This window comes from Mumia flava (assembly GCF_002797495.1).
GTDB lineage: Bacteria > Actinomycetota > Actinomycetes > Propionibacteriales > Nocardioidaceae > Mumia > Mumia flava.
In genome coordinates, this window is the sequence record NZ_PGEZ01000003.1 from 1 (window position 1) to 56,374 (window position 56,374).

Sequence of the window (56,374 nt, forward strand, 5' to 3'; positions counted from 1 at the left end):
CGCCCACGTTCAAGAAGACGTTCGGGTACCACCCGCTCGGCGTCTGGTGCGACAACACGCAAGAGTTCGTGGCCGCCAAGCTGCGCACCGGCGGTTCAGCCGGGTCGAACACGACAGCCGACCACATCGATGTCCTGACCGACGCGATCACCCAGATCCCCAGCCGGCATCGCAAGAACCTGCTGATCCGTGGCGACGGGGCCGGCGCCTCCCACGGCCTGCTGGACTGGATCGTCGCCCAAGGCCAGGTCCGCGGCCGGACGGTGGAATACTCAGTGGGTTTCGCGGTCACCGAGAAGCTCCGCGACGCGATCCGGCTGGTCCCGAAGAACGTCTGGACGCCCGCGCTCGACGCCGACGGCGGTGTACGTGACGGCGGTGACGTCGCCGAGCTCACCGGGCTGCTCGAGACGACGATGCTCACGAAGGGCCTGACGGGATGCGGGTCATCGTCCGCCGGGAGCGTCCGCATCCGGGTGCGCAGCTGTCGCTGTTCGAAGAGGCCGACGGGCGGCGCTACCAAGCGTTCGCAACCAACACCCCGGTCGGGCAGCTCGCCTTCCTGGAAGCCAGGCACCGCGCCCACGCCCGCGTCGAGGACCGCATCCGCCACGCCAAGGACTCCGGACTCGGCCGCTTCCCGTCGCGATAGTTCGCGATCAACCAGACCTGGCTCGCGTTGACCATGATCGCCGCCGATGTGGTCGCCTGGACCAGGCTGCTCGCGCTGACCGGCGACGCGAAGACCCTCGCCACGTGCGAGCCGAAAGCGCTGCGCTACCGGCTCTGGCACGTCCCCGCCCGACTCGTCCACACCGGCCGGCGGCGGCGCCTGAAGATCCCGCAGTCCTGGCCCTCGGCCGCAGCGATCGTCGCGGTGTTCGCGAACATCGCCGCGATCCCACCACCACCGGCTTGACGAGCCCTGTCCGCCCACCACCTCAGCACCCGGAGAACCGCAGCCCGGCAGCGCCAGCCGGCGCACCGTCGTACCCGAGATCACCATGGACACGCGCACACCCCATCACGCGCCACCGACACGAACGACGCCCTCGTCATTAAAGACCGGGGCTAGGAGAGTCGGACGGCGCTTCAGCCAGACACGCGGTCCAGGGCGCGCCCCAGAGAACCGGCCAGGTCGGCGAGGCCCGCCTCGGACACGACGTAGACGCGCCGCCGCGGCGCCTGGCCGAACTTGACGGAGACGTCGAACCGCTCCACGGGAGTCAGGATCGGCTGGCCCTCATGACCAAGCTCGCACTGGAACAAGGGCGCTTGGGTCACCACCACGGGCATGACGCCGCCTAGGACCGTGCCGATGTTGTCGCCAGCCATCGTCAGCGTCCCCTCGCCAGCGAGGGCCCGCGCGAAGCTCATCGACTGCATGATGGCGTCCTGAGCGCTGTTGATAGATTCCTTTCCCAGCGCTGACACTGCGTGCGAGGCAAGCCGGTCGGTGAGCAGGCCGTTCTCCCACTCGAACGCCCCGACGACTTTGGTGCGCAGTTCCTCGGTCCAGTCCTTCCCACACGGCAGCCACCAGTCGCTGAGCTTGGCGGGGTGGGTGGAGCGGCGCTGGTCGTAGAAAGCGATCCACGGCTTGTCGCTGCCGGACTTGCACTCAACGGCGAGCCTGAAGGAGGTGTTGAGAGTCCTTGACAGGTTACTGCCTCCGAAGAGGGCCATCACGTCACCCTCACGCTGCTTCTTCGTCACCCCGTCCTCGTACTGGTAGGCGGGCAGGGCCAGCCTGCAGCCGGGCGTGCCCATGAGGGATCTCGCGGCGCGAAGTTCAAGGGCACGCCCGCTGTCCTCGAGCCACTTGTATAGCTTTTCGGTCAGTTCGTTCACGCGAACAAGCATGCGCGAACGGTCCGGCCCGATCATCAGCGGCTCGCGGACAACCAGAACTACAGGGAGTGGTGGCCAGCGACTAGCTGGCGTGATGCGGCCTTAGGGTGAAGTGGACCGCTAGTGAAGGGGATCTGATGGATCGCGTTACGAAGTCGTACCTGGACGAGTTCAGGTCGGAGCAGTCCTTGTCTTCGAGCCTGTCGGAATCGGACTTGTTCGAACTATTCGCGGACTACTGCGTGGTGTCGCTTGCCCATGAAGAAGAGTTCGACACGGAGGACGTCCACGTCGGGGGCGAAGGCGATCTAGGGCTCGATGGACTGGCGATCATCGTCAACGGGGCCCTGATCAGTTCGGTCGAGGAAGCGTCAGATCTGCTCGAAATCAATGGCTTCCTGGACGTGAAGTTCATCTTCGTCCAGGCCAAGACGAGCAGCAGCTTCAGTGGCGAGCAGATCATGACGTTCTTCGACGGCGTCGACGAGTTCTTCGCAGAGGACCCTGCGCTGCCGGTGAACGAGAAGGTCGAGGCGGCGCGAGAGGTCATGTCTTGGCTGTACTCGAAGAGCGTGAAGTTCAAGCGCCAGAAGCCTGTGATCGAGATGACCTTTGTAACGACCGGTCAATGGCAGGAGGACCAGTACCTGACGGCCAAGATCGAGAAGCGCAAGGGACAGCTGATGGCGACGGGCCTCTTCGGCGAGGTCAAGTTCACACCCCTGGGAGCCAACGAGATCCAGACGGCGTATCAGCGCTCCAAGAACAACGTGACCGTCGAGTTCTCGTTCTCAAACAAGGTCTTGCTGCCCGAAATCGAAGGGGTGGAGGAGGCCTACCTAGGTGTGTTGCCGGCGAAGGAGTACCTGTCCCTGATCACGGACCCACTTGGCAACATCCGGAAGCCTCTGTTCTATGACAACGTCCGAGACTTCCAGGGAGACAATGAGGTCAACGGCGAGATTCGACAGACGTTGCAGGACCCAGCGGGTCAGCAGAGGTTCGCGGTCCTCAACAATGGGGTAACCGTCGTCACTCGCGGCCTCGATACGACCGGCAACAAGTTCGTGGTCACGGACTACCAGATCGTCAATGGGTGCCAGACGAGCCATGTTCTGTTCGACGCGGCCGAGGAACTGAGTGACGAGGTCCACGTTCCGCTGAAGGTGATCTCGACGGCTGACGAGGAGATCATCAGCGCGATCATCACGGCAACCAACCGGCAGACCGAGGTCACCGCGGACGATCTCTACGCGATGAGCGCGTTCCAGAAGCGCCTGGAGGCTCTCTATGACGCGTTCCCGGACAAGAAGAAGTTGCACTACGAACGCCGCTCGAAGCAGTATGCGTCGGCCAACGGCATCGAGAAGGTCCGAATCATCGGCAAGACCCTGCAGGTCCGGGCCTTTGCTGCGATGTTCCTAGACGATGCCCACCGTGCTGCGCGGTACTACGGGGACTTGAGGGCGCAGGTCGGCACCAAGATCTTCATTGACACTCACAAGCTCGAGCCGTACTACGTGTCGGCGTACGGCTATTACAGGTTGGAGTTCCTCTTCCGGAACAACCTTCTGCCCGTCTACTACAAGCCCGCCCGATACCACCTGCTGATGGCTCTGCGCTATCTCGTCGGCGGAACGGACATGCCTGCACTGACGGCCAACAAGATGACCGGGTATGCGAACAAGATCGCCGAGGTCTTGTGGTCCGATGACGCATCGGTCGAGGCGTTCAAGGAAGCGATCGAGGTGATCGACGCGGTCCTTGCGGGAGATGTCCTTACGCGGGACGTGGTGAAGACGCAGTCGTTCACCGACTCCGTGAAGGCAGCAGCGGTTGCTCGGGCAGAGGAGAAGGAGGCAACCGCGGACGGCAACGCCGCGAAGAAATGAGGTGGGTGGGCGGCACTGCCGTCCACCCACCTCACTTGAATACGGCAACGAACCTATCGAGCCGCGGTTAGCTCTGGACCGGGGCTCTTTCAACCACAGAGCTGGAGCATTTCAGGTGTTGCGCCGCTCCTGGTGGGGCCAAGGCTTGGGCACTCGGCTGCCATCCGACGATGTGCTGTTGACGACCGGGGCGCCCGCTTCTGGCGAGAGAGTCGGCAGCAGGTCGGCGGGGGGGGGGGGGGGGGGGGGGGGGGGGGGGGGGGGGGGGGGGGGGGGGGGGGGGCGTTCCCTCCTGCGAGTTCGGGCCATGCTTCACCCACGCGGGCTGCGTCAATGTGGGCGGAAGGTCGCACGCTAGCCCGGTCGGATGGGACGATGCCATGGGTCGCACCGTCGCAACTCCGCAGGGCCCCGCCAGGTCAGCGCGTATGCACTCGATCAACGGCCGAGCGCGGATCCTCGCTCGGCGAGGGTCGTCCGCCTTGGGCTGCCGCGTGCAAGACGGCGTCGGCGAGGGAGGTCGGATTATCCCCCCGCCACGCCACGTGCTGGTCGGGACGCACGAGCACGTACGGCGCGTCCCAGTCCTGCGTGAACGAGCCCTCCGTCCGGCGCACGCGGACCAGGTCGAGCGGAATCCCGGCGACGTCGGCTACCCGCTGGGCGGCGGCGAACTCCGACTCCGCATCCCGGTCAGCCGGCGCAGCGCCATCCACCTCCGCGCCCGCATCCACCAGCACCGTGAAGCCCGCCCCCAGCACGTCGTACAGCGAATGCCCGTCCGCCAGCCACGCGTGCGGCAGCAGACATCCCGGCGCCGCCGACGGCACGTAGCGGATCGGGTCCGGCTCCGGCGCGGAAGCACCCGACGGCGTCACGCACGGCGAGGACGCGTAGTCGTACCCGAGCACCAGCCCGAGCGACAGGAACTCCGAGGTCTTCACCTGCAACGCCTCACCCGCGAGCCGCCGCAGCTCCTCGCCCCGCTCCCCCGCATCGCCCAGACCCTCCTGCACGAAGTCATCGGCCAGGGCGGTCCCGTTCGTCGCCGCATCGTCGATCGTGCGGCGCGCGACCGGCCGGCGCTCCGCCTCGTACGAGTCGAGCAGGCCTGGTCCCGCCCAACCGTGCAGCTCGGCGTCGAGCTTCCAGGCGAGGTTCGCAGCGTCGCCGATGCAGGTGTTGAAGCCGTGCCCGCCCCACGGCGGGTTCGCGTGCGCGGCGTCGCCGACGAGGAAGCAGCGGCCGCGGCGGTACTGCGGCGCGAGCAGCATCCGCGCGGTCCACGGGTCCTCCGCGAGCACCTCCACGTCCACGTCGTCGCCGACCCCGGCGAGGTCGCGGATGATTGCGTCGCGCGGCACGCCGGCGAACGCGGGCGCCTCCGCGTCGTACCCCTGGACGATCGACCACCACAGACCGTCGAGGTCCATCTGCCCGATCATCCCCGCGTACGTGCGCCCGACCACCCAGAACTGCACCGCCGGGTCGATCCGGACCAGGTCGGCGAGGGCCTCGGAGCGGAACAGCAGACCGAGGTTCGACTTCGCCGCGGACGAGCCCTCGAGCCGCAGCCCCAGCGCCCGCCGTACGTCCGACGAGACGCCGTCGGCACCGACGAGGTAGCGCGCACGGACGAGCCGCTCCTCCCCCGCCGCGTCAGCCACCCGGGCCACCACACCGTCGACCGCATCCGGCTCGGACTCCAGCCCCACGAACCGCGACCCCAGACACAGCGTCGAGAGGGGCTGCGCCTCCACGGCCCGGCGCAGGACCTGTTCGACGACGGGCTGCGCGACCTGCTGGCCGCACTCGGGCGCGACGTCGTATCGGCCCGACCGCAGCTGGAACGCCTCGTGGAACCGCGTCAGCTCGTGCCCGACCAGCGACGTGCAGAACGCGACGCTGTCGGAGTAGTCGACCGGCAGCGGCGACGCGTCGCGGAGCCGGTCGGCCAGGCCGATGCGCCGCAGGTGCGTCATCGTGCGGGCGTTCGTCGTCTTCGCGCGCGGGTGGAGCCAGTCGAGCTCGACGCGCGGTTCGAGGACGGCGCTGCGGACCCCGCGACCCGCCAGGTCGGCGGCCAGGAACAGCCCGCTGGGGCCTCCGCCGGCGATCAGGACGTCGACCTGTGCCGGGACGGGGTGCGGGTCGCGGGGTGCGGTCATCGAGCGATCTCCTCCAGGGACGCGGCCTCCGCGGCCGGGGTGTCGAGCGGAGCCTTCTTGGGCACGAGCGCCATCACGATGCCGCCGAGCAGCGCGGTGATCGCGAAGGCGGTGGCGGTCGCGTGCAGGGGATCGTTGCCGGAGACGACCCAGGCGCCGAACGTCGGTCCGACGATGCCGCCGATCCGGCCGACGCCGAGCGCCCAGCCGAGCCCGGACGCACGCGACGACGCCGGGTAGAAGCGGGCGATGAAGTCGTTGAGGATGTTCTGCGTGCCGAACCCGCCGAATCCGGCCAGCATCACCAGCACCACGAGCAGCCCGGTCGCGGGCTGGCCGGACACGAGCGTCAGCGCGATCGCGGCGGCGAGGTAGCCGGCGATCACGAGCGGCTTCGGCCCGAACCGGTCGGCGAGCCACGCCGCGATCACGGTGCCGACGACGGCGCCGAGGCAGTAGACGAGCAGGAAGTTGATCGACGACCCGAGCCCGTACCCGGACGTCGCCATCACCTGCGGCAGCCACGTCGTGATCCCGAAGACGGTGAGCAGACTGAAGAACGTCGTCGCCCAGATCAGCAGGGTCGGCACGAGCATGCGCCCGGACACCAGCGCGGTGACCGACGAGAACCGCCCGCCCGCAGCACCGGCCGCGGTGCCGGCCGGCACCGCCGGAGCCGCCGGCGTCGGGAGGCCGTACGTGTCGCGCACCCGTGCTGCCGCCTCGGCGTCACCGCGCGCCGCGAGGTAGCTCGGCGACTCCGGCAGCGCCCGGAACAGCACCGGCACGACGAGCAGCATCAGACCGGCCGCGAGGTAGACCGGACGGAACCCGTGGTCCGCCACGACCCGCGACGCGAAGAACGACGCGACCACCATGCCGACCGGCGGACCGGTCAGCACGAGCCCCAGGGTGCGCGATCGCGTCTCCGGCCGCGTGAACTCGCTCGCCAGCGCGACCGCGGTCGGCAGCAGACCGCCGACGCCGAAGCAGGTGAGGATGCGCAGCGCGACGAACGCCTCGACGTTCGGCGCCAGAGCGGCCAGCACCATGCCGGCGGAGAAGATCGTGACGCTCGCCAGGAAGATCTTGCGCCGCCCGATCCGGTCGGTCAGCGTGCCCGCGACCAGCGAGCCGGCGAGCATGCCGGTCAGCGCGAGGCTGCCGACGTGACCAGCACCGTCCACGGTGAGGTTGAACGGCGGCTGACCGATCAGCGCCGGGAGCGTCGCCCCGTACGCCATCAGGTCGTAGCCGTCGGCCACGAGACACAGCCAGCACAAGACGTAGACGAGGGTCCGCGATCGTGGTGCGGATCGGGTCGCAGTGGACATGGGTGCTCCTGGGCGTCGGAAGTTCGGGCGGTCGACGTGACCGGAGCCACATCGCCGCCCCAGCGTGTCCGCGGTCACAGGCGCAGACGAGAGGCCTTCTCGATCATTGAGAATCACGCCAGCGCCACCGAGCCCGTACGGGCGGGTGCCGCCGTACCGGCGGGTGCGGCCACGTCCAAGGCGGCGCCATCCAGAGACCCCGCCGCCCGGGCGAGCAGCCCGCGCAGCCACTGGTGCGCCGGGTCATGCTCGCGGACCGGGTGCCACCAGACCGCCTCGACCAGCGGCGCGACCGGCCACGGGCACTCGACGGTCCGCAGCCCGGCGACACCGGCGAACCGCGCCGCGAGCCGCCGCTGCAGCAGCGCCACCCGCGGCGTGCCCTGGAGCAGGAACGGCAGGGAGACGAAGCTGTCGGTGACGACCTCGACCCGCGGTTCGACGCCGAGCGTGCGGAGCTGGCGCGCCGCCGACGCGAAGGTCGCGGGTCGCTCCGACATCACCGCCCACGGCAGCGCCGCGAGGTCGGCGAGACTCGGCTCGTCTCCGACCAGAGCGTTGTCCGCCGCGAGGACGCACACCCAGTCATCGGTGCAGAGCCGCAGCGAGGGCAGGTCGCCGACCAGCCCGTACGGCAGGACGAGCGCGTCCACTGCGCTCAGCGTCGACTGGACGTGCTCGACCGCGTGCGGCGTCACGCCCGTGAACCGGATCCGTACGCCCGGCGCCTCCGTACGCGCCAGCGCCGACGCACGCGCCCCGAGCACCACCGACGCGTAGTCCGACGCCATCACGATGAACTCGTCGTCGGCATGCTCGGCATCGAACGACGCCGTCGCGTCGAACACCCGCTGCGCCGTCGCCAGCGCGGTCGCGACCCGGACGCGGAGCTGGCGCGCGAGCGGGGTGGGCCGGTACTCGTTGCCGTGCCGCACCAGCAGCTCGTCGCCGAAGTGCCTGCGCAACCGCGCCAGCGCGTGCGACGTCGCCGGCTGGCTCAGCGCGAGCGACTCCGCGGCACGCGTGACGTTCTGCTCGGTCAGCAGCGCGTCGAGCGCGAGCATCAGGTTGAGGTCGAGACTGCGCAGGTCACCGGGCATGGGGCACCTCCTGCCGCACGGCGGGGTTCAGAGCCCCGCGGGCGTCTCGGGCGGCGGGCCGACCATCGTCACGTCGAGGTCGGAGATCTCCTGGAGGCGGCCCATCATCACCGACGGGTCGATCATCCCCTCGGTGTAGACGTGGTCGTCGGTCGCCGGACCGGTGCGGTCGAAGAACGGCTCGAACACGTCCGTCGTGAGGATCCCGAGCATCCGCGTGGCGTGGCCGCCGAGCGCGAAGCTGTGGATCGTCCCCGCCGGCGCGTGCACGTAGTCGCCGGGCGTGAGCAGCACCTGCTCGCCGTTCACCCAGAGCCAGATCCGGCCGGAGAGGCAGAAGAAGTTCTCGGTGTGCTGGGAGTGGAAGTGCCGCGGGATGTACGGCTGGCGGGCGCCGATCGTCGTGACGGCGATGTAGCGGCCACCGGTGTTGCGGCCGCGCGCCGAGAACGCGTTGACCGCGTCCGGCCACATCCGGCGGTCGCCCTCGCCGGCGCGCAGGAAGTACGGCTCGACGCCGCCGGGCAGCGCCACGTCGTCGCCGTCGCGCGCGTCGACCTGCGGCAGGTCGTGGACCGACGCCCCGCCGGGAACGATCAGCCGTCCGCTCGGCGGCGGGACGTCGGCGGCCGGGTACACGTGCGTCGCGACCGGCGACTCGCCCTCGAGCAGCGCGTCGAGCGCACCGCCCGGCGCGCTCCAGAACAGCAGCTTGGTCATCTCCGAGAGCATCCGGTACGCGACCGGGACGCCCGGCGGGACGTGGATCGTGTCGCCGGTGCCGAGCACGCGGCTCTCCCCCGGCAGCCACACCTGCACACTCCCCTCGAACACCACGTACGACCGCTGGTGCTCGGCGAGGCTGTGGAACGGGGCAGACGCGCCGCGCGGTCCGAGGACGAACGCCGCGTCGAACGCGTTGCCCGAGTCGGCCGCACGGGCGACGACGGTCCACAGCTGGCCGTCCACCTCGTACCGCTGGCCCTCCCCGCTCGTGATCGCGTACGGGACGGGCTCGCCGGGCAGCGTATCCACGACGGGACGCATCTGGTGCACGGACTCGAGGTCGAGAGTGGTCATGCGGATCCTTCCGTCAGGCATCGCGCGAGGAAGTCGGCGGTGCGGTCGAAGCCGAACGTCGTCGGCACGGGGCAGGGGTGGCGCGAGGAGCAGACGGTGGCTTTCGGGGACACCTCGGCGGCGAGGCGGCCGTCGTCCATCGCGGCCGGTACGTCGGCCCGCCCCGCGGGGTTGAGGAACCCGTGCCGGTACCCGTCGACGAGCCACAGCTCCGCGTCGGCGCCGGCGGCGAGCAGCGCCTCGTACAGCAGCTCGCTGTGCCGCGACGGGACCATCAGGTCGCCGGTGCCGTGCGCGATCTGGAACGGCGGCGCGTCCGCGGTGACGTAGGTGAGCGGGGAAGCGGAGCGGGCGCGGTCCGGGTGCTCGGCCGGGATCCCGCCGAGCAGGCGCGCCTCCGGGGTCGCCGCCGGGTCGGGCGGTCCGAGCGGCGCCCCGGGCGGGACCTGGTCGCCGAGGAGGTCGACCGGCGGGTACGCGGCGGCGACCGCGGTCACCGACGCGTCCCGTACGGGGTGGTCGGCGTCAGCTTGGACGGTCCGGGGGTGGTCGGCGCGCTGCTCGCCGGGAAGGGCGTCGAAGTGTCCGGTGAGTCCGGCCAGTGCCGCCAGATGCCCGCCGGCCGATGCGCCCCAGAGCGCGATCCGGTCGCCGTCCAGGCCGAGCTCGCCGGCGTGCGCGCGAAACCACCGGATCGCCGCGCGGACGTCGTGCAGCTGAGCGGGGAAGAGCGCGTCGCCCGACAGCCGGTACTCGATCGACGCCATCGCGATCCCCCGCTCGGTCAGGTGGCGCGGATCGGGCGCGAGCTCGCGGTCGCCGGTGAACCAACCGCCGCCGTGCAGCCACACAACTACCGGCACCGGCGCGGACGCGTGGGGTCGGTGCAGGTCGAGCACGAGCGGGCCGGTGTCGCGCCGCGCGTACTCGAGCGCGCGCAGCGGCGGCGGCTGGGACATCGTCGTCTCCCGGAGATACGGCGTGGGCGGTACGGGTGGTCGCCGACCATGCTCCGAGTGCGACCTGGGTCACGTCCAACAGGAAGTCGCGAACCACCCTTCGGGAAACCCGAACGGATCCGCCGGTCGAGGCGCGAGCGAAGACCCACCCCGCTGGTCGAGGCGCGAGCGAAGCGAGCGATCGAGACCCCTGACTCGTTCGTTGGGGGTCTCGATCGGGCTCGTCCCTCGCCCGACTCGACCAGCGTGAGAGTCCCCCGCTGGTCGAGGCGCGAGCGAAGCGAGTGATCGAGACCCCTGACTCGTTCGTTGGGGGTCTCGATCGGGCTCGTCCCTCGCCCGACTCGACCAGCGTGAGAGTCCCCCGCTGGTCGAGGCGCGAGCGAAGCGAGTGATCGAGACCCCTGACTCGTTCGTTGGGGGTCTCGATCGGGCTCGTCCCTCGCCCGACTCGACCAGCGTGAGAGTCCCCCGCTGGTCGAGGCGCGAGCGCAGCGAGCGATCGAGACCCCTGACTCGTTCATTGGGGGTCTCGATCGGGCTCGTCCCTCGCCCGCCTCGACCAGCGTGAGAGTCCCCCGCCGGTCGAGGCGCGAGCGAAGCGAGTGATCGAGACCCGACGGTCCGAGGCGTCACGCGCGGGCGATCTGCTCCACCACCGCGTGCGCGAGGTCACCGAATTCCCGCACCACCTCCGTCGGCTGCTCCCGCGCGAAGCACAGCGACGTGGTCACGTCGGGCACACCGCGCAGGGGTACGAAGGCGAGCCCGGGCCGCGCGAACGACTCCGGCGCCGACGCCCCTGCGATGTTGACCCCGAGGCCGGCACCGCACAGCTCGAGGACCTCTTCGAACGAGTGCGCGACCGCCATCGTCTTGAGGTCGTCGCGGCCGGTGATGGTCTGCAGCCACGCGTGCTCGCCGGTCGGGTCGTGGACCGCGATGAACGTCTCGCCGGCCAGGTCGGCGACCTCCACCGACGGCTGCGCGGCGAGCGGGTGCGCCTCGGGGACGACGAGGACGAGCCCTTCGGACCACAGCGACTCGGCGTGCAGGTGCGCAGGCAGCGGCCCGGCCTCCGCGACGAACGCGCAGTCGACGTCGCCGCGCTCCAGCGCCGCGACCCACCCGTCGAACCCGAGCTGCCGGATCTCCCACTGCACGTCGGGCCGTTCGCGCGCCGCCTCGGTCATCACCGCCCGGAACCGCGGTGTCGTCACCATCAGGCCCACCCGTACGCGCGGTGTGTCCCGTACGCGCTGTCCCCACGCGGCGATCGCGTCGATCCCGTCGACGACCCGCTCCGCGAGCGGCAGGAGCTCGACACCCTCGGGCGTCAGGCTCGCGCCGCTGCGTCCTCGGTCGAACAGCCGCCGCCCGATCCGGCGCTCGAGCGTCGCGACGTTCTCGCTCAGCGTCGACGTGGCGAGGTGCAGCGACTCGGCCGCGCGCCCGAAGTGCCCGTGCCGCGCCACGGCGACGAACACCCGGAGCTGGTGCGCGGTGACGTCGATCACGACCGCCAGTCTGACACGCACCGCCCGCGTCCACGGTTTGTCGAGTTCCGGCGACTTCCGGCACATCCGATCGCGCCGCAACTCGACGAATCGGGGTCGGGATAGATCACGCGTCCGCGTCCTCGTAGGTGTTGACGCCGGTGATGCGCCGGACGGATCCCCACCCCCACACCGCCCACGCGACCAGGAGGAGCGCACCGAGCAGCGACCCGACGGCATCGGCGACGAGGTCGCCGACGGTGTCGGAGTTGCCCTCCGACAGCGCGGTGTCGAACGTGCCGTCGGAGGTGAACTCGACGATCTCCCACAGCCCGCCGACCGCCATGCCCAGGCAGAACACGACGATCGCCATCCCGGTGTAGTGCCGCGCGTGCGTCTCGTCGCGCGGGTCGGGCAGGACGTCGAGCCTCGCGAGCCCGATGTAGAGCACCGGGGCGACCAGGCACGGCAGCACCACGTGCACGACGCGGTCGAACCAGCTGATCGAGTCGTACCAGCCGAGCGCCTCCCCGACCGCGTGCAACGTGAGCACGAGGACGAACCCGGCGTCGTACGGCCGCGGGAGGTTGATGATCCGCGCGAGCAGCGCCAGGACCGTCGCGAAGCCGAGCGCCAGCGCGCCGCCGACGTTGCCGGCGACGAGCGCGACCAGGGTGGCGACGACGAGACCGATGCGGAGCACGTCGATGCCGTCACGGACCAGCGGGGTCCAGTCACCGAGGATGAGCCTGCGGGCGTCCACGACGGCAGACTACGCCGACGGCACGGGACGGTCTGGCGGCCGCGGGTCTGGCACGCTGTCCGCCTCCCTGCGACGGACAGCGTGCCAGGTTCAGCAGCGAGGTCAGCGCCCCGTACGGCCGTGGCCCCCCTTGTCGTTCGGGTGACCCTTGCCGTGCTTCTTCGCCTTGCCCTTCGGATGGAGCGGCTTGCAGACGAGGTCGTCGCCGACGGCCTTGCACTGCGTCTGGTAGCCGTGTGACAGGAGCGACTCGCCGACCCAGCGGTAGTCCGGTCCAACGTCCTTCTTCGGTGTGTACGCCACGAAGTTCGCGGCGTCGTCGGTGCTGCCGGTGCCGTCGTAGCGGGCGACGGTCGGGTACGGGTAGACCGGGCGGGTTCGGGTCACCGTGCCCTGATCGTCGGTCGCGGAGGCGATCAGCCGGTCAGGGGCCCGGCCGCTCTCGACCCACGCCATCACCGGGGTGAGCACATCGGTCGAGTTCGGGCCGTCGCCACCGCCGCAGTGCGCCATGCCCGGGAACAGGTAGAGCTTCGCGAACTGCTTCACCGCGCCCTTGCCCATCGTCTTCTGCATCGCGTCGTAGTACGCGAGGGTGTTCTGCGGTGAGATGTGCTGGTCGTTCCACCCGTGCCACAGCAGCAGCTTGCCGCCGCCCTTGCGGTACGCCTTGAGGTCCGGGTCCAGCGCGGCCATGTAGCTCGACGAGGGCATCACGGTGTCCCAGAAGCCCTTGACGGTCAGCGGCAGGTCGCTGAGCTCGTAGTCGGGGTCCGCGTCGTTCGGGTCGGCGAGGTAGCGCAGGTACGACAGCGCGAAGTTCTCGCTCTGCGCGTGCCCGTCGGGTGTCGCCGGAACGAACAGCGTCCACTCCAGCTCCGAGCCCCACTCGTGCGAGATCTCCTGCTCGAGACGCTTCCCGTCGGCCGTCCTCGCACCCTCGTGGAGCTTCTGGACGACCTCGGCCTCCTCCGTCGACAGGCAGGTCGACGGGTCCTGACCGTCGGCGCAGACGATCGTCATCGGGTCGAAGCCACAGGCGCGCGGATCGTCGAGGATCCCGTCCTCCACGCCGTCGATCCCGTCGCACGCGGCGATCACCGCGTCGTGGACGACCGGCAGCTTGTCGGCGAGCAGGATGAACTGCCCCTTCTCGTCCTGGTTGGCCAGCACGTTCCAGGCGTGGTGGTACGTGTTCTGCACCGCCATGTTGCTCGCCGGAGCGCCCGCGGCGATCCCGTCGAAGTCGTCGGGGTAGCGCTGCGCCTCCATCAGCGCCTCGCGGCCGCCGTCGGAGCAGCCGGTGAAGTACGAGTACGCGGGCGCCTGTCCGTAGAACCTCGTGATGAGCGCCTTCGCGACCTCGGCGGTGACGTGCACCCCGCGGTACGCGAAGTCGATCTGCGCCTGCGGGTTGTCCGCGGCCCACGAGCCGTCGTTCTGACCCTGGTGCCCCATGTCGGTGCTGGCGCTGGCGACGCTGCCGTCCTCGATCACCGGGCAACCGGAGGACTGGCCGTAGTTGATCCGCACGTTGCCGCACAGCCCGCCGCAGCCGGTCTGGACGTACCGCTGGGTCCACCCCTCGACGGGGAGACGGACCATGATCGTGTTCGCCGGGGCGACCGTGCCGGTCACCTCGCAGTACGGGGCGGTGGTGCCGTCGTCGACCACGCTCGCGGCCGTGATCGTGACGGGTGCGTCGGTGACGCCGTCGAGGTCGAGACCGACGACGTCCTCGCACGCCATCACCGGGGCGAGCGCGGCGAGGTCACGCAGGCCGTCGGCGGTGACGGCGGTGCGCCCGTGAGAACCGGCGCTCGTCGCGGCGCTGACCGTACCGGCCTGCGCGAGCGACAGCACCAGGATCGCGGCGGCACCCACGGCGGCCGCGAGAAAGGCCGGACGTCGGCGAGTGCTGCGTACCGACGGCCGCTCCTGCCTCTGGAAGGTCCAAGGCATCGAGAACTCCTCTGGGTTCAGAGCCCACCCGAGAACGCGACGGACGCCGCTGGGGTGTGACGGACGTTACACATGATCGTCAACAATCTGCAATGCAATCTTGCGAACGGGTCTCGATCGCTCGCTCCGCTCGCGCCTCGCCACCGACAGGTCTCGGGGAGGTCACGGTTCCGATCGCTCCACAAATTGGCTTCACTATTGTTCACAATCTGGTGTAGCGTCCGTCACACAATCCCCCGCCACACCCGCGGCGGGCCGTTGACCCTCTCAAGGAGGACCCGATGCACCGGTTGTTCACCCGCGTCGCCCGGCGGCGAGGCCGCACGATCGCCGCACTCACGCTGGCCCTGACGCTGAGCGCGACGGCGACCGCCTGCGGTGGCGACGACGCCTCCGCCGGCGACGGATCCGGCGACGACACGACCGCGGTCACGGTCGGCGTCATCCCGATCCTCGACGTCGCGCCGATCTACCTCGGCGTCGAGCAGGGCTTCTTCGCCGACGAGGGCCTCGACGTGACGCTCGAGACCGCACAGGGCGGTGCGGCGATCGTGCCCGGCGTGGTGAGCGGGCAGTTCCAGTTCGGCTTCAGCAACACCATCTCGCTGCTGCTCGCGACGTCCGAGGGCCTCCCGCTGACGGTCGTCGCCGACGGTGTCTCGTCCACCGGCGAGGAGGGCAACGACTTCGGCGCGGTGATCGTCCCCGCGGACTCCGACATCAAGACCGCCGCGGACCTCGAGGGCAAGAAGGTCGCGGTCAACACGCTGAACAACATCAACACCACCACGACCAACGAGGCGGTCCGCAAGGACGGAGGCGACCCGTCGACCATCGAGTACGTCGAGCTGGCCTTCCCCGACATCATCCCCGCGATCCAGAAGGGTGACGTCGACGCCGGGCAGGTCGTCGAGCCGTTCCTCACGATCGGCACGTCCTCGGGCATGCGCGCGGTCACGGACAACTTCGTCCAGACCGACCCCGACCTCACCGTGGCGATGTACTTCACCTCCGAGCAGTTCGCCCAGGAGGATCCGGAGGTCGTCGAGGCGTTCACAAGCGCGATGAACGAGTCGCTCGACTACGCCCAGGAGAACCCGGATGCGGTTCGCGAGGTCCTCGGCACCTACACGGAGCTCGACGCCGACCTCCAGGAGCAGGTCATCCTGCCGCGCTGGACGTCGGAGATCGACGTCGACTCCGTCGAGCTTCTGTCCGAGCTGGCCGTGACCGACGGCCTGTACTCCGAGCAGCCCGACATCGACACGCTGCTGCCGTGACACGAGCACCGCGGACCCGCGACGCGCTGCTCGGCCTGACCGGGCTCGCGCTCGTGGTCGCCGTCGTCCAGCTCCTCCCCACCCTCGGCCTGGTCGACCCCGCGTACCTCCCGCCGGCGACGGAGATGTTCTCCGCCCTGGCGCGGGAGGTCACCGAGGCGTCGTTCTGGACCCAGCTCGGCGAGACCCTGCGCGGGTGGGCGATCGGTCTCGCGGCCGCGATGGTCGCCGGTGTGCTGGCCGGCATCGTGATCGGCAGCGTCGACTTCCTGCGCAAGCTGACGGCGTCGACGATCGAGTTCCTGCGGCCGATCCCGTCGGTCGCGCTGATCCCGCTGGTCGTCCTGATCTACGGCAGCAAGCCCGCATCGGCCCTCGTCCTCGTGGTGTACGCGTCGTTCTGGCAGGTGCTCGTGCAGGTGCTGTACGGCGTCGCCGACGTCGATCCGGTCGTACGCGACACCGCGCGCTCGTACCGCTTCTCCCGCCGGGCGCTCGTCCGGCGGGTGATCTGGCCGACCGCGCTGCCCTACGTGCTCACCGGGTTCCGGCTCGCAGCCGCGGTCGCGCTGATCCTCGAGATCACCGCGGAGCTCGTGATCGGCGTGCCGGGGCTCGGAAACGCCATCGGCGTCGCACAGAGCTCGGGTGCGGTCGCGCTCACGTACGCCCTGGTGATCGTCGTCGGCCTCGTCGGCGTCGCGGTCAACCTCGGCGCCCGCACCATCGAGCGGCGGGCGCTGCACTGGCACGCCTCGATCCGGAGGGACCTATGACGACCGTCGCCACCTGGGGCCGGCAGCTGTTCTGGCTGCTCGCCCTCCCCCTGGTGCTGCTCACGCTGTGGTGGGTCGCCTCCGCCGACAGCACGAGCATCTTCTGGCCACCGCTGTCGACGATCCTCGAGGCGTTCCCGCAGACCTGGGACGCAGACCGGATCGTGAACGACGCCCTGCCGAGCCTGGCCCGGCTCGGCATCGGCTACGCCCTGGCGCTGGTCGCCGGGGTCGCGGGCGGGATCCTGGTCGGGCTCTCCCGTACGGTACGCGCGCTCTGCGAGCCGTCGATGGAGTTCTTCCGGGCGATCCCGCCGCCGGTGCTGGTGCCGGTGATCGCCCTGTTCGCCGGCTACACGGGGTCGACCTCGAAGATCGTGACGATCGCGCTCGGCTGCCTGTGGCCGATCCTGCTGAACACCGTCGAGGGCGTCCGCGGCCTCGACGAGGTCCAGCTCGACACCGCACGGGTCTACCGGTTCCGTTCCCGCACGCGCCTCCTGCAGGTCGTCCTGCGCGGCGCGAGCCCGCAGATCGCCGCCGGTGCCCGCCAGGCTCTGTCGATCGGCGTGATCCTCATGGTGATCAGCGAGCTGTTCGGAGCGAACCGCGGTCTCGGTGCCTCGATCGTGCAGTTCCAGCGGGCCTTCGCCGTGCCCGAGATGTGGACCGGCATCATCCTGCTCGGCCTGATCGGCGTGGCCCTCGCGGGCCTGTTCCGGCTGGTCGAGCACCGTGCGCTCGCGTGGTACCGCGGCGTACGTCGCGCAGACAGAGGAGCATGACGTGAAGACCACGACCGACGAGCGCGCGAGCGCCGCAGCGACCACCGGAGACCGACCCGTGATCCCGGACGGCGCAACGATCGCGCTCGACGTGCGCAGCCTGCAGAAGGTCTACCGCACCCAGGACTCCGAGCTCGAGGCGATCCGCGACCTCACCTTCCAGGTGCCGCGTGGCCAGCTGGTCTGCATCGTCGGCCCCTCCGGCGCCGGGAAGACCACGCTCCTGCGCTGCATCTCCGGCCTGCTGGAGTCGACCTCGGGCGAGGTGCTGCTCGACGACGAACCCGTGACAGGTCCGCCGCCCGGGATGGCAGTCGTGTTCCAGGAGTACGGGCGGAGCCTGTTCCCATGGATGACCGTCCGTCAGAACGTCGAGCTGCCGCTGCGGGAGAAGGGGATCGGCAGGGCGGAGCGGCACGCACTCGTCGACGAGGCCCTGGACGCGGTCGGTCTCGGCGACGTCCCGTCGGCGTACCCGTGGCAGCTCTCCGGCGGGATGCAGCAGCGGGTCGCGATCGCCCGCGCGGTCGCGTACCAGCCCGAGGTCCTGCTCATGGACGAGCCGTTCGCCGCCGTCGACGCCCAGACCCGTGCCGACCTGGAGGACCTCATCCGCACGCTCTGGAAGCGCCTCGGGATCACGGTCCTGTTCGTCACCCACGACATCGACGAGTCGGTCTACCTGGGCCAGCGGGTGCTCGTGCTCTCGAACCGGCCGACGGTCGTGATCGAGGATGTCCGCGTCGACCTTCCCGACGAGCGTGACCAGCTCGAGACCCGGTCCTCGCGCCGCTTCACCGAGCTGCGCGGTCACGTGTACGAGCTGATCCAGAAGGCGAAGAAGGGCTACCGGCCGTAGGGTCACCGTCGCTGTGCTGGGCCTCGACGCCACCGGCTGACCGGGCGGCACCGCCGCAAGCCCACCCGTACCCGCTCTTGTTGTTGAAACCCTCGTTCCCGCCACCGCCTCGACCGACGGCCGGGAACCTCACGAAAGGACCGCCGTGGCCGACACCGCTTCTCCTTCGGCACCCTCGACCCTCGTGATCACCGCGCACGCCGGCGACTTCGTCTGGCGCGCCGGGGGCGCGATCGCACTCGCTGCCTCCCGCGGCGAGCAGGTGACCATCGCCTGCCTCACCTACGGCGAGCGCGGCGAGTCCGCTCGCGCCTGGCGCGAGGGAAAGAGCCTCGACGAGATCAAGGCGATCCGTCGCGACGAGGCCGAGCGCGCCGCCGCCACGCTCGGCGCCGAGGTGCGCTTCTTCGACGCCGGCGACTACCCGCTGCGCGAGACGCCCGAGCTCGTCGACCAGCTCGTCGGTGTCTACCGCGAGACGCAGCCGGACGTGGTCCTCACGCACCCGCCGCACGACCCGTACAACGCCGACCACCCGGCCGCCTGCCGGATGGCGCTCGAGGCACGGATCCTCGCTCAGGCGATCGGGTACCCCGCCGAGGGCGACCCGCTCGGCGCTCCCCCGGTGTTCTACTTCGAGCCGCACCAGCCCGAGGTCTGCGACTTCACGCCCGAGGTGCTCCTCGACATCACCGACGTGTTCGCGACGAAGCGGGCGGCGATGGAGTGCCTGTCGGCGCAGCAGCACCTGTGGGAGTACTACACCGACCTCGGCAAGCGCCGCGGCGTCCAGCTCAAGCGCAACGCGGGACCGAACCTCGGCTTCCCCACCACCACCTACGGCGAGGCGTACATGCGCCCGTACCCGCAGGTCACGGAGCGCCTCGCATGAGCGCCGCGGATCTGCGTCGGTTGATCGTCACCGACACCCGGCGACCCGACCCGGCCGCGGTCGAGCGGCTCCGGGCGTACGGGGTGGCGACCGTGCACGAGGCGATGGGACGCACCGGCAGTCTCGGTCCGGACCTGCGGCCGATCCAGCAGGGCACCACGATCGCGGGCGCCGCGGTCACCGCGCTGTGCTGGCCCGGCGACAACCTGATGATCCACGCCGCGGTCGAGCAGTGCGGTCCCGGGGACGTGCTCGTGGTCGCCGCTGCGGCGCCGTCGACGCACGGGATGTTCGGGGAGCTGTTCGCGACCGCGCTGGCGCACCGCGGGGTGGTCGGGGTGGTCAGCGACACCGGGGTGCGCGACACCGCCGACCTGCGCGCGATGGGGTTCCCGGCCTGGTCGCGATACGTCTCCGCGCAGGGCACCGTGAAGGCGACCGCCGGCCACGTGAACCTCCCGGTCGTGATCGCCGGCCAGGTGATCGAACCCGGTGATGTCGTGGTCGCCGACGACGACGGCGTCGCGGTCGTGCCGCTGGACCGCGTCGAGCAGACGGTCACCGCGTCGCAGGCGCGGTTGGAGAAGGAGGCCGCGACCCGCGAGGCGTTCCAGCGCGGCGAGCTCGGCCTCGACCGGTACGGGCTGCGGCCGCTGCTGGAGAGCCTCGGGGTCGAGTACCGCACGCACGCCGAGCTGCAGGACACGGACGGCCGGCCGTGACCCGCGGGATTCGCTGTGCGTGGATGCGCGGCGGCACGTCGAAGGGCGCGCTGTTCCTCGCCGAGGACCTGCCGTCCGACGACGCGGCGCGCGACGACCTGCTGCTGCGCGTGATGGGCAGCCCGGACCCGCGCCAGATCGACGGGCTCGGCGGTGCCCACCCGCTGACGAGCAAGGTCGGCGTGGTCTCGGTCTCCGACGACCCCGATGCCGACGTCGACTACCTGTTCCTCCAGGTCGTCGTGGACCGGCCGGTGGTGTCGACGTCGCAGACCTGCGGCAACATCCTCGCGGCGGTCGCGCCGTTCGCCCTCGAACGCGGTCTGCTGCCGACGACCGACGGCGTCACCGACGTACGGGTCCGGATGGTCAACACCGGCGCCCTCGCCACGCTGCACGTCCGCACGCCCGGCGGCGTCGTGACGTACGACGGTGACGTCGCGATCACCGGTGTCCCCGGCACCGCGGCGCCGGTCGAGGTCGACGTGGAGCCGTCCGGCGCCCCGCTTCTGCCGACCGGCCGGACCACCGACCGGCTCGCCGGCGTCGACGTGACCTGCATCGACAACGGCATGCCGTCGGTGATCGTGCGCGCCGCCGACGTCGGCCTGAGCGGCGCTGAGGATCCCGACGCGCTCGAGGCGGACCCGGCGCTCGCCGAGAAGGTCCGCGCGATCCGCACCGCGGCCGCCGACGCGATGGGCCTCGAGACCGACCTGGAACGCACCACGACCCCGAAGATCGTGTTCGTCGCTCCCCCGGCTGCCGGCGGCACGATCCTCACCCGCAGCTTCATCCCGGTCCACGTGCACCGCGCGATCGGTGTGCTCGGCGCCGCCACGGTGGCGGCCGCCGCTGCACTGCCGGGCACCACGGCGTACGGGGTGGCGCGGCTCGGCGACGACGGCGGCGCGCTGCGGATCGAGCACCCGACCGGCTACCTCGACGTCGGCATCGCCACCACCGACGACCCCGCGCCCGCGGTCACCCGCACGACCCTCGTGCGCACGGCCCGGATGCTGCTCGACGGCGTCGTCTACCCCGGCCCCGCCCGGACCACCCGTCCCGTCTGACCTCCCTGTACGACCGAAGGAGACCCACCATGCCCGCACCGCTCGGAGACATCGCGCACCTCGGCCACGTCGAGCTGCTGACCCCCGACCTGGAGGGGTCGGTCTGGTTCTTCACCGAGATCCTGGGCCTGACCGAGACCCGGCGCGAGGGCGACTCGGTGCACCTGCGGACGTTCGACGACTACGAGCTGACGAGCATCGTCGTGACCGGCCACACCACCTCCGGACTCCGCCGCACGGCGCTTCGCGCGTCGAGCCCCGAGGCGCTGCAGCGGCGGGTCGACGCAATCGAGGCCGCCGGGGGCACCGGCCGATGGACCGAGGGGAGCGCGGGGACCGGCCCGATGTACCTGACGACCGACCCGGACGGGCACGAGATCGGGCTGTACTACGAGTCGGAGTGGTACGAGGCGCCGGAGCACCTCGCGCCCGGCCTGAAGAACCAGCCGCAGGCCAAGCCGCGTCAGGGCGTCGGCGTCCGTCGGCTCGACCACGTGAACTTCCTCGCCGCCGACGTCGAGCCGAACGCCGACTGGGTCGAGCACACGCTGGGTGCGCGTCCGACCGAGCAGATCCGGCTCGACACGGGCCGGATCGCGGCGCGGTGGCTGACCTTCAACAACAAGTCGTACGACCTCGTCTACACCGAGGACTGGTCGGGCTCGAGCGGGCGGCTGCACCACATCGCATTCGCGACCGACACCCGCGAGGACATCCTCCGCGCCGCGGACCTGTGCCTCGACAACGGCGTCCACATCGAGACCGGGCCGCACAAGCACGCGATCCAGCAGACGTTCTTCCTCTACGTCTACGAGCCCGGCGGCAACCGGATCGAGCTGTGCAACCCGCTCACCCGGCTCGTGCTGGCCCCGGACTGGCCGCTGATCACGTGGACCCAGGCGGAGCGCGCCAAGGGCCAGGCGTGGGGGCTGCAGACGATCGAGTCGTTCCACACCCACGGCACCCCGCCCCTGGACTCCTGACCCGACCGCGATTCGGGCGGTCTGGGCAGGAATCAGAGCTGTGGTTCTTCCCCGGATCGCCCGAATCGCGGACGGTGACTCACGCGATCTCTCCGTCGACGACGTGAACGTGCTCGGTTCGCCCAGGTGAGAACTGTCCGATGTGCGCCGGCGTCCCGTGATGATCCCGGCTCGGCCGGAACAGCCCGCGAGCGACCGCGTCGTCGTAAGAACCGACGCCCAGCGGGTACGCGGTCAGCAGACCGGACAACCGGTGCTCGGCGATCCAGTTCATGCCTTCCTCACGAGATCGGAACACGCCACTGGCGAATCGGGCTCCCTCACCGTGGAACACCCACACCGTTGGAGGCTCGTTCATGATCCGATCACCCCGGCCGGGTACGCAGCCGTCATCGCTCGACCTCCGACTCATCGCCGGACGTCGGACCGCTCCCCGACCTCGCGCATCGCCGAGATCACGCTGTCGAGATGGGCCCGTACGGCGGCGGCAGATGCCTCGGGGTCGCGGCTGCACACCGCCTCGATGATCGCGAGGTGCTCGGGCAGCGAGACCTGCGGCCGGCCGGGCTGCGTCGCGAGCCGAAACTGGTGCCGCACGAGCTGTCCGTGCAGCCGATCCAGCACGTCGGCAGCGGTCTGCTGGTGCCCGAGCTCGCGGAGCATCTGATGGAGTCGCTGGTTGAGGGCGGAGTAGCCGAAGACGTCGCCGGACGACACCGCGCTCCGCATCCGATCGCCGATCTCGCGCAGCTCGGCGATCGCGGAGTCGTCGACGTTGCGTGCGGCCTTCTCGGCGCAGAGCGACTCGACGACCGCGCGGACCTCGTAGATCTCGATCGCCTCGGACAGCGGCACCACCCGCACGCGCGCCCCGCGGTTGGCGACACGCTCGACGAGACCCTCGCCCGCGAGGCTCAGCAGGGCCGTGCGAACGGCACCGCGACTCGCATCGAACTGCTCGGACAGGTCCGCCTCGACGAGCCGCTGGCCCGGGGCGAAGCCCGCGTCGAGGATGGCCTCCCGGATCGCGCGCGCCACGACGGCAGGGTCGCTGGTCGGTCGTACGTCCTGCGCCGTCATCACGCCCCCTGGATCGTCACCGGCGCGGTGCGCGAACGCCCCACGGTGATCGCCAACAATATTGGCACCGATACTACCCGCCGCGATCGTCTCGCTCGGGAGACCGCGCAGGACGGTCGCGCGACGACGTCGGGGTCAGCTCCCCTCGGCGGACGCGAGCTCCGACTTCCAGGTCCGGAAGCCCTCCTCCGAACGGCCGCGGCGCCAGTAGCCCGAGATCGAGACCTGGCCGCGATCCAGACCGCGCTCCTTCAGGAGGTACGGGCGCAGTCCGTGCATCGTCGTCTCGGCCTCGCCGTGCACGAACGCCTGGACGCGCCCCGGCCACCACGCGAGATCGCGGACGGCGTCGACGAGCGCGCCCGGGGCGGACCCGGCCCGGTGCACGAACCGCACCACCGCGCCGTCCGGCACCGGCAGCACCGGCTCGTACGCCTCCGACTCGACCTCGATCACCACCTGGACCCGGGCGTCGGCGGGCAGCGCCGCGAGCGCCGCGGTGATCGCAGGGACGACGGAGTCGTCGCCGACCAGCAGGTGCCAGTCCGCGCTCGGGTCCGGCGCGTACCCGCCGCCCGGCCCGTTGACCAGCAGCCGGTCGCCGGGATTCGCAGCCGCCGCCCACGGTCCGGCGACGCCCTCGTCCCCGTGCACCACGAAGTCGATCGCGACCGTGCCCGCCTCGACGTCCGGGAACAGCGCGGTGTACGTGCGGACGGTCGGCAGGTCCTCGGGCGCCATCGTCCGACGCAGCGCGCGCATGTCGAGCCCGTCCGGGTAGTCCACGCCGGGCTTCGGGAACACCAGCTTCACGTAGCGGTCGGTGTCGGTGCTGTCGGCGAACGCGGACAGGTCGTCGCTGCGGAACCACACCCGCCGGATCGCCGGCGTCACGTCCTCGGTGCTCGTCACGGTCAGCTCGGTGCTCACTCCGCCTCCTCCGCGGCCGACGACGTCGGAACCGACGACGCGCCCGTCACGCGCCGTCCGCGGTCGACGGTAGCGCGACGTCGAGCGTCTCGGCCGCCTCGACCAGCTGCGCCCAGACCTTCGGCATCACCGGCACGCCCGCGGCGCGCTCCGCCGCCACGCCCGCACTGCGCTCACCCGGGAAGTAGATCCCGTCGACGCCGTCCGCCGTCGGCAGCGACTTCAGCGCATCCAGCGTCGCGTCGACCTGCTCGCCGAACTCGGCAGCATCCCCGTACGCCGCGGGGTCGATCGCGATCAGCAGCGCGTTCTGACGGTGCTTCTTGCCCTCGCCCGTGCCGGTGTGGACCTGGGCGAGCACCGGGGCGCCGACCAGGACGCTGGTGAGCAGCTCGAAGACGAGCGACATGCCGGAACCCTTCGCGCCGCCGAGCGGCAGCGGCATCTCGGCGAGCTCCGGGTCGGTGGTCGGGGTGCCGTCGGCGGTGCTGGCCGCGCCCTCGGGCAGCGGGGTCCCGCTGGCCTTGTGCTGCTTGATCCTGCCCATCGCGATCGTCGCGGTCGCCATGTCGAGCAGCACGATCCCGTGCTTCGCGCTCGGCACGGCCACCGACAGCGGGCTGGTCGCGACCGCGGCGCCCTTGACACCGGTGTAGCCCATGTTCGGCATCCCGGCGACGAAGCCGATCCCGATCATCCCGGCCTCGGCGATCCGGTGCGTGTAGTAGCCGATCGCGCCGGTGTGGATGGTGCGCTGCACGCCGACCGACGCGATCCCCGTCGTACGGGCGGTCTCGACCGCGAGATCCGCGGCGCGGGTGAGCGCCACCGGGCCCGGCGCGCGGTCCGCCTGGACGACCGCGGCCGCCGGCGTGGTGCTGACGACCTGGACGTCCGCCGCGGTGTTGACGACCCCGCGGTCCAGGAAACGCAGGTAGGTCGGCACCAGGCCGGTGCCGTGGGTGTCGACGCCGCGGACGCTGGCCCAGGTCATCACCTCGGCCATCGTCGCGGCCTGGTCGGGCGCGACGCCGGACTTCTCGAAGATCGCGGCGATGAACGCACGCAGCTCGTCGGTCGGGATCACGGCGGCAGGTGCCGGCATGGTTCTCCTCCTCAGGGTGGAGTACGGATGGGTGCCCGTCAGCGGGGCGGGCTCAGCGGGACACGGTCAGCGGGAGACCGAGACGTTGACGATCGCGGTCACGCCCTCGCGCACCGACTTCCAGGCGCGCTCGAGGGCCGGGCCGAGGTCCTCGAGGGTCTCGACGGCCTCCCCGTGCATCCCGAAGGGCGCGGTGAAGGCGGACAGCTCGGGCTGCGTGCTGAGGTCGACACCGAGGAACTCTCCGCTCCCGACGGCCGCACCGTCGGGGTAGAACCGCAGGTGGTTCATCTTCATCGAGCGGTACTCGCGGTTGTTGAGCACCACGATCAGCAGCGGCAGACCGACGTCCGCGGACGCCTGGAGCGACTGCACGATCGGGTTGTAGAGGAACGCCCCGTCGCCGATCGTCAGGACGACCGGACGCTCCCGTACGGCGAGCTTGACGCCGAGCGCGACCGCGAGGCCCTGCCCGAGCCCGCCCTGGACGTAGAAGTAGGAGTCCGGAGTCTCCCGGGCGAGGTGGCGCTGGACGACCCGGCTGTGCGTGATCGTCTCGTCGACGAACGCCGGGTCCTCGTCCGCGGTGAGCTCGCGCAGCGCGACGGCGACTGCGACCGGGTCGATCCCGGACGCACCGTCGCGTGCCTTCTCCTCCGCAGCGGTCACCGACGCGACCTCGGCCGTACGGCGGGTCGCGGCCGCCTCGCGTCGCGCGTCGAGCAGGTCCGCCGCGATCCGGTCACGGCCGCCAGCGGACAGCGTCCGCAGCGTCGCCGCGACCCCGCCCTCGAGGTAGTGCGACGCGTGCAGCACCTGGTAGACGACGTGCGGCCGCTGCGGCACCTCGTCGATCACCACGACCGTCGCCTTGTCCGGTCGCCGGCTCGGCGGGTAGAACGGCGCCCGGCAGTTCACGAGCAGCATCAGGTCGGCCTCGGCCATGTACGGCTCGAGGTCGCCGCCCACGTGCAGGGGGTGGGTCCGCGGGAAGTTCGCGCAGACCGCCGACCCGGGCTCGACGACCGGGATCCCGAAGGTCTCGGCGAGCTCGACCAGCGCCTCCATCCCGTCCGACTCGCGTCCCGCCGTCTCGGTCACGATCACGGGACGCTCCGCCGACAGCAGCAGCGCCAGCACGCGCTCGACGTCCTCGGGCGCACTGACCGTCCCGCCGCGCGGAGCGGTCGGGGTGATCTCGTCCGGCCCCTCCCACGCCTCGAGCAGGACCTCGAGCGGCACGTTCAGGTACGTCGGCCCGGCCGGGGCCCGCTCGGCGAGCTCCGCGGTCCGGGTCACCATCCCGTACAGGGTGTGCACGCTGGCGGCCTGGTTCGACCACTTCGTGAACGGCGCCGCCATCATGTGCGGGCCACCGACGACGGAGAGGTTGCGGTACCACTGGCCGCCCGGATCAGGCCCGGGCCCGTCACCGTACGTCGTGGACTCCGACGACGCGACCACCATCGGCACGCCGGCCAGCAGCGCCCCGTGGATCGCGCACGACCCCTGGAGCAGCCCCGGCCCGGCGTGCAGCAGCACGCCCTGGGCACGTCGCTTCACCAGGCCGTACCCCGTGGCCATCGCCACCGCGACGGTCTCGTGCGTCAGGTCCAGGTACGCCGGGGCGGGCACGCCGTCGGCGTGACGGCGGGCGAGGGCCTCCCACACCGGGGCCCACTCCGACCCCGGCGACGAGAAGATGTAGTCCGATCCGACGGCGTCGAAGGCCGAGACGATCGCCTCGCCGCCGTCACGCGTGCCGCTCATCGAACGATCAGCCCTCCATCGGCCAGTCGAGGGCCTCGCAGATGCCCCGACCCATGATCCAGTCGAGCTCGTCCGCGCTGAAGTCGTAGTACTTCGTGAACTGCTCGATCGTGTCGGTCCACGTCAGGCCGTGGCCCATCAGGCGGGTGATGTCGGTGCCCCAGAAGCAGCGCTCCGGCCCCATCGCGTCGACCATCTGGCGGACGTACTTCTCGATGTTCTTGTTGGGGAACTCCTGGGTCGAGTAGCCCGGGATCGCCGACACCTTCACGTAGATGTTCGGGTGCACGTGCAGGTCCGCGGTCTCCTGGACCCAGTAGCCGATCGCATCGTCCACGCACCTGGCCATGATGCCCATGTGGTCGATGATGATCTTCAGATTCGGGTGCTTCTCCGCGATCTGACCCAGCTCGGCCTTCCAGATCGGCGCGTGCACCATCGTCGGGATGCCGAGCTTCTCCGCGATCGGCCAGTACCAGTCGTTGGTCCCGTCGATCATCCAGTTGCGGTCCTGCGGCCGGTGGAACGTCAGCCGCGTGCCCTTGATGTACGGGTTGTCCTTGAACTCGTGCAGCAGCCGCTCCCCCTCCTCGGGGTCGTCCTGCGGCACCCGCGCCATGATCCCGAAACGGCCGTCGTACCTCTCGGCGGCCTCGAGCGAGTAGTCGATCCGGTTGCCCTCCCACGACGGCGGCAGGATCAGCGCACGGTTGACGCCGGCCTCGTCCATCAGCGAGACGGCCTCCTCCGCGAGGAACGCCTCCTCACGGTGGCCGTTCAACCGGATCCGCTCACGGGCGCCGGGCACCCACGGGCGGTCGGGCGTCTCTTCCTTCCAGAGGTGGATCTGGCTGTCGACGACGAACATGCTGTGTCCTTCTCGGTTCGATGACGTACGGATCGGGTGTGGTGACTCACACGCTAGGTGGGTTCGGGCCGCTTGCGGAGGCCCTGCAGTGCAAGCACTAGTTGCGCGCAGCGCACGGCCCGGCGCGTCTCCTCAGGCGCCCAGGTCGAGCCGGTCGACCACGTGCTCGGCGATCGCCAGGCTGGACGTCGCCGCAGGTGAGGGGGCGTTTCTCACACTCGTGACGCCGTCGGACCGGTGGATCACGAAGTCGTCGACGAGCGACCCGTCGCGCTCCAGCGCCTGGGCCCGCAGGCCCAGGCCCGTCCGCCGGACGTCGGCGGCTCCGATGGACGGGACGTAGCGCTGAGCGGAGCTCATGTAGGCGCGCTTCGACAGCACGCCGCGGATCTCGGTGAACCCGGTCCGCCAGTGCTGCCCGGCGAACCGCCAGAAGCCGGGCCACGCCAGGGTGTTGCCCAGGTCGCGGGGACGCAGCGACGCCCGGCCGTACGCCCGGCGGCTGCCCGCGAGGAAGGCATTCGGGCCGACCTCGAGCTCGCCCGTGACCCGGCGGGTGAAGTGCACGCCGAGGAAGGGGTAGCGCGGGTCCGGCACCGGGTAGATCATCCCGCGGACCAGCTCCTGCTTCGCCGGCGCGACCGTCATGTACTCGCCGCGGAACGGCACGATCCGCGGCGACGGCGGTCCACCGACGAGCCGTCCCAGCCGGTCGGACTCCAGCCCGCCGCACACGACCAGGTGGTCGACGCGGTGGTGCTGCCCGGCCGCAGTGACGTCGATCCCGCCGACCGTGCGCTCGACGGCGGTGACCTCCGTGGAGACCAGGATCGTCCCGCCGGACTCCTCGATCCGACGGCCGAGCGCCTGCGCGACGCCCACGTAGTCCGTGATCGCGGTCTTCGGCGAGTGCAGGGCGGCGACCCCGGCGGCGTACGGCTCGATCTCGGTGATCTCGCGACCGTCGACGCGCCGCAGCCCGGGGACCCCGTTCTCGTGCGCGGTCTTCTCCAGCGCCTCGAACCGCCCCATCTCGGAGGGGTCGACCGCGACCACCAGCTTGCCGCACTCGTCGTACGCGACCGCGTGCTCCGCGCAGAAGTCCTGCAGCAGGCCGCGCCCGCGGGTGCACAGCCGCGCCTTGAGGCTGCCCGGCTTGTAGTACAGGCCGGCGTGGACGACACCGGAGTTGTGGCCTGTCTGGTGAGCGGCGAGGCGGTCCTCCCGCTCGAAGACGACGATCCGGTCCCCCGGCCGCCGGTGCGCGATCTCGCGTCCGATCGCCAGCCCGACGATCCCTCCCCCGACGATGCCGATCGTGCGGTCGGTCAACGTACGTCCTCCTTCGTCGTGCCGCGTTCGTGTGGGCCGACCGGCTCAGTCCACGAGGTGGATCGCGACGGCCTTGACCCGGGTGTAGAAGCGCAGTGCTTCCTCACCCTGCTCCTTGAAGGGTGACCCGGACTGCCGGAACCCGCCGAACGGGTGGTGCACGTCCCAGCCGGACGTGGCCGTGTTGACGGCGACCTGGCCGCACTCGGCCTCGTCCACGAAGCGGTACGCCGAGGTCAGGCTCTGGGTGTAGATCGCGGCGGCGAGGCCGAAGTCGGAGTCGTTCACGGAGGCGATCGCCTCCTCCAGCCCGTCGACGGCCATCACGGCGACGACCGGACCGAACACCTCCTCGCGCCAGATCGTCATCGCCGGCGTGACGTCGGCGACCAGCGTCGGCGCGACGTAGCAGCCGTGGGCGAGATCGCCGGTCGGGACGGTGCCGCCGGTGACGACCGTCGCGCCCTCGTCGGCGGCCTGGCGGACGTAGCCGAGCACGGAGTCGCGATGGCTGGTGCTGACGAGCGGTCCCATCGCGGTCCCGTCGGCGTCGGGAGCGCCGACCTGGAGCGACTCGAGGCGCGCGGCCAGCCGCTTCACGACGTCGTCGTGGACCTGACGGTCGACGATCACCCGGCTCGTGGCCGTGCAGCGCTGGCCCGCCTGCCCGAACGACGCGGCGACGAGCCCGGCGACGGCGTGATCGAGGTCGGCGTCCGCGAGCACCACGGACGCGTTCTTGCCGCCGAGCTCACCCTGGAAGCGCACGTTGCGCCGCGCCGCGCGTACGCGGAGCTCCTCGCCGACCGCGTTGCCGCCGGTGAAGGTGACCGCCGCGACCCGCGCATCGTCGAGCAGCGCGTCGGAGATCTGAGACGTCCGGCCCGTCACGACGTTCAGCACGCCGGCGGGGAGGCCCGCGTCGTGCAGCGCACGCGCCAGGTGCATCCCGGACAGCGGGGTCTCGGTGGCCGGCTTGAGCACGGCGGTGTTGCCGACGATCAGGGCGGGGGCGAGCTTGCGGGCCGGGGTGAGCAGCGGGTCGTTCCACGGCGTGATCGCCAGCACGACGCCGATCGGCTCGCGCTGGTAGCTCGCGCGGGTGCCGGGGCGCACGTCGTTCAGCAGCGCGCCGTACGCCTCGCGCGCCTGCCCCGCGTAGTACTCGAGGAAGTCCGCGGCCTTGAGCGCCTCACCGGTCGCCTCGGCGGTCGTCTTGCCGTTCTCGGCGACGATGTCGGCGGCGATCGCGTCCGCCCGCTCGCGCAGCAGCGCGGCCGCCGCCCGGAAGATCTCGGCCCGGCGGAACGGCGAGGTCCGCCGCCAGCCGGCGAACGCCTCCGCGGCCGCGTCGTACGTCGCGGTCACGTCGGCGGGCGTCAGCGCCGGGACCTGCGCGACCGTCACCCGCACGTCGGCCGGGCTGAGGACGTCGAGCCACGACCCGGCCCCGATCCACCGGCCTCCCGACAGCGTCTCGACCTGCTCCACGACCACGTCGTCTCCTCCTCGGCTCGGCGCTCTGACGGCACGGCGCTCCACCGTGCCGCTGCGAACGTAGGCGCCATCCGGGGGCCGCGACCAGCCGTACGGAGGCATCCATTGCTTGCACGGTCCGTGGCCCTCGGGCCCTCCCGTCCGCCGTCGTGCCCTGGTGGGATGGGCAGGACCGATCGAACCGGAGGAGACCCCGTGAGCTACGCCGTCGTTGCCCGCTACGTGTGCAGGCCCGAGGACGCGGACGACATCCGTGCCGCGCTGCTCGAGATGCGCAAGCACACCCTCGCCGAGCCGGCGAACCGCGCGTACGTCGTGCACGAGGTGGCCGACGCCGACGCGGCGTTCCTGCTGTACGAGGTGTACGACGACGAAGCCGGGTTCCAGGCGCACGCGGCCAGTCCGCACTTCGAGCGCCTGATCGCGGGCCGGGTCCGGCCCAAGCTGCTCGACCGGAGGGTCGACTTCGCCCACGTGCTCTGACGGGTCGACCGTCCGGTCGTCGGCGTCTACAGCTCGTTGCCCCAGAAGTAGCGGGCCGTCATCTCCACGAGCTCGAGCTTGTCGTGCTCGGTCTCGCGGGGGGTCCCGGGGACTGCGTGGAAGCCGCCGTTCGTGGCGACCGCGATGTCGTCGATGTCGAGGAGCTCGGCGGCCTCGTCGATCCGGGCGACCAGGTCGTCGACGTCCTCGAGCGCGGGATCGGACACGTCGACGACACCGAGCGAGACGACGAGCCCGTCGGGCACGACCTCGAGCGGGAACCGCTGCTCGGCCGCCGCCGGGTAGTCGACGCAGATCCGGTCGTACGGCTGGGCGCCGAGGAACGCCTCGACCGCCGCCACGTCCCACGGGCCCGTGGCCGCACCGGCGCTGGTCAGGTCGAGCCCGACTCGGAACTCCTCCGGCACCGCCCCCAGGTCCGCGATCGCGGCGGCGTCCGCCTCGACCATCGCGGCGACCGCCTTGTCGAGATCGATCCCGAGTGCGGCAGCACGCTCGCGGCCCCCGACGGTGAGCAGGAACGCCAGCGCGGGGTTGCGCAGCAGCACGAGCGTGACGCCGTCGGCGGCGAGCGCACGCACCTCTCCCCCGATGATCGCCGCGAGCGATGCCCCGGCGTCGGTCTGGAGGTCTTCGGAGGCGCACAACGCCGCGACGTACCCCGGCGACGGCAGCGCGATCATCGTCGAGCGCTCCGTCAGCGCGCCGAGCCGCGCGCCCTCGGCCGCCGCGATCCGACCGGACGCCGTCGGCACCGCGGTCAGCGGGCGTACCTCCGGCGCGTGCGCGGGCCCGACGAGCTGCGCGAGGGGCGACGGGTCGGACGGCTCGCCGAACCCGTCGACGCCGTCGTAGACCACCGCCAGGTCGTGCCCCCTGCCGTGCTCGCCGTCGCTGAGCGCCAGCAGGCCGAGGCGCCGCTGCCGTACGAAGGAGTCCGCGACCGCCTCGTCGACCGCTGCTGCGAGGTCGGCGTCGTCGAGCTCGCCGGCCGCGTGCCGGCGGAGCGCGTCGACGAGCGCCGGAGGCGGGACGAGGCTGGCGTGGTGGTCGATGTGGTACTTGAAGTCGTCAGCCATCGCGGCTCAGCCCTTCGCCGCCGGCGTGCCCCAGGCGGGGAACTCCAGCTCGTAGCCGAGCTCGGCGAGCACCTCGTCGCAGATCTCCTGGTCCTCCGCCGCGGTCCCGCCGGAGACGCCGAGACCGCCGAGGATCGCGCCGTCGCGCTTGACGGTCATCCCGCCGTCGGTGGCGACGATCGGCTGCGTGGCGTGCTCGGTGAGCGAGGCGAAGAAGACCGGGTTGGACTCCTGCCACTTCTTCAACATCTTCGTCGGCCGCTGCATGATCGCGGCCGAGTACGCCTTCGAGTGCGCGATGCTCGGCGTCAGCGGCCGCGCCCCCTCGGAGCGCTTGACGACGAGCACGAACCCGCCCGCGTCGACGACGGCGACCGACAGCGCCTTCCCGAGCTTCGCGCCGCGCTCCAACGCAGCGGTGACGATCTGCTCGGCCTCGGTGAGACCCAGACCCAGTGCAGTCATGCGACGACCTCCGTGGTGGTGAAGACGTTCTCGAGGAACCGCTCGAGGGCGGCGTTGAACAGCTCCGGCGCCTCCCAGTACAGGGAGTGCGGAGCACCGGGCACGAGCTCGACGTGCGCGTCGGGCAGCAGGGACGCGGCCGTACGGATCGTCTCGGTCGACAGGACCGCGTCGAGCTCCCCGGACAGCAGGCACAGCGGGAGCCGTACGGCGCGGAGCGCGTCGACCGTCGGCCCGTCGGTGTTGAGGTGGCGCAGGTCGGCCATCCCCGCGTCGTTGAACGTGCCGAGCTGGCGGAAGAGGAACGTCTTCGCCGGATCGGCCTCGCGGAACGCCGGGGTCAGCAGCCGGTCGAGCACCGGGATCGCGTCGGCGGCGGCGCGGTCGATGCGCACGCGCTCGGCGAGGTCCGGGTGGTCGATCCCGCCCAGCGACGCGGCCAGCACGACGCCGGCAACCAGCTCGGACCGCTCGGTCTCGTCGAGCATCATCGCGGCCCGCAGCGCAGCGGCCGCACCGACCGACTGGCCGACGAGCACCGCCGGGCCGATCCCGGTCGCGCGCAGCGCCGGGTCGCGCAGCACGGCGACGATGTCCTGCGCCGTGCCCTCGGAGTCGACCGTGCCGTCCGGCGCGGTCACCGTGTCCGAGCGGCCGAAGCCCCGCAGGTCGAGGGTGATCAGCGAGTAGCGCCCGCGCAGTGCCGGCACCTGCTGCCACCACGCGGCATGGTGACCGCCGGACCCGTGCACGAACAGCACGGCCGGCGGCGGGGTGTCGCCGGCGCCGGCGGCCAGCCCGTGGGCCTCGTAGTAGATCTGCGTGCCGTCGGCAGCCGTGGCGTACCGGGCCAGGTGCTTCACGCGCTCGGTCACAGCTGGGCCCTCGCCTCGTCGGCGCTGTTGGCGCCGCGCCGGACCTTGGCCTTCTCCGCGTGGCGCTCCACCGGAGGCGCACCACCGGGCCGCTTCTCGTGGTAGACCAGCTCGATCATCGTGTGGTCGGGGTCGTGGATGTAGCAGAACAGCGAGCGGTTCTCGGGGCGCGACGTGATCCGGGTGTGCCGGACCCCGACCTCCTCGAGGTGGTCCATGAACTCGTCCCAGTTCTCGATCTCGACCGCGAAGTGGTACGGCGCCATCCGGTCCATCGTCTCGACCGGGGTGAAGTGCAGGTCGAAGTTGCCGCGCGTCATCAGCACGACCTTCGTGTTGCTCTTCGGGGTGATCGCCTTCAGCCCGAAGACCTTCCCGTACCACTCCTTGGTGCGCTCGGGATCGGTCGTCGGGAAGTTGACGTGGTGGATGTAGGCCGGTGCGTTGCTCACGCCGGGCTCCCTTCCGGTGATGGGGTGGTCTCGGCGACGACGGGGTTGGTGAGCGTGCCGATCCCGCTGATCTCGATCTCGACGGTCTGGCCGACCGCGATCGGGCAGGTGGTGTCGGCGCCCATCCAGAGCACGTCGCCGGGGTTGACGGTGATGTACCTGCTCGCCTCGACCAGGTAGTCCGCGGCGTCGAAGATCATGTCGCCGGTCGCGAAGCTTGCGCGCTCCTCGCCATCGACCCGCACGGTCGTCTTCTGCGTCATCGGGTCCACGTCCGTCTCGATCCACGGACCCATCGGTTTGAAGGTGTCGCTGTTCTTGCTGCGCCAGAACGTACGGTCGGCGTGCTGCCACTCCCGCGCGCTGACGTCGTTGCCGATCGTCCAGCCGACGATCGCGTCGACGACCTCCTCGCGAGTCGCGCGCCGCAGCCGGCGTCCGATCACCGCGACCACCTCGCCCTCGGCCTCGAACCGGCCGGTCACGCCGTCCGGCACGACGATCGGCGAGCGGTGCCCGGTGAGCGCGTTGTTGGCGCGGTAGCCGACCTCGGGCCGGGTCGGGACGACACCCTTCGCGTCGCCGAGGGCGGCGCCGTGGGCGACGTGGCTGCGGTAGTTCCAGCCGACCGCGTAGAACACCGGCGGTACGACCGGGGGCAGGTGGTGCACGGACGCGAGCGGGACCGTGGTCTCGACCCGCGGCGTACGCGCGCCGCCGCTGTCGCCGCCCTCGGCGAACGCGTCGATCGGCGACGCGTCGAGGACGTGCGCGACCTCGTCGTCGATCCGCGCCCAGCGGGGGCGCTGCTCGTGCAGGATCCGGGTGAAGCGCACGGTCAGTCCACCAGCAGGTGCGAGACGCGCTTGGTGACGAGGTAGCCGTCGAGGCCCTCCGGACCGCCCTCGCGGCCGAAGCCGGAGTCCTTGAACCCGCCCGACGGCGCCTCGTGCACGGACCCACCGCAATGGTTGATCGACAGGATGCCCGCCTCGAACCCACGCACCATCCGCTCGGCCGTCGCCGACGACCGGGTGAAGCCGTACGCGGCGAGCCCGTACGGCAGCGCGTTCGCGATCGCGAGCGCCTCGTCCAGGTCGGTGTAGGAGACCACGGGAGCGATCGGCCCGAACGGCTCCTCCGTCATCACCGCCGCGGACGCCGGGACGTCGGTGAGCACGGTCGGCTCGAAGAAGTAGCCGGGCCGGTCGATCCGGTGGCCGCCGGTACGGAGGGTCGCGCCCGCGTCGACCGCGTCGCCGACCAGCCGCTCCATCGCGCTGAGCCGGCGGCCGTTGGCGAGCGGACCCATCCCTACGCCATCCTCGAGGCCGTCGCCGACGACGACCTGCTCGGCGGCCGTGACGAGCTCGTCGACGAACGCGTCGTGCAGACTCGCGTGGACGAGGAACCGGCTCGGCGACGTGCAGACCTGGCCGGCGTTGACGAACTTCGCCGCGGCCGCCTTCCGGGCTGCGTAGACGGGATCGGCGTCGGGCGCGACGATCACCGGAGCGTGGCCGCCGAGCTCCATCAGGCACGGCTTCATCTGCGCGCCGGCGGCCGCGGCCAGCAGCTTGCCGACCGGCACGGACCCGGTGAACGCGACCAGCCGGGTGACCGGCGAGTCGATCAGGTGAGCGGAGACCTCGGCCGGCTCCCCGAACACGAGGTTGAGCACGCCCGCCGGCACGCCCGCGTCGACGAAGCACTGCACGAGCGCGCACGCCGTACCGGGCGTCTCCTCCGACGCCTTGATCACGATCGAGCAGCCGGCCGACAGGGCCGCGGCGATCTTGCGCATCGGCGAGCCCGCCGGGAAGTTCCAGGGCGTGAACGCCGCGACCGGGCCGACCGGGACCGTCCGGACCGACAGCACGGTGTCGTCGGCGCTCGGGATGATCCGGCCGTACGCCCGCCGCGCGTCGTCGGCGTGCCAGCGCAGGCCGCCCGCGACCCGGGATGCCTCGCCGCGCGCCTCGGGCAGCGGCTTGCCCTGCTCGAGCGTCATGATCCGGCCGACCTCGGCGCTGCGCTCGACCAGGAGGTCGGCGGCGCGGTGCAGGATCGCCGTGCGCTGTGCGATCGGGGTGTCGCGCCACACCCGGAAGCCCTCGTCGGCGGCCGCGAGCGCGACGTCGAGGTCGTCGGTGGTCGCGAGCGGGACGTCGCCGAGCGTCTCGCCCGTCGCCGGGTTCACGACCGGGACGGTCTTGCCGCGGCTCCCGTCGGTCCACTCCCCCGCGACGTACATCTGGATCCGCGGGTAGCTGCGGTCCGCGTCGGTCGCTGCGTCGACCCGGTCGTCGGTCCGGGCGGCCTCGGCGCTGGTCATCGTGTGCCCTCGTTCCTCGGGGTCGTGATCTCGGCGGGCTGCTCCGCGTCGCGGTTCGTGCGCAGCGTCCAGACGTGGTGCGGGGGCGTCTCCTCGTGCACCCGGGTCTCGTAGCTGTCGTCGACGCGGTCCATGTCGGCGGCGTACTCGACCCGCCCGCCGCACGGCGCGTGCAGGAACCGGAAGACGTTGGAGCCCACGGTGTGCCGGCCGAGCCGCCGGGCCTCGCGCCAGCCCCGCTCGATCATGTGGTTGCCGCCCTCGATCACGTCGTCGAAGCTCGGCACCTCGAACGACACGTGGTTCGCGCCCGCGCGGTCGGGGCGGTGGCACAGCAGCAGGTTGTGCTGGTCGTCGTCGCCCTCCGCCTGCATGAACGTGCCCATCGGCTTGACGATGTCGGTGGCCCGGAACCCGAGCCGGTCGAGGTAGAAGTCGGTCGCCTCCTGCGCGCCCGCCTTCTCGATGTTGAGGGCGACGTGGCACATCCGGATCGGGCGGACCTGCCCGGTCGACACGACCGAGTCGTTCCAGCGCCCGACCGCGCCCCACCGGTTGTCGGCGGCGACGTCGCGGGCCTGGGGCTCGACCGGCCGGGCGACGGTGAGGCCGACCCCGAACCCGGACTCGTCCGCGAAGTGGGCCACGCCGTCGTCGGTCCACCGGACCGTACGGTCCGTTCCGACCGCGGCCACCAGCCGTTCGAGCGACTCGGGGCTGTCCACGCCCCAGACCACCTCGCGGATCGTCGGACCGGCCTCGAGCGGTGCCGGCAGCTCGGGCTCGGCCGCGGTCATGAGGTGGAACGTCTGCCCGACCAGCGTGCTCAGCTCGGCGCGCTCGTCGTCGCGGTGCCGCAGCGCCAGGCCGAAGTCGACGAAGAACCGCACGCACTCCTCGAGGTCGTCCACCTCGTACGTGACGGACTCGATCCGGTCGATTCCCAACGTTCGTCCTCTGCTTCGGATGAGGCCGCAGCCTCGGGTGATGGCGCCGCGGTGACCCACGTCACCGCCGTGCCTCGATCGTAGGAACGGCGTCCTGATCTCCTCAACGGCTGGAGCGGACCGGTGCCTCATCCCTTGCTTGCACGCCGCGCAGGAGCCGGTCGGCGACTCGACCCATCAGGCGGTGACCGTCTCCAGCTTCGGCATCGGGTTCTTCGCGAACCACGTGCTGAGGAAGTCGAGGAACACCTTCACCTTGCGCGGCGTCTGCTGCTCCGGGCTGTAGATCGCGTACAGGCTGCGGTCCGGGACGGCCAGCTCCGGGAGCAGGACCTCGAGGGTGCCGGCACGCAGCTCGTCGTAGACCGACCGCTGCGGGAGCAGCGCGATCCCGCGCCCGTGCACGGCGGCCTTCTGGAGGGCGATGTAGGAGTTCGACTGGTACGCGACGTTGCGGATCTTGTGCAGCGTGCTCTCGTGCCCGTGCCCGATCCGCCACACCGGGTCGTTCGAGTGCACCAGACAGTCGTGGTCCGCGAGCTCGTTCGGGTGCGACAGCCGCCCGTACCGCTTGAGGTAGCGCGCCGACGCCACCATCACGAACGGCAGGCTCGCCACCTTCTGGAGCCGCACCCGCGAGTCCCGGAGGTCACGCGTGTGGAACGCGACGTCGAACCCGCTGTCGAGGAAGTCGTAGGTCCGGTCGGACATCCCGCCGAGCTCGAACCGCACGTGGATCTTCGGGTGCGCGACCGCGAAGGCGGCGATGGCGTCCCCGAGGTCGAGCGTGCCGATCCACTTCGGGCAGATGATCGACAGGTGCCCCTCCGGCTTGTCGCGCATCTGCGCGATCGTCTCGTCCTCGGTGTCGATCTCGCTCAGGATCCGCCGCGCGAAGTCGCTGTAGCGAACCCCGTGCTCGGTCAGGCTGACCGAGCGGGCCGTGCGGTTGACCAGCCGGACCCCGATCTGCTTCTCGAGGTCGGCAACGTGGCGAGAGATCAGCGACCCCGAGGTCCCGAGTGCCTTCGCGGCGCCGCTGAAGCTGCCGACGTCGGCCACCGTGACGAAGCTGCGCATCACGAGCAGACGGTCCATGGTCCCTCTCTTCTCCCCCACGGTCCGGGCGCTGGCAGCCGGGTCGGCAGCCTGTCGGCCCACCTCACAGTGTGACCCACGTCCCAACCTCCTCGGTCGAGTGCAGGCCGCCGCTACGCGTTCGCGCTGTCGCCGGCGTCGACCTTCGCGTACCCGCGCACGTCGGGGAACGGGGGCACCCGGTCGGCCTGGAGGTCGACCTGGAAGGTGTTCAGGCACATCCCGAGCATCGTGAAGTTGCCGAGCGACCCGATCGCGTCGACCAGGCCCTGCGGCCCGAAGTGCTCGAGCGCGCGGGCGAAGGTCGCATCGGAGACGAAGTGCTCGGTCAGCACCTCGTGGCAGAAGTCGTGGAACGCCTGGTCGGCCTCGTCTGCGAAGGTGGCGGGCTCGCGGCGCGCGATCGCCTCGACCGCCTCGCGCGGCACGCCGGCCTCGACGGCCTTGTCGACGTGGGCGTTCCAGGAGTACTGCGCGTCCCAGTTGCGCGCCGCCATCAGCAGGGTGAGCTCGCGCAGGTGGGTCGGCAGGCTGGAGTCGAAGCGCGTGAATGCGCCGAGCGCCTCGACCCGGTCGCAGAGCTCGGGGCTGTTCAGCCAGACCTGGAAGGGTCCGCGTACGGCGCCGCGCCGGCCGGCGATCCGGTCGGCGATCTCACGGCCGCGGCCTTCGAGCTGGTCGATCTCGAGCTGAGGGAGTCGCATGGGGTGTCGCACCTCGTGGTGGTCAGGTCCCGTCAGGGACGGTCGATTCGGTCCGAACGTACTCACGGCCAGCGCCCGCTCCCACCGCCTGGAGCGCAACGTAACCGTGCACATCACACGCCCGAGGGAGCCGTGTCGACCTGCTGGCCGCGATGCGCGAGCCTGCGGGCACGACGGCGCTCACGGCCGTGCGGGGTCGAGGCGGGCGTTGCCGCCAGCAGCTTGCGGGTGTACGCGTGCTGCGGGTGGTCGAAGATCCGCTCCGCGCGACCCTGCTCGACGATCCGGCCCTGGTGCATCACGGCGATCCGGTCGGAGATGTGCCGGACGATCCCCAGGTCGTGGGCGATGAACAGGTAGCTGACCCCGGTGTCGGCCTGGAGGTCGGCGAGCAGGTTGATGATCTGGCCCTGGGTCGACAGGTCGAGCGCGCTCACCGCCTCGTCGCAGACCACGAGCCGCGGCTTCAGGGCAAGCGCCCGCGCGATCGCGACCCGTTGGAGCTGGCCACCGGACATCTGGTTCGGGAACCGCGACAGGTGGCTGCGCGCGAGCCCGACCCGTTCGAACGCGCTCGCCGCGGCATCGAGCCGCTCGGCCTTCGACCCGATCCCGTGCCGCCGCAGCGCGGTCGTGACAGCCGACCCGACGGTGTGCCGGGGATTCAGGGACGCCGCCGGGTCCTGGAAGACGGCCTGGACGTCGCGGCGGTACGACAGGGGGGTGGTCCGCCCCATCGCGGTGACGTCGACGCCGTCGAAGTCGATCGAGCCACCGGACGCCTCGACCAGGCGCAGGATCGCTCGCCCCGTCGTCGACTTGCCCGATCCGGAACCACCGACGAGGCCGAGGGTCTCGCCCGGCCGGATCTCGAAGGACACGTCCTGGACGACGGCGAGCGGACGCTTGCGCAGCGCCCCGCCCACGTCGTACGAGACCGCGAGGTCGCGCACGTCGAGCAGGGGCCGGTCGGTCTCGTGCGACGTGGCGCTCATCGTGGGGCTCCCGTCAGGGTCAGCTCGTCCGTCCGGATGCAGCGGGCCCCGTCGACGAACGGGATCGGGCGGTCCGTGCACTTCTCGGTGGCGAACGCGCACCGGCTCGCGAAGTGGCAGCCGGCCGGCCAGCTCCCGGCCATCGGGACGGTGCCGGGGATGGTGGGGAGCCGCTCGACGTCGGCGTCCCCGCTCGGGTTCGACGCGAGCAGGGCGGCGGTGTACGGGTGCTTCGGTCGGGCGAACAGCTCGCCCACCTCGGCGACCTCGACGATCTCCCCGGCGTACATCACGGCGACCCGGTCGCAGGACTCGGCGACCACGCCGAGGTCATGGGTGATCATCACGATCGCCATGCCGGTCTCCTCACGCAGGTCGAGGAGCAGGTCGAGCACCTGGGCCTGGGTGGTGACGTCGAGGGCCGACGTCGCCTCGTCGGCGATCAGGAGCTCGGGCTCCGAGGCCAGGGCCATCGCGATCGCCACGCGCTGGGCCATGCCGCCGGAGAACTCGTGCGGGTACTGGTCGAGCCGGCGGTGCGGCTCGTCGACGCCCACCCGCTCGAGCAGCTCGGCCGAGCGTGCTCGCGCCTGCTTGCGGCTCATCCGCTGGTGGGCCCGGAGCGGCTCGGCAAGCTGCCGGCCGATCGTGTGCACCGGTGAGAGAGCCGCGCCTGGGTTCTGGAAGACGGCACCGAGCTGCGGCCCGCGCACATCGCGCAGCTCACGCTCGGTGCTGTGAGCGATGTCGCGACCCTCGAGGACGACCTGGCCCTGCGTCAGCCGGATGCCCGGCGGGAGCAGCCCGAGCACGGAGCGCGCCAGCATCGACTTGCCGGAGCCCGACTCGCCGAGCAGACCGAGGATCTCACCCTTCCGGACCGTCAGGTCGACGTCGCGGACGAGCGGCACCACGGTGCCGTTCGGCCGGCCCAGCCCGACCGAGACCTGACGGACGTCGAGCAGCGTGTCGGGATCGGTGACCACGGGTGCTCCCCCGGCCTTCGCCGCACGCGCGGCGGCCTCGGCATCGGCTGCGGCGATCGCCGCAGCAGCCGCCCGCGCGGCCCGCGCCCGTTCGCGCCGGCTCGGCGAGGTCGCCCGCTCGCCGGCGAGGGCGTCGTTGAGACCGTCCCCGACGAGGTTGAACGCGAGCACCGTCAGCACGATGGCGATACCCGGCGGGAAGGGGACGAACGGCTGGACGCCCTGGTCCTGGGCCGCGTCGGAGAGCATGGCGCCCCACGTCGCCACGTCGGACTCGAGCCCGAGACCGAGGAAGCTCAGGGCCGACTCGACCATGATCGCCGCGCCCATGAACACCGCGGCCTGCACGACCAGCGGCCCGGCGAGGTTGGGGAGCACCTGTCGGAAGACGATGTCCGACGAGCGCAGCCCCGACACGCGCGCCGCGTCGACGTAGAGCTTCTCCCGCTCGACGAGGGTCACCGCCCGGGTCATGCGCGCGAAGTTCATGCAGAAGATCAACCCGATGGCGATCATCAGGTTCGTCAGACCGCGTCCGAGGATCGCGATCACGGCGAAGCCGACGAGCATGCCGGGGAGCGCCTGCGCGACGTCCATGCCGCGCGATCCGATCCGGTCCCACCAGCCGCCGCGGAAGCCGAGCAGCAAGCCGATCGGCACGCCGATCGCCATCGCGACGACGACGGATCCGAGTGCGATCACGAGCGCGATCCGGGCGCCGTAGATCAGCCGGCTGAGCACGTCACGCCCGTACGCGTCGGTGCCGAGCCAGTGCTCGGCGGTCGGCCCCTGCAGCGCGGCGGCGAAGTCCTTCTCCGCCGGGTCGTAGGGCGCGAGCCACGGGGCGAGCAGCGCGACGACCACGACGAGGGCGAGCAGGCCGAGCGCGATCAGGGCGCCGGGGTGGTGCCGCAGCCGGCGCAGGACCTGCATCGTGCCGGACGCCTGCCTCGGCTCGGGCTCGGGCGACGACGAGGCACCGACGAGGGGCGAGGTGGTGGGCCCCTGCGCTGCGACCGGCGCGGACGGACGGGTGGAGGGAGTCTCGATCATTGCGGACGTGCCTTCGGGTTGAGCAGGCCGTAGCCCAGGTCGATGAGCAGGTTCACGACGATGACGAGGCAGGCGATCATCAGCACACCCGCCTGCACGACCGGGAAGTCCTTCCCGATCACGCTGCGCAGCATGAGGTCACCGACGCCGGGGAAGGCGAAGACCTTCTCGACGACGAAGCTCGCTCCGATCATGATCGTGACGGTGATGCCGGTCGACGCCAGCACGGGGACCATCGCGTTCTTCAACGCGTAGCGCATCACGATCCGCCGGCGGGACACGCCGGCGGCCGTGAGGGTGTCGACGAACGGCGACGAGAGTGCCTGCACCATCGCACCGCGGGTCTGGCGCGCGATCAGCGCGGCGGCGCCGATCCCGAGCGCGAGCGACGGCAGGATCAGTCCTCGGGCCCAGGCGACGGGGTCGTCGGTGACGGGAGTCCAGGAGATCACGGGGACCCATCCGAGCTGGACGGCGAAGACCAGCGTCAGCACGAGCCCGAGCCAGAACTCCGGGATCGCCAGGCCCACTGCCGTCGCGGCGGCGACCGTACGGTCGGCGAGCCCGCCGGCGCGCACGCCGGCGAGCACGCCCAGGCCGATGCCGAGGACGACCGCGACGAGCAGGCCGCCCAGCACCAGGGAGAGCGTCGCGGGGAACCGTTCGAGAAGCGTGTCGGTGACCGGGAGGGAGGAGGAGTAGGAGGTTCCGAAGTCACCGGTGAACGCTGCGCCGTACCACTCGACCAGCCGTTGGAGCGGCGGCGCGTCGAGTCCGAGCTGGCTCTCCAGCTCGGCGATCCGCTCGGGGTTGGCCTGCGCCCCGAGGATGGCCGCCGCCGGGCTCCCCGGGACCATGTAGGTCATCGAGAAGACCAGCAGCGACACGAGGACCAGCTGGGGCGCCACGAGGGCGAGGCGGTAGCCGATGAGCTTGCCCATCAGGCCACCTGCCCCGCCACTCGTGCGGTCGACGCGAAGGTCACGAGCCGCCACCCGCAGGCTGGAGGGCCTGGTAGTCGACCAGGTTCGGCTCCCAGGGTTGGCTCGACGGGGCCACACCGGTGACGACGTCGGCGTTCCAGGCGATCAGCTCCTCGCCGACCATGTGCCCGCAGGCCAGGGCCTCGTCGGCGATGACCTTCGTGACGTCGGCCCACAGCGCGTCGGCCTCCTCGGAGGCGCCGGCCGCGATCGCGGCGTCGGCGGCGGCCTTGAGCTCGTCGCTCTCCACACCGGACGGGTTGCCCGGCGCGTCCGCTGCGAACCAGGCGCGGTACCAGTCGTACGGCGTGAGCTCGTCGTTGCTGCCCAGGCCCATCGGGTAGCGGCCGCTGTTCCACTCCGAGAAGTACTGCGGCGGCGGTGCGGACTGGACCGAGACGTCCATCCCGGCCTCGCCCATCTGATCCGCGTAGACCTGGATCTGGTCCTCGTTGAACACGGTGGCCAGGATCTCGGCACTGACCGACGGGTTGCCGGCCTGCTGCATCAGGCTGTTCGCCTCGTCGGTGTCGACCGGGTAGCCGTCGATCTGGTCGTTGTAGCCGGGCTCACCCTCGGCGAAGTGCTGCGTCGCCGAGACCATGTCGCCCGCGAGATCGGCGACGACCTGCTGGTCGATCGCGTAGCACGCGGCCCGCCGCACGTCGACGTCCTCGAAGACGCCGCCGGGGCCGCGGTCGAAGAACTGGAGGTTGTTGCGGATCGCCGGGTACGACAGCGTCTCGATGTTGTCGCGACCCTCGAACTGCGACTGCACGTACGTCTCGGAGTCGCCCAGGTCGATCTCGCCGCTCGCGAGGGCGGCTGCTGCCGCGTTGTCGTCCTCGATCGCGTAGAGCTCGATCGTGTCGAAGCCGACGTCCTCGCCCCAGTAGTCGTCGTACGCGGTGAAGCTCATCTGCGTGCCCGAGCTCGACGCCGACTCGTCGTAGGCCCACGGGCCGGTGCCGACCGGGTCCGTCGCGACCGACCCGTCCGCGATCGCCTCCGGGCTCGCCATGGGCGCGCCGCGGGTCGACAGGAACGTCAGGAGCGACGGGGTCGGGCTCGCGAGGTTCAGCGTGACGGTCTGGTCGTCCACGACCTCGACCGACTCCACGACCTGCAGCGGCGCGGAGTACGGACCCTGGCTGCCCTGGATCGCCTCGATGTTCGCCTTCACCGCCTCGCCGTCGAACGGGGTGCCGTCGTGGAACGTGACCCCCTCGCGCAGCGTCAGGGTGAGAGCATCATCGGTCTGCTCCCACTCGGTGGCCAGGACCGGCTCGATCTCCCCGCCCTCGCCCAGCGCGACCAGCGTCTCGTACGGGACGCGCATGTAGCCGGCTTCCATCTCGGCGCCCGGCGCCCAGCTCTCGGGGAATCCACCCCAGTTGGCCGCCAGCGTGCCCGACGCGGCCGACCCGTCGGAGTCCGAACCGTCCGAGCTGCCGCTGCAGCCGGCCAACGCCAGCGCCGCGACCATCGCCGGGACGACGGACGATCTCAGCAGTGCCTTCTTCATGATGGTGGACTCCTCCTCAGGGCCACAGGAACCTCGTTGCGGTTGTACATAACCACCCTGTGAGAGCAGTCACATGCCCCTTTGGTGCAACGTAACCGTGCACGTTGCGCGCCTCTCGGCCGAGCCCGTCGCCCCTACGGTCGAGACAGTCGCGAAACCAGGAGGATGCATGACCGTCATCGTGAAAGCGGCCGAGGTGCCGCTGATGGACCGGGGTGGCGCCGTGGTCACCACGCCGCTCGTCACGACCCCGGTCGCCGGTGGCGAGAACGAGATCACCAGCGGGATGAGCGTCTATCCGATCGGCAGCGGAGCCCCCCTCCACTCGCACAACTGCGCCGAGCACGTGACCGTCCTGGAGGGGGAGGCCGAGGTGTTCGTGGAGGGCCGGACCACCCGGTTGAGCCAGTACGACACCACGTACATCCCGTCGCCGCTCCCCCACCTCTTCCGCAACGTCGGGGACACGCCGCTGCGGATCCTGTGGGTCTACACGTCCGGGGTCGTCACCCGAACGTTCACCGAGACCGGCGTGACGGTCGAGCACCTGTCGCCCGAGGACCAGATGGGCTCCGACGACTGACACCGTCTCCGCGCCGCGGGTCCGCGCCCCCGAGGACCCGCGGCGCGGCCCACCGTCACCGCCCGTCGCCGAGGTAGCCCAGGCACAGGCGCACCAGCTCGTCGAGGAGCTCGTCGCGCGTGATCGCCGGCTGGTCGAGAACCCAGCGCACGGCCAGGTTCTCCAGCGCGAGCACGAGGACCCACGCCACCGCCTCCGGCCGGCGCCCCGCCACCAGCCCCGGCCGTACGGCGACGTAGGCGGCGACCAGGTCGCTGACCCGTCGTTCGAGGGCGATCCGACGGGCCTCGTTCTGTCGCGCGGGCAGCTCGGTGAAGACGACCCGCAGCAGCGCGACGTTCTGCTCGAGCGCGACCAGCAGCGCGTCGGCGCTCGTACGCACCATGCCCGGCCCGGTCTCGCCGAGCCGGTCGGCGAGTGCGGCGGCGACCTCGTCGGAGACGTCGTCGGCGTAGCGGGCGACGATCGCGGCGACGACGGCGTGCTTGTTGCCGAAGTACTGGTAGAGCGAGCCGGGGCTGATCCCGGCGGCCTCGGCGACGCGGTTGGTGGAGAACCCGTCGTACCCGTCGCGCAGCAGCACCTCCCGCCCTGCCGCGAGGATCCGCTCGACGGTGTCGCGCGATCGGGCCTGGCGGGGCAGCTTGCGCGGGTGCAGATCGGCCTCGGGCGCGGCGGGGCCCGTACGGCGTGGGGTGGCGGCCATGACGCGAATGGTATGCGAGTGATGACTCGCGTCAGGATGGACCCATGACGACAGCACCGCCCGTCACCGACCACACCGCAGCGCCGGAGCCCGCACCGCGCTACCCGAGCCGCTTCCGCGCGGGCGAGCAGCGCGGCGCGAGGCTCGGTCGGCCCCTGCGCCTGATCACCGGGCTGCACGACGACGTCGACGAGGACCTGATGCGCCGCCTCGGCGAGTCGATGTGGCGCGGTGACGACGTCGCGGACGCGCTCGCCGACGCGATCCGGATGCGAGCGGGCACGCCGGGGCGGGTGCCGATGGCCGACTTCCACACGCGGCTCCGCGAAGGACCCGGCTCGATCCCCGACGAGCCCGAGGCGCTCACCTCGTTCTTCGCCGCGGTCGAGGCGACCCCCGACTGGCTCGACCTCGACCTGCTCGCCGAGGGTGCCCGCACGATGCGCCGCTTCGGCCGCAACGCCGCCGACGTGCTGCTCCAGCTGTCGCTGATCGGCGGGTACCGGTTCGGCGGGCCGACGGACCTGCTGGTCGCGACCGGCGGCCTGACCGGCGACATGACCCGGCGCCGGCTCGCCGAGACGCAGAAGTGGGCGGTCGCGATCGCCCAGCCCGACGCGATGTTCCCGTACGCCGAGGGCTGGCGCCTCACCGTCCACGTCCGTGCGATGCACGCGTTGGTGAACCGCACCTTCGCACCGACCTGGGACGTCGACCGCTGGGGCCTCCCGGTCAACCAGACCGACCAGGCCGCGACGCTCGGGCTTTTCGACGGGGTCCTGCTGATCGGCGTCCGCGCGCTCGGCGTGCCCGTCAGCGCGGACGAGTCGCGGGCCGTGATGCACCTGTGGAAGTACGTCGGGTGGCTGATGGGGGTCGCCGACGAGTGGCTCGTGGACACCGAGCGCGAGCGGCACCGGATCAACCTGCACGTCCTGCGCGCCCAGGACACCATCACCGATGCGGGACCCCAGCTGGCGCAGGCGATCATCGAGGCGCTCCGCGACCTGCCGAACGGCCGGTTCCGGGCCGAGCGCACCCTGTCGATGCTGACGACGTTCCTCGGGCCGACGTCGACGCGCGAGCTCGGGCTGCCGGTGCGGGTGCCGTGGGGCACCGCCGCCACGATCGCCGAGAACACCGTCCGCTACCGCGTCCTCAACCGCGGAGAGCGGGGCCGCCGCCGCCTCGAGCAGTGGGGCGACCGGGTCGCCGACCAGCTGCTGCGCGACTACTACGGCGACGCCGACCAGGAGCTGGGCGCGCTGGGTTGACCGGGGCTAGCCTGAGGCCGGGCGACGGGCCGGGGGTGGCGAGATGGACGACGGGCGCGCACGAGCGCTGGAGACGGCGCACGAGAACGCCCGGCGCTTCCTCGCCGGGCTGGACGACCGTCCGGTGTGGCCGCGCGCCGAGTACGACGCGATGCTCGAGGCGTTCGGTGGGCCCCTGCCGGCGGCGGGTGCGGACCCCGCGGCGGTGGTCGACGAGCTGGCCCGGATCGCCGACCCCGGACTCGCCGGCATCGCGGGCGGGCGCTTCTTCGGCTTCGTGATCGGCGGCGAGCTGCCCGCCGCGCTGGGTGCGGACTGGCTGACGTCGGTCTGGGACCAGAACGGCGCCCTCACGTCCCTGACGCCGGCAGCAGCCGCGGCGGAGACCGCGGCGGTCGCGTGGTTGGTGGAGGCCCTCGGCCTGCCGACCGGGACGGTCGCCGGTCTCGTGACCGGCGGCATGATGGCGAACTTCACCTGCCTCGCCGCCGCGCGCCACCAGGTGCTCGCCGACGCCGGTTGGGACGTCGCCGAGCAGGGTCTCGTCGGTGGCCCCTGGATCCGGGTCGTCGTCGGCAAGCACCGGCACGACACGGTCGACATGGCGCTGCGCTACCTCGGCATCGGCCGTACGGCGATCGTCGAGGTCGCGACGGACGACCAGGGCCGGATCCTGCCGGAGGCGCTGTCCGACGCGCTCAGCAGCGGCGGTGGACCGACGATCGTGTGCCTCCAGGCCGGCGAGGTGCACACCGGGGCCTTCGATCCGTTCCCCGAGGCGATCGCGCTCGCGCGGGAGGCCAAGGCGTGGGTGCACGTCGACGGCGCGTTCGGACTCTGGGCCGCTGCCTCTGAGCAGCTCGCGGACCTGACCCGCGGGGTCGCCGAGGCCGACTCGTGGGCGACCGACGCCCATAAGACGCTCAACGTGCCGTACGACTGCGGGCTCGCGTTCGTCCGCGACGCGACACCGCTGACCGCGTCCTTCGGGATCGAGGTCGACTACCTGATCGCGGGGGCGGGCGATCCGCTCGACCGGGTGCCGGAGTTCTCCCGGCGGGCCCGCGGCTTCACGGTCTGGGCCGCGCTGCGCAGCCTCGGTCGCGACGGGCTCGCGAACCTCGTCGAGACGCTGGCGGCACGGGCGGCGCGGTTCGCCGAGGGCGCGGCGCGGATCCCGGGCGTGGAGGTCGTGAACGACGTGGTCTTCACCCAGGTGATGGTCCGGCTCGACGACGACGCCCGTACGGCCGCGCTCGGTCGGCAGCTGCTGGCCGACGGGACTGCGGTCCTGACACCGGCGGTGTGGGACGGCCGCGCGGCGCAGCGCTTCTCGGTGTCGAGCTGGTCGACGAGCGAGACCGACGTCGACCGCACGGTCGAGGCGCTCGCACGCGCGGTCGCGGCGGTGTCCTGACGCGCGGCCCTACTGCTCGCCGCGGGCCGCCTCCCACTCCTCCCGCGTGATCGCGTACTCGACGTCGCCGTGCTCGTCGCCGTCGATCCGGACGGGCCAGTCGGCGTGGAACGTGCGGACGTACCGCAGTCCCGACTTCTCCATCACGCGCCGCGATGCGGTGTGGACCGCCATCGCCTCCGCGTACACACGGCTCGCGCCGAGGTCGGCGAACGCATGGTCGACCAGGGCGCGCGAACCCTCCGCGGCGTAGCCCCTACCCCAGGCGTCCCGGCGCAACCGGTATCCCAGCTCCGGTTCGTCCGGACCGGCGTCACGACCCGGCCGCAGGTGGAACCACCCGACGAACCGGCCGGTGTCCCTCTCGACGGCGGCCCAGTACCCGTACCCGTCCGCGCGCTGCCGGGACGCGACCAGCGCCGGGAGGACGTCGTCGACGATCTCGTCGCGCGGAGTCGCCGACCCACCGTTGATGAACCGCATCACCGCCGGATCGGCGTCCAGCGCCACGAGGTCGTCGGCGTCGTCGGGAGTGAACCAGCGCAGCACCAGACGGTCGGTCTCGAGCAGGACGTCCATGCCAGGAGTGTGACGGTCGCTCAGCACCTGGTCCACGCCTCTCGCTTTACACAATTGAGTAGTTGTACAACTGATAGGTTGTGATAGCGTCGCGAGCATGACGGTGATCGACGACGATCTGACGCTGGTGTTCACTGCGCTGGCCGACCCCACCCGACGAGCACTCCTCGAGCGGCTCGCCGAGCAGGGCGAGGCGCCCGTCCACCAGCTCGCCAAGCCCTTCGCCATCTCACAGCAGGCGATCTCCAAGCACCTCAAGGTCCTGGAGAACGCGCGACTGATCACGCGGCGGCAGGCCGCACAGACGAGACTGTGCGCCTTCGACGGTGACCGGCTGGACCACGCCGCCGACTGGATCGCCCGTCACCTCGCTATCTGGGCCGATCGGCACGACCAGCTCGCGGCGCACCTCGCCGCCCTCCGAGCCACCACCGACGACGCCGACAACCGCACCGACTCCGACGAAGGGAACAACGCCCGATGACCACAGGCGAGCTCACGTACACCCGAGTCCACGACGCACCCCCAGAGCTGGTCTTCGACTGTATGACGCAGCCCGAGCACCTCACGCACTTCTGGGGCCCGACCGGGACGAGCACGCCGGTCGAGGAGATCACGGTCGACCTGCGTCCCGGCGGCTCGTTCGAGACCGTGATGGTGAGCGACGCGGACGGCAGCACCTATACGATGCGGGCCGTCTACCTGACCATCGACCGACCACGCCGGCTCGCCTGGTACGAGGGGGACGTCGAGGGAGGCATGCGTACCGAGGTCACGTTCTCCCGGCTGCCGGACGGCCGCACCGAGGTCGTGACCCGGCAGAGCAACGTCCCCGAGCCGTTCCTGGCCCCGGAGGCCCGCGCCGGGTTCGAGACGAGCCTCGCGCGCTTCGATGCCTACCTCGCCACCCTCGTCACGCACCCACCAGCCTGAGGAGCCGGCCATGCCCACCACCACTGCACCCGACGGAACCGCCCTCAGCTATGAGACCACCGGGGCCGGCCCTGCGCTCGTCCTGGTCGACGGAGCGATGTGCCATCGAGGTGGTGGCCCGATGCGCGCGGTCGCCGCCGCGGTGTCGGACCGCTTCACGGTCACTGCCTACGACCGACGCGGCCGGGGCGAGAGCACGGACACCACTCCGTACGACGTCCACCGCGAGATCGAGGACCTGCGGACAGTGATCGCTGCCACCGGGGGCCGCGCAGCGGTGTACGGGATGTCGTCGGGGGCTGTGCTCGCGCTCCGCGCAGCGGCCGTGGCGCCCGAGATCAGCGCGCTCGCCTTGTACGAGCCTCCGTTGCTCGGCGAGCTCGATGACGAGGAGACCACGGCACAGGCCGCCGCGTACACCCGCACCCTGAGCGCTGCGCTGACCAGCGGCCGCCCGGGCGACGCGGTCGCCGCCTTCCTCCGGTCGGTGGGCGCCCCCGCCGACGCGGTCGAAGGGATGCGCACGAGTCCGGCCTGGGACGCGATGGTGTCGATCGCGCCCACCCTCGCGTACGACGACACGCTGATGGGCGACGGTCGTGTCCCCCCGGATGTCGCCCGGGACGTCACCGTACCGACGCTCGTGATGACCGGCTCCGAGAGTCCACTCGGTCTTCAGCGTGCCGCCGAGGCGACTGCGGTCGCGATCGGGGCCGCAGAGCTGGTGACGCTCCCGGATCAGACGCACGACGTCGACCCCGGGGTGCTCGCTTCAGCCCTGACGCGCTTCCTGCACGGCTCAGCGTGAACGAGACTCCCCCTACGGCATGCAGCTGCCGGTGAGCGTGAACGTCGTCGGCTGAGCGCTGTCGTCGGCGATCGTGCCGTGCCCGGACGCGGTCACGCTGCCGTCGTCGCCGATCTGGAACTGTTCGATCCGGCCCTCGAACTCCGGCCCACCGGTCACGACCACCGAGCCGGTCCCGCCGCTGACCTCCACCGTCGCGGTCCCGGTGCCGTCGGTGAACTCGACCGACAGCGTCGACTCGTCGGGGTTGTCGCACGACTGCGCGGTGCCGTCGAAGTCGACCGTGTCGTCCTCGGTCTCGAGCTCGAACTCCAGCCCGTCGTCACCGTCGTCGTCCGTCGCATCGTCGCTCGCGTCGTCCGCGGCGTCGTCGGTCGTCTCGGTCACCGTCGCGTCGTCGGACCCGTCGTCCCCGTCGTCGTCACCGCAGCCGGCCGCGAAGAACAGCAGCCCCGCCGAGGCGAGCAGAGCGATCCCTGTCCGAACGTTCATCCGTACCCCCTGGTATCCGTGACGACGTCATGTGGTGCGAGCGAGTCCCGCGGGATCAGCGTGGGGGACGCGTCGCACGCTCGCAACACGGCGCACCAGCACCCGCCGTACGCCGGTCGTGCTGCACTCGCGGTGGCGTTGCGGGCACTCGCGGTGGCGCCGCGCTGCGGACGCGGCAGGGTGGAGGCATGGCCCTCGCGGTGTGCCTGCTCTTCGACCCGCGCTCGGCCCGCCGTGTGCGGGACCTGTGGACGCGGCTGGAGGACGAGGGCGTGCACACGCTGGCGACCCACACGCACGGCCGGCACCACCCGCACCTCTCGTACGCGGTGCTGCGCACGTGGGACCGTGACCGGGTCGACGCGGCACTGTCCGGTCTCGCCGACGGCGGTCCGTTCATCGCGCTCTGCCACGGGACGCTGGTCTTCCCTCGCGGCCGGGTCGCACTCGCCCCGTCCCTGCCGGCCGACGTCGCGCTGCGCCAGGACCGGGTCGTACGGGCGCTCGCGAGCGCCGGCGCGGACCTGCACCGCCACTACGGGCCGGGCGCGTGGATCCCGCACGTCTCGGTGGCGACCCGCGCACCGGGGGCCGAGCTGCCGCGCGTCGTGAAGGTCGTGACCGACGCCCTCCCCCTGGAGGTGCTGGTCGACCGAACCGCGCTGATCGACACGTCGGACGGGACGACGTGGCCGCTGGACGGTGTGCTGTGAGCGACGGAGCGGGGCCGTGCCCGACCGTGCCGGCCGGGGAACCGGTCCGGGTCGCGGACCTGGTCGCGGGGCTGTCGCGCCTGGCGGACCTCGGGTTCGGTCTCCCCTCCGGTACGGCGCTGCGCGGGTGCGCGCTGGCGACGCGTCTGGCCCGCGCAACGGGTGCCGGGGATGCGGAGGTCCGCGCGACCTACTACACCGCGCTCCTGCACCACGTCGGGTGCGTGGGGTGGGCGACGGAGTCGGCGGCGGTGTTCGGAGAGAACCTCACAGTCAATCGCGCGGCCGCCGTCACCGACCTGGCGTCGACGGCCGCGATCGTCCGAACGTTCCTCCCCGGTGCCACCGCCAGTCTGCGACCGCTGGCCCGGGCCCGCGCGACCGCGTCCGGCGTGCTGCACCTGCGCGGGTGGGGCGACGGGTTCGTCGCGACCGCGTGCGAGGTCGCGTGCGCGTCGGCGGGTCGGCTCCACCTGCCGCGGGCGGTGCAGGACGCGCTGCTGCACGTGTTCGATCTGTGGGCGCCTCCGCGCGGCGCAGTGGTCCCGGGCGGGTCTGCGATCCCGCTGGCCGCGCGGATCGCCCGGCTCGCCGGGATCGCCGTCCTGTTCGACGAGCTCGGCGGTCCCGAGGTGGCGATGCAGGCCCTCGAACGACGCTCCGGCGGGATGCTCGACCCAGACCTCGTCACCGTCTTCCGCGGCCACCGTGACGCTCTGCTGCCGGAGGAGCCGATCGGGGTCGAGGGGGTGCTCGCGCTCGAGCCGCACCCGTACGCGGTGACGGACGAGCCGGCGGCGGTCGCACGGCTGTACGGGGAGCTGGCTGATCTGGTGAGCCCGAAGCTGACCGGGCACGCGGCCGGGGTCGCGCGGCTCGCGACCGCGGCCGGGGTTGCGCTCGGCCTGCCCGACGCCGACGTCCGGGATCTCGAGGTCGCCGGCTGGCTCGCCGACGTCGGCGTGGTCGCGGTCTCCAATGCCGTCTGGGACGCGCCCGGCCGGCTCGATGTCGACGCATGGGAACAGGTGCGCCTGCACCCGTACCATGCGAGCAGGATCGTCGCCGCCTCCCCGACGCTGGCCCGGCTCGCACCCGCGGTCGCGCGCCATCACGAGCACCTCGACGGCAGCGGCTACCCGTTCGGTCTGACGGCCCGGCATCTGACGACGGTCGAACGGGTGCTGGCTGTCGCGGTCGCCTACCGGACGGCCCTCGAACCGCGCCCGCACCGCCCGGCGGCCAGCCCGGACGGGGCCGCCGAGCGCATCACGGGCCGGGCACGCTGCGGGCAGCTCGACGCCGACGCGGTCCGAGCGGTCTTGGAGGTTGCCGGCCACGCCCACCCGGCGCGGATCGCCGTGCCCCTGCCGGCCGGGCTGTCGGTGCGGGAGGCGGAAGTCCTCGGTCTGCTCGCACGCGGTCTGAGCAACGCCGCGATCGCGGAGGCTCTGGTGATCTCGCGTCGTACGGCCGAGCACCACGTCCAGCACGCGTACGCGAAGATCGGCGTCTCGACCCGCGCCGCGGCCACGCTCTTCGCGGTCAAGCACGACCTCCTCGGACCACGCTGAGCCACGCCTCCGGGCCGGCGGTGAGCTGGTTCCCACGCCTCCGGACCGGCGGTGAGCTGGTTCCCACGCCTCCGGACCGGCGGTGAGCTGGTTCCCACGCCTCCACTCTCGGTGGGAACCAGCTCACCGCGCGCACCCGAGGAAGCCGGCGGATCCGGCGCGGATGGGCAGACCTACCGATGCCGGGTGCGTTCCGACCGGCGGAGCCTGGGGACATCGCGACCGAGGAGGGTCACCATGATCACCACCGGCACCACCACGTACCCCGTCGTCTCGCCCGACGGCACCACGATCGACGTCCACGTCCGGGGTGACGGACGACCGGTCGTGATCGTGCACGGCACCACGTCGACCCACCGCTCCTGGGACGCCTTCGTCGACGCACTCGACGGCCGGGTCCGCACGTACGTCCTCGACCGCCGCGGGCGGCTGGGCAGCACCGACACCGAGCCGTACGCCTTCGCCCGCGAGGTCGACGACCTCGTCGCCGTCGTCGCCGACGTGGCGGAGCGGGAGGGCTGCGACGTCGACGTGTTCGGGCACTCGTACGGCGGGGCGATCGCGTTCCTCGCCGCTCCGCGCTGCGGCCGGCTGCGGCGGCTCATGCTGTACGAGGGGTGGCCGACCCCCGACCGGGCCGACCGCGAGGTCGACGAAGAGCTTCTGCGCGCGATCGAGGCACCGCTGGCCGCGGGCCACCCCGACGAGGCGTTGCGCGTCTTCTATCGGAGGATGGTCCGGATGACCGACGCCGAGCTCGATGCCGTCGCCGCCGACCCGGCCTGGCCGGCCCGGGTCTCGACCGCCGCGACGATCCCCCGCGAGCTGCGTGCGTTCGGCGAACTCGCGTTCGACCCGGCTGCTGCGGCTGCGATCCGCGTCCCGACCCTGCTGCTCGTCGGGGCCGACTCGCCCGACGCGATCGCCGCCGACCCCGACGTGGTCGCCGCCGCGATCCCGGACGCCCGGATCCAGCTCCTCCCCGGGCAGACCCACATGGCTCACGTGGCGGGACCCGACCTGCTCGCCGACGCGATCGTCACCTTCCTTCACGCTGTGTGAACGCAGGCCCGTCTCGGTCCGCGCGTTCGGGGGGCCAGGTCACACAGCGCGACGGGGCGAGCCGCCGTCGCCCAGGACGCTGCGGAGCAGCGACACGAGCTGCTCACGCTCGGCGTCGGTCAGTGCCGACAGCGTCTCGGCCTGCGCCCCGCGGATCCGCTCGTCGAGCTCGTCGAGCCGCCGTCGGCCATCGGCCGTGAGCGTCAGGAGGTTGCGTCGACGGTCGGCGGGATCGGGTTCGCGGACCACGCAGCCGGCGTCCGCGAGGCGGTCGACCAGGCGGACGACGTCGCTGCGGTCGAGCCCGATCCGGCCGGCGAGCTCCACCTGACTGATCGGGCCCTGCTCGTCCAGGCATGCCAGGGCGGCGAACTCGCTGCGATGACCGTCCACACCGGTGAGCGCCGACGCGACCTCGCGCCGGGCGTGCAGGGCCGCCTGGGCCAGCAGCCAGCTGGGGAGCGTACGCAGCCGCTCGGGCGCCTCGTCGAGATTCACGTTGTCACGGTAGCGGGCTCTGCCTATTGTTGGTATTACCCATCATTGGTTACTCCACGAAAGGGAGCTCATGTCCACCACCCTCTCCAGCACCGACGCCACCCCAGCAAGCCTGACCGACGAGCACGTGCTCACCACGCTGATGAGCCGGCTCGGTCGCTGCCTCGACACGGGCGACTTCGACGGCCTGCGGCACCTGTTCGCCGCCGACGCCGAGGTCACGACGCCGGGCGGCACCGCACGGGGCCACGACGCCCTCGTCGCGCAGGCCCGCAAGCGCCACAGCGCCGACGCCGGCGTCTGGCACAGCATCACCAACCCGCTGACCGACATCGACGGCGACGAGGCCGACCTGCGGGCCAACCTGCTGGTCGCGTTCGCGCACGACGGCCCGGCCGACCCGTCCCCGTTCCTGCTCGGCGAGGTGTACGAGGCGCACGCGCGCCGTGCCGCCGACGGCTGGCGGCTGACCCGGCTGCGGAGCATCCCGGTCTGGACCCTCAACCGTCCGGACACCCTGCCGGGCGACTGACCGGCCGCACCCGGCCGTACGAGATCCATGACCGTGTCGGCGGCCGCGGACACGGCAGTGGACGCGGCCGTCGGCCGATGCTAGGACGGAACGGACGCTACGTGGGAGGCATCACCGTGACCGACATCGACAGCAGTGTCAGCCCGCCGGCCGCGCTCGCCGAGCGCGACGACGCGATCACGATCGACGAGCTGCGGCTCGCGACCCGCAACCACGGGATGCCGCTGGAGGTGCTCGACCTCGACGTGACGCCGCCCGGACTGCACTACGTCCTCGTGCACTACGACATCCCGCTGGTCGACCCGGCGACCTGGACGCTCGAGGTCGACGGGCACGTCGACACCCCGCTGAGCCTGACCGCGGCGGACCTCGACACGCTCCCGGCGGCGAGCGCGCGGGTCACGCTCGAGTGCGCCGGCAACGGGCGCGCCCGGACCTCACCGCGTCCGCTCAGCCAGCCGTGGCTCGACGAGGCCGTCGGCACGGCGTCGTGGTCCGGCGTCCGCCTGGACGCGATCCTCGAACGCGCGGGAGTCCTGCCGGGCGCGGTCGACGTCGTCTTCACCGGCGCCGACCACGGGGTCGAGCGCGGGGTCGAGCAGGACTACCAGCGCGCCCTCTCGGTCGAAGAGATCGACCGCGGCG

Annotated in this window: 57 protein-coding genes (1 of these 57 cut by a window edge); 23 read left to right on the plus strand and 34 right to left on the minus strand. The window is 71.6% G+C overall.

The features are described 5' to 3' along the window. A partial coding sequence (locus tag CLV56_RS19390) for a transposase (protein WP_211288233.1) occupies positions 1–683 on the plus strand: 683 nt, incomplete at its 5' end. Between the two features lie 2 nt (positions 684–685). Continuing rightward, a complete protein-coding gene (locus CLV56_RS21095) occupies positions 686–919 on the plus strand; it encodes a transposase (protein ID WP_211288234.1) in 234 nt (77 codons plus the stop codon). Positions 920–1,092: 173 nt separating this feature from the next. Here the strand turns inward: CLV56_RS21095 and CLV56_RS19395 are convergent, their stop codons facing one another. Continuing rightward, complete coding sequence (locus CLV56_RS19395; RefSeq protein WP_157805233.1) at positions 1,093–1,851, minus strand: hypothetical protein; 759 nt, start codon at positions 1,849–1,851, stop codon at positions 1,093–1,095. A 137-nt stretch (positions 1,852–1,988) separates the two neighbouring features. Here CLV56_RS19395 and CLV56_RS19400 point away from each other — a divergent pair, with 137 nt between their 5' ends. Next, positions 1,989–3,743 carry an AIPR family protein gene (locus CLV56_RS19400; protein ID WP_100415543.1) on the plus strand — a complete coding sequence of 585 codons (1,755 nt, stop codon included), beginning with the start codon at positions 1,989–1,991 and terminating at the stop codon, positions 3,741–3,743. 419 nt (positions 3,744–4,162) lie between these two features. Here the strand turns inward: CLV56_RS19400 and CLV56_RS19410 are convergent, their stop codons facing one another. From CLV56_RS19410 to CLV56_RS19445, 8 genes are all read right to left on the minus strand, one after another. Beyond that, positions 4,163–5,911 (minus strand): FAD-dependent monooxygenase, encoded by a 1,749-nt coding sequence (locus CLV56_RS19410; RefSeq protein ID WP_039355912.1) that lies wholly within the window; start codon positions 5,909–5,911, stop codon positions 4,163–4,165. Further along, entirely contained in the window at positions 5,908–7,245 is a 1,338-nt protein-coding gene (locus CLV56_RS19415) for an MFS transporter (protein ID WP_100415545.1), read from the minus strand. Before CLV56_RS19415 ends, CLV56_RS19410 begins: the two co-directional genes overlap by 4 nt. 113 nt (positions 7,246–7,358) lie before the next feature. Beyond that, positions 7,359–8,345 carry a LysR family transcriptional regulator gene (locus tag CLV56_RS19420; protein ID WP_100415546.1) on the minus strand — a complete coding sequence of 329 codons (987 nt, stop codon included), beginning with the start codon at positions 8,343–8,345 and terminating at the stop codon, positions 7,359–7,361. A 27-nt stretch (positions 8,346–8,372) separates the two neighbouring features. Next, complete coding sequence (locus CLV56_RS19425; RefSeq protein ID WP_039355909.1) at positions 8,373–9,425, minus strand: quercetin 2,3-dioxygenase; 1,053 nt, start codon at positions 9,423–9,425, stop codon at positions 8,373–8,375. Then, entirely contained in the window at positions 9,422–10,384 is a 963-nt protein-coding gene (locus CLV56_RS19430) for an alpha/beta hydrolase (RefSeq protein ID WP_039355975.1), read from the minus strand. Before CLV56_RS19430 ends, CLV56_RS19425 begins: the two co-directional genes overlap by 4 nt. Before the next feature lie 632 nt (positions 10,385–11,016). Continuing rightward, complete coding sequence (locus CLV56_RS19435; RefSeq protein WP_170224834.1) at positions 11,017–11,901, minus strand: LysR family transcriptional regulator; 885 nt, start codon at positions 11,899–11,901, stop codon at positions 11,017–11,019. A 106-nt stretch (positions 11,902–12,007) separates the two neighbouring features. Further along, positions 12,008–12,643 carry a DUF2238 domain-containing protein gene (locus tag CLV56_RS19440; RefSeq protein WP_039355902.1) on the minus strand — a complete coding sequence of 212 codons (636 nt, stop codon included), beginning with the start codon at positions 12,641–12,643 and terminating at the stop codon, positions 12,008–12,010. A 102-nt stretch (positions 12,644–12,745) separates the two neighbouring features. After that, a complete protein-coding gene (locus CLV56_RS19445; RefSeq protein WP_100415548.1) occupies positions 12,746–14,605 on the minus strand; it encodes a tannase/feruloyl esterase family alpha/beta hydrolase in 1,860 nt (619 codons plus the stop codon). A gap of 281 nt (positions 14,606–14,886) precedes the next feature. Between CLV56_RS19445 and CLV56_RS19450 the strand changes: the two genes are divergently transcribed. The 8 genes from CLV56_RS19450 (at position 14,887) to CLV56_RS19485 (ending at position 21,975) form a co-directional block, all read left to right on the plus strand. Further along, positions 14,887–15,885, plus strand: a complete 999-nt coding sequence (locus CLV56_RS19450) for an ABC transporter substrate-binding protein (protein WP_100415549.1) — start codon at positions 14,887–14,889, stop codon at positions 15,883–15,885. After that, positions 15,882–16,661: an ABC transporter permease gene (locus tag CLV56_RS19455; protein WP_039355899.1), complete on the plus strand. Its 780-nt coding sequence runs from the start codon at positions 15,882–15,884 to the stop codon at positions 16,659–16,661. The genes CLV56_RS19450 and CLV56_RS19455 overlap by 4 nt, the downstream gene beginning before the upstream one ends. Further along, positions 16,658–17,446, plus strand: coding sequence for an ABC transporter permease (locus tag CLV56_RS19460; protein WP_039355896.1), 789 nt, complete (start codon positions 16,658–16,660; stop codon positions 17,444–17,446). The genes CLV56_RS19455 and CLV56_RS19460 overlap by 4 nt, the downstream gene beginning before the upstream one ends. A gap of 1 nt (position 17,447) precedes the next feature. Continuing rightward, positions 17,448–18,305 (plus strand): ABC transporter ATP-binding protein, encoded by an 858-nt coding sequence (locus CLV56_RS19465; RefSeq protein ID WP_211288235.1) that lies wholly within the window; start codon positions 17,448–17,450, stop codon positions 18,303–18,305. A gap of 184 nt (positions 18,306–18,489) precedes the next feature. Next, complete coding sequence (locus CLV56_RS19470) at positions 18,490–19,197, plus strand: PIG-L deacetylase family protein (protein ID WP_245858009.1); 708 nt, start codon at positions 18,490–18,492, stop codon at positions 19,195–19,197. After that, positions 19,194–19,919 (plus strand): 4-carboxy-4-hydroxy-2-oxoadipate aldolase/oxaloacetate decarboxylase, encoded by a 726-nt coding sequence (locus tag CLV56_RS19475; protein WP_039355890.1) that lies wholly within the window; start codon positions 19,194–19,196, stop codon positions 19,917–19,919. Before CLV56_RS19470 ends, CLV56_RS19475 begins: the two co-directional genes overlap by 4 nt. Continuing rightward, complete coding sequence (locus CLV56_RS19480) at positions 19,916–20,992, plus strand: 4-oxalomesaconate tautomerase (protein ID WP_211288236.1); 1,077 nt, start codon at positions 19,916–19,918, stop codon at positions 20,990–20,992. Before CLV56_RS19475 ends, CLV56_RS19480 begins: the two co-directional genes overlap by 4 nt. A gap of 29 nt (positions 20,993–21,021) precedes the next feature. Next, entirely contained in the window at positions 21,022–21,975 is a 954-nt protein-coding gene (locus tag CLV56_RS19485) for a VOC family protein (RefSeq protein ID WP_039355885.1), read from the plus strand. 79 nt (positions 21,976–22,054) lie between these two features. Here CLV56_RS19485 and CLV56_RS21465 read toward each other — a convergent pair whose 3' ends face one another. The 8 genes from CLV56_RS21465 to CLV56_RS19525 form a co-directional block, all read right to left on the minus strand. Then, a complete protein-coding gene (locus CLV56_RS21465) occupies positions 22,055–22,387 on the minus strand; it encodes a DUF7710 domain-containing protein (RefSeq protein WP_425437719.1) in 333 nt (110 codons plus the stop codon). Further along, the gene (locus CLV56_RS19495; RefSeq protein WP_100415551.1) at positions 22,384–23,055 is read right to left on the minus strand and encodes a GntR family transcriptional regulator; all 672 of its coding nucleotides are present in this window, start codon (positions 23,053–23,055) and stop codon (positions 22,384–22,386) included. Before CLV56_RS19495 ends, CLV56_RS21465 begins: the two co-directional genes overlap by 4 nt. 135 nt (positions 23,056–23,190) lie before the next feature. Next, positions 23,191–23,985 carry a siderophore-interacting protein gene (locus tag CLV56_RS19500; protein WP_039355882.1) on the minus strand — a complete coding sequence of 265 codons (795 nt, stop codon included), beginning with the start codon at positions 23,983–23,985 and terminating at the stop codon, positions 23,191–23,193. Positions 23,986–24,031: 46 nt separating this feature from the next. Further along, entirely contained in the window at positions 24,032–25,090 is a 1,059-nt protein-coding gene (locus CLV56_RS19505) for an Ldh family oxidoreductase (protein ID WP_039355880.1), read from the minus strand. A 66-nt stretch (positions 25,091–25,156) separates the two neighbouring features. Next, on the minus strand, positions 25,157–26,860 hold the full coding sequence (locus tag CLV56_RS19510; RefSeq protein ID WP_039355877.1) for a thiamine pyrophosphate-dependent enzyme: 1,704 nt from the start codon (positions 26,858–26,860) through the stop codon (positions 25,157–25,159). Between the two features lie 7 nt (positions 26,861–26,867). Next, positions 26,868–27,728, minus strand: coding sequence for an amidohydrolase family protein (locus tag CLV56_RS19515; protein ID WP_039355874.1), 861 nt, complete (start codon positions 27,726–27,728; stop codon positions 26,868–26,870). Between the two features lie 132 nt (positions 27,729–27,860). Then, positions 27,861–29,060: an L-2-hydroxyglutarate oxidase gene (gene lhgO, locus CLV56_RS19520; protein ID WP_039355871.1), complete on the minus strand. Its 1,200-nt coding sequence runs from the start codon at positions 29,058–29,060 to the stop codon at positions 27,861–27,863. Positions 29,061–29,105: 45 nt separating this feature from the next. Beyond that, positions 29,106–30,557 carry an aldehyde dehydrogenase family protein gene (locus CLV56_RS19525; RefSeq protein ID WP_039355868.1) on the minus strand — a complete coding sequence of 484 codons (1,452 nt, stop codon included), beginning with the start codon at positions 30,555–30,557 and terminating at the stop codon, positions 29,106–29,108. 195 nt (positions 30,558–30,752) lie between these two features. On the opposite strand from CLV56_RS19525, the gene CLV56_RS19530 reads away from it, so the two are divergent. Next, positions 30,753–31,040 carry a putative quinol monooxygenase gene (locus CLV56_RS19530; protein WP_039355865.1) on the plus strand — a complete coding sequence of 96 codons (288 nt, stop codon included), beginning with the start codon at positions 30,753–30,755 and terminating at the stop codon, positions 31,038–31,040. Between the two features lie 26 nt (positions 31,041–31,066). Here the strand turns inward: CLV56_RS19530 and CLV56_RS19535 are convergent, their stop codons facing one another. The 13 genes from CLV56_RS19535 to CLV56_RS19595 all read right to left on the minus strand — a co-directional run bounded on the left by CLV56_RS19535 (position 31,067) and on the right by CLV56_RS19595 (position 44,558). Next, positions 31,067–32,140, minus strand: a complete 1,074-nt coding sequence (locus tag CLV56_RS19535) for a uroporphyrinogen decarboxylase/cobalamine-independent methonine synthase family protein (protein ID WP_039355862.1) — start codon at positions 32,138–32,140, stop codon at positions 31,067–31,069. A gap of 6 nt (positions 32,141–32,146) precedes the next feature. Then, positions 32,147–32,605 carry a GlcG/HbpS family heme-binding protein gene (locus CLV56_RS19540; protein ID WP_039355859.1) on the minus strand — a complete coding sequence of 153 codons (459 nt, stop codon included), beginning with the start codon at positions 32,603–32,605 and terminating at the stop codon, positions 32,147–32,149. After that, complete coding sequence (locus CLV56_RS19545) at positions 32,602–33,480, minus strand: alpha/beta fold hydrolase (protein ID WP_211288237.1); 879 nt, start codon at positions 33,478–33,480, stop codon at positions 32,602–32,604. Before CLV56_RS19545 ends, CLV56_RS19540 begins: the two co-directional genes overlap by 4 nt. Then, the gene (locus CLV56_RS19550) at positions 33,477–33,932 is read right to left on the minus strand and encodes a VOC family protein (protein ID WP_100415553.1); all 456 of its coding nucleotides are present in this window, start codon (positions 33,930–33,932) and stop codon (positions 33,477–33,479) included. The genes CLV56_RS19545 and CLV56_RS19550 overlap by 4 nt, the downstream gene beginning before the upstream one ends. Continuing rightward, positions 33,929–34,768 (minus strand): fumarylacetoacetate hydrolase family protein, encoded by an 840-nt coding sequence (locus tag CLV56_RS19555; RefSeq protein ID WP_039355856.1) that lies wholly within the window; start codon positions 34,766–34,768, stop codon positions 33,929–33,931. Before CLV56_RS19555 ends, CLV56_RS19550 begins: the two co-directional genes overlap by 4 nt. Positions 34,769–34,770: 2 nt before the next feature. Further along, complete coding sequence (locus CLV56_RS19560; RefSeq protein WP_211288238.1) at positions 34,771–36,267, minus strand: NAD-dependent succinate-semialdehyde dehydrogenase; 1,497 nt, start codon at positions 36,265–36,267, stop codon at positions 34,771–34,773. Continuing rightward, a complete protein-coding gene (locus CLV56_RS19565; RefSeq protein ID WP_039355853.1) occupies positions 36,264–37,214 on the minus strand; it encodes a VOC family protein in 951 nt (316 codons plus the stop codon). Before CLV56_RS19565 ends, CLV56_RS19560 begins: the two co-directional genes overlap by 4 nt. A 177-nt stretch (positions 37,215–37,391) precedes the next feature. After that, a complete protein-coding gene (locus CLV56_RS19570; protein WP_039355850.1) occupies positions 37,392–38,312 on the minus strand; it encodes a LysR family transcriptional regulator in 921 nt (306 codons plus the stop codon). Between the two features lie 113 nt (positions 38,313–38,425). Then, a complete protein-coding gene (locus tag CLV56_RS19575) occupies positions 38,426–39,016 on the minus strand; it encodes a carboxymuconolactone decarboxylase family protein (RefSeq protein ID WP_039355848.1) in 591 nt (196 codons plus the stop codon). A 113-nt stretch (positions 39,017–39,129) separates the two neighbouring features. Further along, positions 39,130–40,011: an ATP-binding cassette domain-containing protein gene (locus tag CLV56_RS19580; RefSeq protein WP_100415554.1), complete on the minus strand. Its 882-nt coding sequence runs from the start codon at positions 40,009–40,011 to the stop codon at positions 39,130–39,132. Then, positions 40,008–42,050, minus strand: a complete 2,043-nt coding sequence (locus tag CLV56_RS19585) for a dipeptide/oligopeptide/nickel ABC transporter permease/ATP-binding protein (protein WP_100415555.1) — start codon at positions 42,048–42,050, stop codon at positions 40,008–40,010. Before CLV56_RS19585 ends, CLV56_RS19580 begins: the two co-directional genes overlap by 4 nt. Further along, complete coding sequence (locus CLV56_RS19590; protein ID WP_039355845.1) at positions 42,047–42,991, minus strand: ABC transporter permease; 945 nt, start codon at positions 42,989–42,991, stop codon at positions 42,047–42,049. The genes CLV56_RS19585 and CLV56_RS19590 overlap by 4 nt, the downstream gene beginning before the upstream one ends. 40 nt (positions 42,992–43,031) lie before the next feature. Beyond that, a complete protein-coding gene (locus CLV56_RS19595; RefSeq protein ID WP_039355842.1) occupies positions 43,032–44,558 on the minus strand; it encodes an ABC transporter substrate-binding protein in 1,527 nt (508 codons plus the stop codon). A 169-nt stretch (positions 44,559–44,727) separates the two neighbouring features. Between CLV56_RS19595 and CLV56_RS19600 the strand changes: the two genes are divergently transcribed. Then, positions 44,728–45,141, plus strand: a complete 414-nt coding sequence (locus CLV56_RS19600; RefSeq protein WP_039355839.1) for a cupin domain-containing protein — start codon at positions 44,728–44,730, stop codon at positions 45,139–45,141. A 55-nt stretch (positions 45,142–45,196) separates the two neighbouring features. On the opposite strand, the gene CLV56_RS19605 is transcribed toward CLV56_RS19600, so the two are convergent. Further along, entirely contained in the window at positions 45,197–45,847 is a 651-nt protein-coding gene (locus CLV56_RS19605) for a TetR/AcrR family transcriptional regulator (protein ID WP_100415556.1), read from the minus strand. Positions 45,848–45,891: 44 nt separating this feature from the next. On the opposite strand from CLV56_RS19605, the gene CLV56_RS19610 reads away from it, so the two are divergent. Further along, positions 45,892–47,121 (plus strand): oxygenase MpaB family protein, encoded by a 1,230-nt coding sequence (locus CLV56_RS19610; RefSeq protein WP_039355836.1) that lies wholly within the window; start codon positions 45,892–45,894, stop codon positions 47,119–47,121. A gap of 43 nt (positions 47,122–47,164) precedes the next feature. Beyond that, positions 47,165–48,538 carry a pyridoxal phosphate-dependent decarboxylase family protein gene (locus CLV56_RS19615; protein WP_039355833.1) on the plus strand — a complete coding sequence of 458 codons (1,374 nt, stop codon included), beginning with the start codon at positions 47,165–47,167 and terminating at the stop codon, positions 48,536–48,538. A gap of 9 nt (positions 48,539–48,547) precedes the next feature. Here the strand turns inward: CLV56_RS19615 and CLV56_RS19620 are convergent, their stop codons facing one another. Next, the gene (locus CLV56_RS19620; protein WP_039355829.1) at positions 48,548–49,117 is read right to left on the minus strand and encodes a GNAT family N-acetyltransferase; all 570 of its coding nucleotides are present in this window, start codon (positions 49,115–49,117) and stop codon (positions 48,548–48,550) included. 97 nt (positions 49,118–49,214) lie between these two features. Here CLV56_RS19620 and CLV56_RS19625 point away from each other — a divergent pair, with 97 nt between their 5' ends. Genes CLV56_RS19625 through CLV56_RS19635 form a run of 3 tightly spaced genes read left to right on the plus strand, consistent with a single transcriptional unit; the run spans position 49,215 to position 50,858 of the window. Next, positions 49,215–49,601, plus strand: a complete 387-nt coding sequence (locus CLV56_RS19625) for an ArsR/SmtB family transcription factor (RefSeq protein WP_245858010.1) — start codon at positions 49,215–49,217, stop codon at positions 49,599–49,601. Next, positions 49,598–50,050 (plus strand): SRPBCC family protein, encoded by a 453-nt coding sequence (locus CLV56_RS19630; RefSeq protein WP_100415557.1) that lies wholly within the window; start codon positions 49,598–49,600, stop codon positions 50,048–50,050. Before CLV56_RS19625 ends, CLV56_RS19630 begins: the two co-directional genes overlap by 4 nt. A gap of 10 nt (positions 50,051–50,060) precedes the next feature. Then, on the plus strand, positions 50,061–50,858 hold the full coding sequence (locus CLV56_RS19635) for an alpha/beta fold hydrolase (RefSeq protein ID WP_039355825.1): 798 nt from the start codon (positions 50,061–50,063) through the stop codon (positions 50,856–50,858). Between the two features lie 12 nt (positions 50,859–50,870). Here the strand turns inward: CLV56_RS19635 and CLV56_RS19640 are convergent, their stop codons facing one another. Then, a complete protein-coding gene (locus tag CLV56_RS19640; protein WP_039355821.1) occupies positions 50,871–51,350 on the minus strand; it encodes a hypothetical protein in 480 nt (159 codons plus the stop codon). A 188-nt stretch (positions 51,351–51,538) separates the two neighbouring features. Between CLV56_RS19640 and CLV56_RS19645 the strand changes: the two genes are divergently transcribed. From CLV56_RS19645 to CLV56_RS19655, 3 genes are all read left to right on the plus strand, one after another. Continuing rightward, positions 51,539–52,063, plus strand: a complete 525-nt coding sequence (locus CLV56_RS19645) for a 2'-5' RNA ligase family protein (protein WP_039355818.1) — start codon at positions 51,539–51,541, stop codon at positions 52,061–52,063. After that, positions 52,060–53,637, plus strand: a complete 1,578-nt coding sequence (locus tag CLV56_RS19650) for an HD domain-containing phosphohydrolase (protein ID WP_100415558.1) — start codon at positions 52,060–52,062, stop codon at positions 53,635–53,637. The genes CLV56_RS19645 and CLV56_RS19650 overlap by 4 nt, the downstream gene beginning before the upstream one ends. A 237-nt stretch (positions 53,638–53,874) precedes the next feature. Then, positions 53,875–54,699 (plus strand): alpha/beta fold hydrolase, encoded by an 825-nt coding sequence (locus CLV56_RS19655; RefSeq protein WP_039355814.1) that lies wholly within the window; start codon positions 53,875–53,877, stop codon positions 54,697–54,699. A 39-nt stretch (positions 54,700–54,738) separates the two neighbouring features. Here CLV56_RS19655 and CLV56_RS19660 read toward each other — a convergent pair whose 3' ends face one another. Next, complete coding sequence (locus CLV56_RS19660; RefSeq protein WP_039355811.1) at positions 54,739–55,197, minus strand: MarR family winged helix-turn-helix transcriptional regulator; 459 nt, start codon at positions 55,195–55,197, stop codon at positions 54,739–54,741. Between the two features lie 70 nt (positions 55,198–55,267). Here CLV56_RS19660 and CLV56_RS19665 point away from each other — a divergent pair, with 70 nt between their 5' ends. Both CLV56_RS19665 and CLV56_RS19670 read left to right on the plus strand, forming a co-directional pair. Then, the gene (locus tag CLV56_RS19665) at positions 55,268–55,729 is read left to right on the plus strand and encodes a nuclear transport factor 2 family protein (RefSeq protein ID WP_100415559.1); all 462 of its coding nucleotides are present in this window, start codon (positions 55,268–55,270) and stop codon (positions 55,727–55,729) included. A gap of 116 nt (positions 55,730–55,845) precedes the next feature. Further along, a protein-coding gene (locus CLV56_RS19670) for a sulfite oxidase (protein ID WP_039355937.1) crosses the window boundary here: on the plus strand, positions 55,846–56,374 show its start. 578 nt of this gene lie beyond the right edge of the window; 529 of the gene's 1,107 nt are visible here — the first part of the coding sequence; it begins with the start codon at positions 55,846–55,848; its stop codon lies off the right edge, out of view.

Bases quoted from the DNA above. Each gene is read 5' to 3' on its own strand.
- CLV56_RS19575 (WP_039355848.1), bottom strand. From the start codon at position 39,016: ATGCGACTCCCTCAGCTCGAGATCGACCAGCTCGAAGGCCGCGGCCGT.
- CLV56_RS19570 (WP_039355850.1), bottom strand. From the start codon at position 38,312: ATGGACCGTCTGCTCGTGATGCGCAGCTTCGTCACGGTGGCCGACGTC.
- CLV56_RS19610 (WP_039355836.1), top strand. From the start codon at position 45,892: ATGACGACAGCACCGCCCGTCACCGACCACACCGCAGCGCCGGAGCCC.
- CLV56_RS19665 (WP_100415559.1), top strand. From the start codon at position 55,268: ATGTCCACCACCCTCTCCAGCACCGACGCCACCCCAGCAAGCCTGACC.
- CLV56_RS19590 (WP_039355845.1), bottom strand. From the start codon at position 42,991: ATGGGCAAGCTCATCGGCTACCGCCTCGCCCTCGTGGCGCCCCAGCTG.
- CLV56_RS19510 (WP_039355877.1), bottom strand. From the start codon at position 26,860: ATGAGCGGCACGCGTGACGGCGGCGAGGCGATCGTCTCGGCCTTCGAC.
- CLV56_RS19485 (WP_039355885.1), top strand. From the start codon at position 21,022: ATGCCCGCACCGCTCGGAGACATCGCGCACCTCGGCCACGTCGAGCTG.
- CLV56_RS19445 (WP_100415548.1), bottom strand. From the start codon at position 14,605: ATGCCTTGGACCTTCCAGAGGCAGGAGCGGCCGTCGGTACGCAGCACT.
- CLV56_RS19580 (WP_100415554.1), bottom strand. From the start codon at position 40,011: ATGAGCGCCACGTCGCACGAGACCGACCGGCCCCTGCTCGACGTGCGC.
- CLV56_RS19595 (WP_039355842.1), bottom strand. From the start codon at position 44,558: ATGAAGAAGGCACTGCTGAGATCGTCCGTCGTCCCGGCGATGGTCGCG.
- CLV56_RS19645 (WP_039355818.1), top strand. From the start codon at position 51,539: ATGGCCCTCGCGGTGTGCCTGCTCTTCGACCCGCGCTCGGCCCGCCGT.
- CLV56_RS19585 (WP_100415555.1), bottom strand. From the start codon at position 42,050: ATGATCGAGACTCCCTCCACCCGTCCGTCCGCGCCGGTCGCAGCGCAG.
- CLV56_RS19505 (WP_039355880.1), bottom strand. From the start codon at position 25,090: ATGCCGGCACCTGCCGCCGTGATCCCGACCGACGAGCTGCGTGCGTTC.
- CLV56_RS19605 (WP_100415556.1), bottom strand. From the start codon at position 45,847: ATGGCCGCCACCCCACGCCGTACGGGCCCCGCCGCGCCCGAGGCCGAT.
- CLV56_RS19655 (WP_039355814.1), top strand. From the start codon at position 53,875: ATGATCACCACCGGCACCACCACGTACCCCGTCGTCTCGCCCGACGGC.
- CLV56_RS19410 (WP_039355912.1), bottom strand. From the start codon at position 5,911: ATGACCGCACCCCGCGACCCGCACCCCGTCCCGGCACAGGTCGACGTC.
- CLV56_RS19615 (WP_039355833.1), top strand. From the start codon at position 47,165: ATGGACGACGGGCGCGCACGAGCGCTGGAGACGGCGCACGAGAACGCC.
- CLV56_RS21465 (WP_425437719.1), bottom strand. From the start codon at position 22,387: ATGAGTCGGAGGTCGAGCGATGACGGCTGCGTACCCGGCCGGGGTGAT.
- CLV56_RS19640 (WP_039355821.1), bottom strand. From the start codon at position 51,350: ATGAACGTTCGGACAGGGATCGCTCTGCTCGCCTCGGCGGGGCTGCTG.
- CLV56_RS19400 (WP_100415543.1), top strand. From the start codon at position 1,989: ATGGATCGCGTTACGAAGTCGTACCTGGACGAGTTCAGGTCGGAGCAG.
- CLV56_RS19430 (WP_039355975.1), bottom strand. From the start codon at position 10,384: ATGTCCCAGCCGCCGCCGCTGCGCGCGCTCGAGTACGCGCGGCGCGAC.
- CLV56_RS19450 (WP_100415549.1), top strand. From the start codon at position 14,887: ATGCACCGGTTGTTCACCCGCGTCGCCCGGCGGCGAGGCCGCACGATC.
- CLV56_RS19515 (WP_039355874.1), bottom strand. From the start codon at position 27,728: ATGTTCGTCGTCGACAGCCAGATCCACCTCTGGAAGGAAGAGACGCCC.
- CLV56_RS19625 (WP_245858010.1), top strand. From the start codon at position 49,215: ATGACGGTGATCGACGACGATCTGACGCTGGTGTTCACTGCGCTGGCC.
- CLV56_RS21095 (WP_211288234.1), top strand. From the start codon at position 686: ATGATCGCCGCCGATGTGGTCGCCTGGACCAGGCTGCTCGCGCTGACC.
- CLV56_RS19540 (WP_039355859.1), bottom strand. From the start codon at position 32,605: ATGACTGCACTGGGTCTGGGTCTCACCGAGGCCGAGCAGATCGTCACC.
- CLV56_RS19495 (WP_100415551.1), bottom strand. From the start codon at position 23,055: ATGACGGCGCAGGACGTACGACCGACCAGCGACCCTGCCGTCGTGGCG.
- CLV56_RS19535 (WP_039355862.1), bottom strand. From the start codon at position 32,140: ATGGCTGACGACTTCAAGTACCACATCGACCACCACGCCAGCCTCGTC.
- CLV56_RS19425 (WP_039355909.1), bottom strand. From the start codon at position 9,425: ATGACCACTCTCGACCTCGAGTCCGTGCACCAGATGCGTCCCGTCGTG.
- CLV56_RS19620 (WP_039355829.1), bottom strand. From the start codon at position 49,117: ATGGACGTCCTGCTCGAGACCGACCGTCTGGTGCTGCGCTGGTTCACT.
- CLV56_RS19630 (WP_100415557.1), top strand. From the start codon at position 49,598: ATGACCACAGGCGAGCTCACGTACACCCGAGTCCACGACGCACCCCCA.
- CLV56_RS19635 (WP_039355825.1), top strand. From the start codon at position 50,061: ATGCCCACCACCACTGCACCCGACGGAACCGCCCTCAGCTATGAGACC.
- CLV56_RS19475 (WP_039355890.1), top strand. From the start codon at position 19,194: ATGAGCGCCGCGGATCTGCGTCGGTTGATCGTCACCGACACCCGGCGA.
- CLV56_RS19420 (WP_100415546.1), bottom strand. From the start codon at position 8,345: ATGCCCGGTGACCTGCGCAGTCTCGACCTCAACCTGATGCTCGCGCTC.
- CLV56_RS19600 (WP_039355839.1), top strand. From the start codon at position 44,728: ATGACCGTCATCGTGAAAGCGGCCGAGGTGCCGCTGATGGACCGGGGT.
- CLV56_RS19560 (WP_211288238.1), bottom strand. From the start codon at position 36,267: ATGACCAGCGCCGAGGCCGCCCGGACCGACGACCGGGTCGACGCAGCG.
- CLV56_RS19460 (WP_039355896.1), top strand. From the start codon at position 16,658: ATGACGACCGTCGCCACCTGGGGCCGGCAGCTGTTCTGGCTGCTCGCC.
- CLV56_RS19415 (WP_100415545.1), bottom strand. From the start codon at position 7,245: ATGTCCACTGCGACCCGATCCGCACCACGATCGCGGACCCTCGTCTAC.